This window comes from Vibrio sp. Vb0598, from assembly GCF_033338935.1.
In the GTDB taxonomy this organism is placed as follows: Bacteria; Pseudomonadota; Gammaproteobacteria; order Enterobacterales; family Vibrionaceae; genus Vibrio; species Vibrio alginolyticus.
On sequence record NZ_JAWOTP010000007.1, the window covers coordinates 115,344 to 173,014 of the forward strand.

Genomic DNA, 57,671 nt, shown 5'->3' on the forward strand with positions numbered 1-57,671 from the left:
AGCATCGTCTTGAAGACGTTCTGCATTGCTCAGTTGACCGTATTATCTTGATGGAAAACGGCAAAATCATTGCCGATACAACGCCAGATGAAATTTTAGCGTCGCCTCTGCTAGAAGATTACGGCATCCGCGAACCGCTTTATATTTCAGCACTGAAAGAAGCAGGCTGCGCGATTGAGGGCGATGCAAAACCTTCTAGCTTAACTACCTTACCGTTGGAGCAATATAAACCGGCAGTACAAGCATGGTTTGATGGTTCAACAGCACAACCGCCCAAAACGCCAGCCGAGACTTTGCTTGAAGTCCGTGGCCTCACCTATTCTTACGACGGTGAGAAAAATGCGTTAGAAGACGTGAGTTTTGACATCAAGCGTGGCGAGTTTGTCTCTGTACTTGGCAAAAATGGCTCGGGTAAATCGACCATCACCAAACTGATTATGGGCGTTATTGAAGCGGATAGCGGCTCAATGAGCATGAATGGTCAAGATCTTAACGAACTGACCATCTTCGAGCGTAGCCAGAAAGTGGGTGTGGTGATGCAAAACCCGAATCACATGATTTCCCATCACATGATTTTCGACGAAGTGGCCTTCGGCCTCCGTAATCGTGGCGTTGAAGAGAAACAAATAGACGCTAAAGTACTTGAAGTCCTAGAGCTGTGCGGTTTGAGCAAATACCGTCACTGGCCAATCGAAGCATTGAGTTATGGCCAGAAAAAGCGCGTAACCATTGCGTCAATTTTGGTCTTGGAACCAGAGCTTCTGATCCTTGATGAACCGACGGCAGGTCAGGACTATCGAAACTACACGTCTATGCTGAGTTTCATCGAAAAGCTCAATCGCGAGTTGGGCGTAACCGTAATGATCATCTCTCATGACATGCATTTAGTGTTGGAATACACCTCGCGCTCTATCGTGATTGCAGACAGTACATTAGTCGCGGATGCACCAATGACGCAGGTATTCAGCAGTCCAGAGCTACTAGACCAAGCAAACCTCACTACCACAAGTTTGTTTGAGTTGGCTACGAAAGTTGGTATCGAGGACACCAATGGCTTTATGCAGCATTTTATCAATGTAGAAAAAGCGCACCGCCAACAAAAAAGCGACGAAGTAAACCAACCAGAGAAAGCAGTGGCATGAAAGACAACAAAATGAAGTTTGGTATCAACTACATCGATACCCAATCGCCACTTCATAAGTTGAATGGCATTACTAAGTTCTTGCTTTTCATTGCTTGGGTAACGGTGGTATTGACCACATTTGACTTGCGAATCATCGCGCTGTTGATCGTGCTTGGTTTAGGCTTATTGAAAATGACCAAAGTGCCCTTTCATGTCTACAAACCGCTGTTATTCGGTACAGGCACGGTATTACTGATCAATGCCCTGTTTATGTTCGCGTTAGCACCGCAACAAGGTACTGAGTTCATGGGTTCATCAACGGTTTTACTCTCGTTACCCGGTAATTACTCGCTCACTCAAGAGACGTTGTTTTACCTAGTAACAGTGACGTTGAAATACTTCAGCATGTTTCCAATCGCGTTGGTGTTTGTATTTACCACTCACCCGACGGAGTTTTCAGCCAGCTTGAACCGCTTGGGTGTACCTTACAAAATCGCCTATGCCGTAAGCTTAACGCTGCGCTACTTGCCGGAAGTGAAAAAGGACTTTGTTAACATCATGCACGCGCAACAAGCACGCGGAGTAGAACTGAGCAAGAAGGCTCCGTTGTTCACTCGTATGAAGAACGTCGCGAAGATTCTTGGTCCTCTGATTTTCTCTAGTTTGGACAGAGCCGATCAAATCTCAAACGCGATGACGCTACGTGGTTTTGGCCGCCACTCCTCTCGCACTTGGTACAGCTTAAAACCACTGACCAAAGCCGATATGATCTGCATGGCGGTAATTGCGGTGATAGTGATTGCTGCGATCAGCAAGCGTGTGATGGACACACAACTGTTCTGGTATCCGTTTTAAATTCTGAAGCTTCAAACTGAACATAACGTGGTTAGTGTTGTGACCACGTTATCTTCCGTCTTTCCCCTCGATAACTCGCCTGTTGGCTTCTTGCTTGCAAGTATTCAAAAGAAGCGGTAATTTCAGCGGCTCGCTGATGTGCCAGAAAGTTGCTTATTCAAACGACCAACATGAACTAAACTCATCAGTTTTATCAGGGGCTTAATGATCAACTGCGCACTGCCTACAATGAAAAGCCAAGTACCACTTTCAATCAACGAATCATTCAAAAAGAAAAAGCTACCAATTAAAAACCAAATAGCAATGAGTAGGTCGTTTGCAGCTCCTAACGCCTCATAGCGGCGCTGAATAACGATGTGACGGCTTCCTAGATCTAAATCCAACTCTCTGCCATGTATCTGCACTGTATAGATCCCCTCTTATTGTTTCGCGTCAGTTATGCCCAAGTTATTTCGAAATACTTAGTTCTAAACCCTAACGGACGTGGCATGCATTGACAACCATTGGGGGGATTATCTATTTGCAATCAAAAGAAAAGGGCGCATAAGCACCCTTTTCAGCGAGTCTAATTACAGGTATTCACTTCAATGGCTAGATAGTGAGTGCCAACTTAACTCCACTTCAACAAGCGAGTTTCATTGCCTTCTTCCGGCTTGGCTGGAATATTGAGTGACAACAGCAAGCTCACTGCTGCCATACCAGCGCCGATGTAAAATACGCTCGCAGGTGAAACAAGCCAAATGACACCAAACGTAACAGGTATTACAACTGCAGCAATATGGTTAATCGTAAACGCAACGCCTGCGGTCGACGCCATATCGGCAGGATCGGCAATTTTCTGGAAGTAGGTTTTAATCGCAAGCGCTAACGCGAAAAATAAATGATCGACAACATACAATGCTGCCGCCCACTCTGCCGTTTGCACCAAACCGTACCCGACGAACACGAAGATCAAACCGACGTATTCAAACATCAACGCTTTGCGCTCACCAACAACGCCGATAAAACGGCCTATTCGCTTCGCAAACAAGAAGTTAAAGACATAGTTAATCAGGAACAGCAACGTAATATCTGCGGCGGAGTAACCAAACTTTTCTACCATCAAGAAACCAGCGAACACCGTAAAAATTTGACGGCGTGCTCCACTCATAAACGTAAGCGCATAGTATAACCAGTAACGTTTACGCAGGATGAGCTTCTTGTTCTGAGGCACTTTTGTCTTAAATTGTGGGAAGGCAAATGCCATCACCAAAATGAGCACAAAACCTAAACCACCAGCCATTAAATAGACCGTTTTAAAATCAAGTTTGAGCTGTTCGAGCGAAACCCAAATGGCGCCGTAGGTAAACAGAGAAGCCAAAGCTCCAACAGAAATAAACTTACCCAGCATTTCTGGCGCTTCTTCTTTAGATAGCCATTGTAAAGACAAAGACTGCTTGAGTGTTTCAAAGTAATGGAAGCCGGTGGACATTAACAAGGTTGTAAAAAGTAGACCGTACAAAGTGGGAAAATAACCTGTTAATGCCGTACCAAGCGTAAGCATCGCCAAAGAGACGAGCATAAAGCGTTGCTCTCGGATAAACAGCAATACAAACACGGCGGTAAAGGCCAAAAAACCCGGAATTTCGCGCACACTTTGCAATAAGCCTATGTCTGCACCATCAAAGTTTGCTTTCTCGATAACAAAGTTGTTCAACAACGCCATCCAGGTAGAAAAAGCAATGGGCACGATAATGGAAATTAACAGGAGGAAATTTTGCGGCGTTCTCCAGCCGTGCGATGAGGTAGTCATGATGTTTCCTTTAAATATGAAGGCATCATCATAGCTTTAAATGTAACAAATTCGCAATATCATTATTATTTTAAGCCCAGAGCAAGCAGATATGGCTGAGGAATATTGTTATGAAGATAAACATCGCGCTTAACTCCTTGGCTAAGCGCGATGTTCAAGTATCAAGAGAAATAAAGCATGAGTAAATGTGCTCAGTGGCTTAATCAATGACTTTTACTGATAGGCGATTTTTAAATTCAAACACATGTTCTGGACATACATCCAAACAACGACCACAGCTAATGCAGTTTTGATCCATAACTCGACGATCTCCCTCTTTCAAAGGCTGCCGAAGCACTTCTGGTTCTGGGCAAACGTAAAAGCAATCCATGCATTTGGTGCAATCTTCGCGCCGAACAGCAGTAACGCGCAACAGGCTTTTTCGGCCTATCACGCCATAGGTAGCCCCCAGTGGACATAAGTGCCCACACCACCCATGCTCAACCAAGAGTAAATCCAACACAAACACTAGGGCGATCAACACCCAACCTGCGCCCATACCAAACACCAACCCGCGATGCAGTGCCGCCACTGGATCTAACCATGTCCAAAGAATTGCGCCAGACAGCGCACTGCCCAACATCAAAACAGGGATCAGCCAATAACGAATCACGGGAGACCAACGATAGCTCGCTTTAATGTTGAGCTTTCGACGCAACCACGCCGCCAAGTCTGTCACGATGTTCAACGGGCACACCCAAGCACAAAATGCGCGCGGCGCCAAAATCGCGTAAAACACCACGACAATCACTACGCCTAACAACGCATTAAACTCCGGAACATGCCCTGTCGCCAAAGCTTGAAGCACAATTAACGGGTCACTTAACGGCACGGTATCGAGCAACATACTTGATGACAGATTACCAGTTAGAATTCCCAGCGTCGGCCCAGCCATAAATAGCGCAATGATGGTGAACTGACATAGCCGACGTAAAATCAAAAACCGATGCGCGCGCCACCAACCAAGCTTTTCAAGCGCTTCTTTGCCAGCATTTTGAGCTAAATTCTTTGCCATTACTTACCTCCTTTTAGCGATTCAAGCGCACCTTCCGGCACAGGCGTCTCACTAGGGAGGATATTTTCGAGTGGTTTGTCGATCTCTTTCCAACCAAAATTGTAGTGGCTGCCCACTTTGCCTTTCGCCAAATCCGTCGGGACAACTTTAATAGCAGCGACATCCAACACGCACGCTTGTTCACACTTACCACATCCGGTACACACTTCGGAATTCACTGTAGGGATAAGTTTGGCGTGATAGCCGGTTCGGTCGTTGTGAACCATCTCTAACGTGATGGCTTCATCAATCAGCGGACAAACGCGATAACAAACATCGCATCGTAACCCTTGCCAGTTAAGGCAAGTTTCATGGTCAATAAGAACCGCTGTACCCATTCGAGCATCATCAATATCGGTTAGTTTCGGATCCAGCGCCCCACTCGGGCAAGCCACCACACAAGGAATGTCTTCGCACATTTCGCAGGGAATATCGCGCGCAGTAAAGTAAGGAGAGCCAGTCGCGACGGGAGAAAGTAGTGTCGCGAGTTTCAATGTGTCGTAAGGGCATGCCTGAACACACAAGCCACATCGAATACAAGCTGATTCGAAATCGCCTTCCGGCAATGCACCTGGCGGACGAATAGGCACACCTTTGGTTTCTCGAGCTTGGCTTTGTAGCGATTGTAAGCCCAATACACACGCAGCTGCGCCAACACCAGCCGCAGTCCGAGCTGTATCACGCAAAAATCGGCGCCGACTTTGCGATATTTTAGACTGAGAGGATTTCATGCTATTTCCTCAACAAAACTCCCTTATCAAGTTAAGCATAAATAGCCCTAAACGTGTCGTTTCCCTATACCTCATAGGAGGTAACCCCATCCTCTATTGATTCAAGTCAACTGACGCACAGTGCCGTCGTCACAGTTTGACTAAATGCGTTTATTTACTGCGACATGAAATTCACCACGATACTCTGCAGTACGCGCCATTCTCAGTACAATAATTCAACACCTTTGCAATCTATTCGCTCAATTCGATGATAAATCACTACTAAAAATTCAAAAAATGACATCATAACAAGCTAATTTAAAAGGTATTTATCCATTAAACATAAAAAAACACTATCCAAATAAGAAAACTGTGGTTAGATTAAAAATTAAAACTAAAAAGCGAAGGAGAGAGGCATGGAAATTATCGTACGTCCAACGACCGTCGAAGACGCAGCGGCACTCGTAGAAATCTATTCACAACCAAAAGCACAACGTGAAACCCTGCAACTCCCAAAGCCTTCGCTCACGATGTGGGTGGAAAGATTGTCAAACATACCTGATGGTGTTTATAGCTATGTCGCTGAAATTGATGGTAAAGTCGTCGGTAATATTGGCTTTCACCACTCTCTACGTCCAAGAACGATGCACACGGCATCGTTTGGCATTGGAGTACATGATAGTTTCCACGGACTCGGTATTGGTAGCAAATTGATAGAAACAGTCACTGAACTAGCAGATAACTGGTTAAATGTGAGAAGAATTCAGATAGAGGTCAATGCCGATAACGACGCCGCCATTGGGCTTTATAAAAAGCATGGATTTCAAATTGAAGGTGAAGCGATTGACGGTTCCTTCCGTGATGGTGAATTCATCAATACCTATTACATGGCGCGCATCAGACCAGGCCAAAGATAAGACAAAGCCTCCTACTAATTGGAGGCTTTTCTTTTTAAACTTCGACTCACTTTCGTAAGTAAGCCAACGCTCTGCGAGTCAATGCTTCTGTGTAGGGATTGATCTTCCAGTGGTCGGGACTCCAACCTTTCACAAATCGCTGAAAGTCTGCCCAAGCCACAGCAAACAAAGGACGCCATTCACGCTCGACTTCATTAGGGTCAAGATTCGGTTGATAGACCATTAGCGCGTGTTGCAACTGAGCAAAATACGTATCCAAAACCCAAACTTCCATCTCTGCACAACGTTCTGGCTTAACGGCGCTACTCATAAACAGTGCCACATCTTTCATGGCACACCCGCATCCAATGTATTGAAAGTCAACCGCAGCAACGCTTGATTCTTCTTCATCAAAACAGAAGTTCGCCAATTTGGCATCACCGTGTATTAGTGTTTTAAACTTAGCTTGCGAAAGCGTTTGATCAATCAATTGAGCCGCATTTTGTAGCTCAGTGTCTTGCAATGCTTTAAGCTCGTCGGGTCTGGTTGCTAAGTGCCAGTATGTTCCGGTATGCCACAACTTATCCGAACGAACATCGATGTATCGCGCATGAAAGTTCGCCAACCAAGTGAGGCAGGCTTGTATATGCTCTAGCTGTGCATCTGTGATGACTTTTGGAAAGCCCACCTCGGCGAGATCTTCCATCACAATGAGCCATTCATTCTCCGATTGGAACGTTTTTAGACCTTGTGGTACTCGGCAGCGAGTATCCACCCCTCCGGAAAAATGCTCATACCAATTCACTTCCACCTGATAAGAGTGCAGCTTTCTTTGATGAGAACGGTCCGTATTCCAGCCTCTAGGATGCTCTGAAGGCTTAGGGAGTTTTACATGCTTAATGATCACCGAACGAGTTGAATAAGTAACTCGGACTAACTCTCCATAGCCTCCCCATAGCGATTGTATGACTTCTACAGAGCGGTAATTACCTAGATTGAGTTCCTGGCCAATATTTTGGTAGCGTTGGTGGTTGTTACTCATCATGCGAGCAGATGTGACCACGTTTGGTTCTTCTCCATGTAGTGAATAACATATGGGCAAACTGGTTTGATTTGATAACCGAGTGACTCAATTTCTGGCAACACCGCTTCCATCATCACTTTTCCGTACCCCTTACCTCGCAGTGCTTCAGGAACAACCGTTGATGTAATGTGCATGACATTACCCTTAAGCTGATAAATTAACTTGGCTTTATAGCCCTGCTCTAAATCAACCCAGAATGTACTATTCGTGGCTTCATGAGTTACTTTATGCATATCTTGCTCTCTAATTTTTGTTACAGATTGATTGAATCAAACTATATCACTGAATAAAATCGATACCATGCGAGAGTGCTGCTTCGCCTCACGCGATTACCTTCTTACATCAGGTACGACAATTATAATGAGAAATATGAGCCCAATTGCCAGAGACGGCAAGCTACCTCTGCAAAGCAAGAAGGCACCAGAACGTCAGGCAAGTACATTAAATAGCACCGATGCAATGGCAATGGTCGAACATGGCAGTGAAGTGAGCTTAAACGTCACCACCCCCGTTGGTACAAAGTTTATTACAACCAGCACATTTGTTGGCTGTCACTCAAATAATACTGCATTGATAGAGGTTCCGAACATCTCCGATGAAGACTTGAAGTTCTATTTTCAAGAAGGCTTTTGGATCAATGTAAAAGCCTACTCTCATCGAGGTGAAGGGGCCGTTATCCCATTTCGGGCCCAATTACAGCATCGACTAGGCGATCCGTACCCAATTTTGGTGCTAGACCTACCCAACACTATGCAGGTCTTTCAGCTTCGCAAAGAAGTGCGTTACGAAGTAAATTTGAGAGCGCGTGTTTGTTTAGAAGCCTATCGAACTGAATGCGAAATAAGAGATTTATCTCGTAGTGGCTGTCGTTTTGTAACATCACCAATGAGCCGACCACTTCAGGTTGGTGACCACGTTTCATTGGATCTAACGATGCCCGGAGAAAGTCGTATGCTAGCGCCGTTGCGAGGTCGTATTTGTAATTTACAAAAATCAACGCATTATGCTCGCTACGGAATGGAGTTTGATGAGGTTGGTAAAAACAACGCTAAAAACCTCCTCAGTCACCTCAAATTTGATGGGACTAAGCTCACACTAAAAAGATAGATTTGATAACCCCTATCGCTTATCAAGAAGCTTTGAAGTGCTAGAAAACAAGAAACCCCTTACTTTTCAGTAAGGGGTTTTTATTTACTAAGAATAAGGCAGTATCTTAGATAAGAGTCATGACTTAGAAGTCGTAACGTAGACCTAGCGCTAGCTCATCTTTTTCAGCCGCGCCTTCGTTATCCATTAGATCGAAGTTGTATGATGCGTAGCCACGGAAGTTAGGCTTGAAGTAGTAAGTTACATCAACAGCTAGGTTTTCTACAGTATCTGCGTCTTCTAGTTCACCTTTGTTGAACGTAGAAGTGAATACAGTTTGACCCATAGTGTAAGCAGCGGCTAGTTCGTAGCCTTTGTAATCAAAAGTCTTACCTGCAACATCCATATCCGCGCCAGTGTAGTTACCAGCGAAGTAGAAGTCACCTACAGAGTATGCAGCTACCAGCATGAACTCATCGCTGTCGTTTTGATCTGCGTAACCAGCACCTAGTTCAAAACCAGTGTTAGCAAACGCGTAAACACCAGATAGAGAGAAGCCATCTTCCTCGTTGTCTGTAAAGCCTTGTGCATCTGTTGTGCGATCAGCAAAACGGTAGCTAGCGCGTACAGCTAGTTGCTCGAATTGGCCTTTGTAAGACAGCATGTTATCTGTACGGTCAGAAACAGGCAGTTTAAGTGCTGCTGTGTTACCGTGGTAAGCCATAATGTCAGTAAAGTCAGTAAGAACCACTAGTGCGCCGTCGTTTTTACCGTAAGTTACTTCACCGTATTTGCCACCCAGACCCGCATAAGCGTAACGAGTTTCAAGACTATCTGTCTCACCAACTTTGTTACCTTTAGAATCAAATACATCATAAGTTTTAGTTACAAACTCACCTTCCCAAAAACCAACGCCGTATAGGTTTTCATTGATTTCCTGTTTGCCTAGGAAGTTAAGACGGATGCGAGTACGGTCTTCTGCCTTACCATCCATCATAGAAAGACGCGCTTCAGCGCGACCGCCCATCTCAAGAGAAGTGCCATCTTGGTTGTATAGTTCTGAAGCGACAACTTGAGATCCTGATGCCATTAGCGCCACTGCTACAGCTAAAGTTTTTAATTTCATTGTTATTTTCCATATCATTGTTTTATATGTGTTTTCTCACCAGAAAAACAGGACTTTTCTGTACCAACGAGAAAACTGGCGGCATAGTAGCAGCTGTTATTTTTCACGCAACGTGTTGAATAAACAGCGCTTATAGAAGAAAACACCACTTAAAATGACGATATGAATACCTCTCAACCATCAAGTTATCGGTTGAGTTAAAAAAAATGTTCGCGTCAAAAAAAAATTGACGAAAAAAATGTAAAAACAATATCACAAAACGTGACATTGCCCGCAAAAAAATCTTGTTAACTGACTGTTTTAGATAGACTTATTGATAATAAATCCGATTATTACAAACAAAAAAATCCCTGAGCATTCACTCAGGGATTTAGAGATTTGATAAGTAGATGATGAATTAAAGCTTAAAGAAACTTAATTGCTCTTTCTGCTTCTCTGCAAGTAATGAAAGCTCAGTACTCGCACTTGCACTCTGGCTGATGCCCGCTACGTTTTGGTTTACAAGCTCCGACATGTTAACCACGTTGCGATTGATATCTTGAGTAACTTGAGACTGCTCTTCGGCTGCGGTTGCTACTTGCGTGTTTGAATCGTTGATGTTGGCGACCGACTCGGTAATTCCAACCAACGCCTCATTCGCTTGTTGCGTCAGCTCGTTGTTGCGGCTAAGCATATCAAGGCTGACTTGCATACTGTCATTCGCAAGCCCAGACTGCGCTTGAAGCTCTTCAATGATCGTTTGGATCTCTTGTGTCGAGTCTTGAGTACGCGCTGCTAGCATGCGTACTTCATCAGCTACTACCGCAAAACCACGACCAGATTCACCAGCTCGCGCCGCTTCAATCGCAGCATTCAATGCTAGCAAGTTGGTCTGCTCAGATACGCCGCGAATCACTTCAATAACATCGTTGATCTGTACAGATTGCTCTTTTAGACGCAAAACAACTTGCGCTGCATCGTTCAATGCTTGAGACATTTGCGCACTTGCTTCCGCACTTTCTTGGAAGATAGCCAAACCTGATTGAGCAAGTCCATCAGCTTCACGCGCGGTTGCGTCAGCAGAGGTCGCGTTATCACTCACATTATTCGCAGTGCTTGCAAGCTCGTTAACCGCAGATGCAACTTGCTCGATCTCCGCTAACTCTTGTTGAGCGTTCGCTTCCGCTTGCGTCATTACCGCAGCTAATTCGGTCGATGCAGATGCAACTTCCTCACTAATACGGGTTAACTGGTCCACAGTGTTGTATAACTGCTCTGCGGTTTGGTTTACATCTTTGCTCAGCTTAGAGATCTCATTGTCCCCATCGACATCTGCACGTACTGATAGATTACCCATTGCTAACTGACGCATCACTTCTTGCAGCTTTTGGATTGGTGTAACAATCATGCCAGATAGGAACCAAGCGCCTATCAATGAGAAAGCAAATACCGCTAAAACCGTCAACATAGCGTTATTTTGCACACGTTCATTTTGCTGATGACTTCTGATAGTAGATTGTTCAGCTTGCTCGTTTACATGCTTTGATAGTGTGTTAATTTGTTGGACCATTTCTCGGCCAACATTGCGATACTCTTTGACAAATGCACGGTACTCGCTATCCGATTTCAAACCTTGATCGTATTGGTTGAAGAAAGCAACTGAGCGCTCTGAATATCGCACATAGGATTCAATTGCTTGGCGAACTTTAACGGCATCGTCACGGAATAGGTTTCGGGCTTCAATTGCGCTTAAATCGGCATCAACTTGCTTTAAGCCTTCTTTCAATTCGGTTAGAAAATTCTCACGACGAGAAGCATCGTAAATAGCGTAAACCGCGCTTATGCGCAGAGGGTAAATTTGGTCGTCAATACTCGCCAATGTGTCTTTGTGAAAAACCAAAGATTCTTGGTTGGAAGCAATAACATCTTGCTCTGCTTGAAGATTGTTTTTAGTAATCCAAAGAGCAATAAACAAAACAATCGCGGTAAATAATACCGGAACCAAAATTTGCGTTCGTACTGACAAATTTTTCAGTGATAACTGCATGACAGGGCCTCAGTTGTATGCGTGATGTCTATATCCAAACAAACTCGAGCAGTGCTTATAACAACGTTACTTTTCGGCAGTTTGAATATCTATGCTTCCTTGCGACGGGATAAATCCCAGACGAATAAACAAGTGGCGAATATTAGAGGTCGATCACACTTTTGTCTAGTACAAAAACTCTCCATTTTCAATCTGTTATTGACAATATCCCGACAGTGGCGTCGGGATATTGTCGTTATGATAAATTATGATCACTTATGATGAGATACATTCACATTTAGGACGGTTTCAGCCTATTTTCTCAACGAATTGAGCTTGGCTTGAGCAAGGCCAAAAATGGTATCGATTGGATAAGAGCCTTCATCGGTTGGCTCACCAGCAACTTTCCCCGTAAACAATTCGATAGCTTCAGTAACATGGTCAATCGCCCAAATATTAAACTCGCCTTTTTCGACTGCTTTCACGATGTCGGAACGAAGCATTAGATTGTGAACATTAGAGCGCGGAATAATGACCCCCTGCCCGTCATGACGACCTTTAATTACACACACATCATAAAATCCTTCGATCTTTTCGTTTACGCCACCAATAGGCTGAGCTTGACCAAATTGATTCATCGACCCTGTTATCGCAATGTCTTGTCGATTTGGTTGCTTTGAAAAAGCAGACACAACCGCACATAACTCAGCCATGCTGGCACTATCACCATCAACACCACCGTAAGATTGCTCAAAGGTAATGGTTGTCGTTAATGGCACTCGTGCCGTTTTACCAAATACGGAAGATAAGTAGGCAGACAAAATCATTACGCCCTTAGAGTGAATACTGCCTCCCAAATCCACGCTTCGCTCGATATCGATAACATCCCCATCACCGTAACACGTCGTCGCTGTGATGCGATTCGGTGCACCAAACATGTAGTCACTAGTGCTCAATACCGAAAGTGCGTTCACTTGGCCTACGGCTTCTCCTTCGGTGCGAATCAGCGTTGTGCCGTTAATAAAGGTTTCCATTACGTTATCGCGTAATCGGCTTACTCGCATTTCTTGGTTATTGAGCGCCTCTTCAACATGCCCAATACGGATCATGTTAGAGTTAGCTTGACGAGCCACGTAGTTCGACTCTCGAAGCAAGTTGGCGATATTAGCCGAATGTAGAGATAGCTTGGATTGGTCGCCAGACAAACGTGAGCTGTATTCGATGATTCGAGCAATGGCTTTGCGATCGCAATGCAGCATATTGTTGTCATGCACCACGCTAGATATAAAGCGCGCGTAATGCAGCTCAGACTCCGGCGTACGTTTCATTTCGTCTTCGAAATCTGCCGTCACACGGAACAACTCGCTGAACTCTGGATCGTAATGTTGGAGTAATTGGTAAGTTCGGTAATCACCAAACAAGATGATTTTGATATCAAGCGGAATCGGTTCAGGATCGAGTGATACCGCCCCCGTCAATGTGACTTCTTTTTCTAGAGACGTAAAACTCAATTGACGAGCACGCAATGCGCGCTTCAAACCATCCCAAACGTAAGGCTGTTCAAGTACTTTCTGAGCATCCATTAACAAAACGCCGCCATTCGCCTTATGCAAGCTCCCTGCGCGAATCAGCGAGAAGTCGGTAAACACCGTTCCCTTGAAAGTGGCAGTCTCAATCGACCCGAAGAGTGAATGATAGTTGGGATTTTCTTCAACAACGATAGGAAATTCGCTGCTTTTACGGCTTACCAAGACGTTCACTTTATAACGACGTGGCAATTTTTTATCCAAGGATGCCGTCGCAATTTCGCCTTGCTCGCCACTTTGGTCAAGGAAGATATCTGCGTTTTCAACAATATCTTTTTGCAGCTCAGTTAAGTAGGTTTTGATTTCGGAATATTGCGCGTAATCCACTTTGAGTTTTTTGATGAAGTGAGTAATCACATCAAGCGTCACTTCATCATTGAGCTTTTTGATTTTATCGCTGTATGTCTCTTCCCACTCCGTAAGCTCACGAACCATCGAGCGCAATCGCACTTCGAGTTCATCAATAGCATCGCTGAATTGCTCTTGTTCTTTTTTGCTTAGTACATCAAAAGACTCTTCCGTATGAAGCTCATCACCGTTCATGGCGACAAACTGATAATCCCCCTGCGTAGTCAGTGTTAGGCTGATGCCCTTTTCTTTTGCCTCTCGACTAATACGATCCAGCTCGTTTTGTTGCTTAGCTGCCAATTGATTTTTTAATCGCTCAGCGCGGCTAAAGTACATTTCATTGTCGAATGCTAGGGGTAAAGCATTCAATAATTTGCCCATTAAAGCTTCAATATCAACACGTAGTTTATTTCCGATACCACAAGGCAGCTTTAATACCTTTGGTGTACGGGTATCCTCAAAGTTCGCAACGTAACACCAATCAAACAGGGCTGCTGCATCGTGCTGGTGACGATTCAGATAGCGCAAGATCATGGTGCGTTTACCTAGCCCATTCTGACCAATGGCGTAGATGTTATACCCTTTCTCTTTGATGGACATCGCAAACTCGACCGCTTTTTGCGCGCGCTCTTGGCCCACGATTTCATCAATTGGAGGTAACTCCTTGGTCGACTTACATGGCATATTCTCTAGATCTGCTACAGAATATAGCTGCTTAGCTTCCAATCTTAGTATTGCCATATCCACTTCCTTTTTTCTTATTTTCGTTATTTGAGTGTAGAGATTATTTGCTTAATTTTAAGTGATTTACCTTCCACCCTAGATTGATTGGACATTTTATGAACACATAAGTGATATTAACACGCACTTGCAATTGATAATCAATTTCATTTAATATCTAAACAAATCAAATGTTGTGGAGATGGATATGAATATTGAGCAATGCTGGATGCGCTACTTAAAAGCAGAGCAACTGATGGAACAAGGCCATTGGCCAGAAGCTCATCGTTTATATGACGACGTGCTCAACAATCTACCCAACCACATTCATTTAGCGCTAGAAAATGCACAAACTAAACCTTGCCAGTTTGTATGTCTCATTACGGGGCTTAGAGATGCCAGCGTGACGCAATCAGAGATTCTCAACAAACTCGGCTTACAACATGATGCGTTCTCAATACTCAATCAAACTTACGCGCTATTTCAATTTTTGCAGCTAGAGAGCCATGAACTGATTGAGCGCGTAGGTCACCTACTTGGTCAACAGAGCGAAGACTTGTTAGCTCACATGGCGGCATTTTGCTCTGCCCAACGTAATGCTCAATGGATGATAGAACTCGAGCACGTAACGCGCGCGCATGAGCAGTTCTTACATTTGCAAGCAATGAGTTCGGCAAAATCTTCGCCTTCTCACCTGTATAATTAATCTAAAGCTCAAGTATTGAGGCCAACTAGGTTTGTGCTGTCCATTGCTTGAGTATCATTTGCTTTATCAACCACAAGGATCTGTGATGTCTTCTAAAACCATTCTTTCGGTGAACAACCTATCAGTCAGCTTTACGACAAACGATGGGATCGTCGATGCAGTAAAGAATGTTAGCTTCGATTTAAAAGCAGGCGAGACGCTGTCCATCGTTGGCGAATCTGGCTCTGGCAAGTCAGTCTCAACCAATGCACTGATGAAACTACTGCCAGACAACGCTATTGTGCATGAAAGCTCATCCATCATGTTTGAGGGTAGCTCCATCTTGGATAAAACAGAGCGTGAAATGCAAAGTATTCGCGGTGATCGCATTGGCATGATTTTTCAAGAGCCGATGACCTCACTAAACCCGTACATGCGGGTGGGTATCCAAGTCGCTGAGGCCATCATGTGTCACCGCCCGGTCGACAGACGAACAGCAAAAGCAAAGGTGTTAGAGCTGTTTGAATTGGTTCATATGCCAAACCCAGAAAAAGCGTACAACAAGTACCCACACGAATTTTCTGGTGGTCAATTGCAACGCATCATGATTGCGATGGCACTGATTAACGAGCCCGATATTTTGATCGCCGACGAACCTACAACAGCGTTGGATGTCACGGTTCAAGCAGAAGTGTTGCACCTGATTAAAGAAATTCAGGCTCAGATGGGCATGGCAATCCTATTTATTACTCATGACTTAGGCGTCGTAAAACACTTTGCAGACCGTGTCATTGTGATGTGTAAAGGAGAAGTCGTCGAAGAAGGCGAAACGCAAACACTCTTCGAGGACCCAAAGCACGAATACACACGTATGCTAATCAACTCGATTCCTAAAGGCAGTAAGGAGCCTATTAGCGAAAGTGCTACACAGCTTTTAAAGGCCGACGATATACGAGTCAAATTCTTGGTAAAGTCGCATTTTATTGCGAGCAAGAATGAGTACTTCGAAGCGGTAAAAGGCATTTCTCTTGAGCTTAAACAAGGAGAGACCCTCGGGATCGTTGGGGAGTCCGGTTCAGGTAAGTCTACACTCGGCCGAGCTTTGATAGGTCTACTGCCCTCAACTGGCAAAATAGAATATAAAGGCCAAGATATGGCCTTGCTGACAAACAAAGAACGTTTTGAGCTGAAAAAAGACGTTCAGATGGTATTCCAAGACCCTTATGGTTCGCTTTCTCCTCGTATGACTATCGGCGAGATCATCACAGAAGGATTAACTGTCCACCAACCAATGTTGAGTAAAAAAGAACGTATGCAGAAAGCGCGCGACGTGCTCCGTGAGGTCCGCTTAGATCCCGCGTCCATCAACCGTTATCCGCACGAGTTTTCAGGAGGCCAGCGTCAGCGTATTGCTATCGCGCGAGCACTGATCCTTGAACCTTCGTTTATTCTGCTTGATGAGCCAACCTCTGCATTAGACCGCTCGGTGCAACTGACAGTGATTGACCTTCTGAAAGATTTGCAGAAAAAACACAATATTGGCTACTTGTTTATTAGCCACGATCTATCAGTAGTTAAAGCACTCTCTGATCGTGTTCTAGTCATGCAAAAGGGCGAGGTCATGGAGCAAGGTACGGCCGAAAAGATTTTCCAAAACCCTAAAAATGACTACACGAAAAAACTGATAGATGCCTCATTTGATCTTGAAAACAATGAAAATCAGCACAATGCGGCTTAGGTTCATCACAGTTTCATATTCATAAACTAGGATTAAGAAAAGGTGATAAATTCATCTTGTCTTAAGAATGGCGTAGCTGCCTTTCGGTTTGGCCGCCGAGACTGGTTGGTTCAAGAGTCAGACTTAGTCAACCTGGCTCAAATACTGGCAAACAGTATGAATTGAGTTCCCCCAACCATGAAAAATGCCGCGACACTGTCGCGGCATTTTTTTATTCTCAGAAGTTTCTAACAACTAGGGCATTAAATCGACTCAATACCCATATTATGTAACGTAAATGCATACACGTCTGTGGTGAGGTCAATTTGCTTACTCAGCGGCATTCCTGCACCATGACCGGCATTAACATCAATGCGTATCAATACTGGATTAGCGCCTTGCTGTTTGTCTTGCAGCTCCGCAATAAATTTGTACGAATGTGCTGGCACAACTCGGTCGTCGTGATCAGCAGTTGTCACCAAGGTAGCAGGATATTGCACGCCTTCTTTTACATTGTGAACAGGAGAGTAACCAAGCAAGTATTGGAACATCGCTTCACTTTGCTCCGACGTGCCATAGTCATACTTCCAGCCTTCTCCAGAAGTAAACGTGTGATAACGCAGCATATCAAGCACGCCAACCGCAGGCAGCGCGACTTTGAATAGTTCAGGGCGTTGCGTCATACACGCTCCAACTAACAAACCACCATTAGAACCACCGCGAATCGCTAGGCGATCCGAGCTAGTGTAGTCGTTTTCAATCAGGTATTCCGCCGCCGCAATAAAGTCATCAAACACGTTTTGCTTTTGCTGCTGAGTGCCTGCGTTGTGCCAGGCTTTACCGTATTCACCGCCGCCTCGCATGTTGGCGACAGCGTATATACCACCCAACTCTAGCCAGTTGGCTACATTGCCAGAAAACATTGGAGTGAGGCTGATGTTAAAACCGCCGTAACCATACAACATGGTTGGTGATCTACCATCAAGTGCAACGCCCTTCTTGTATGAAATGATCATCGGAACTTGCGTGCCGTCTTTTGAGGTGTAAAACACCTGTTTTGATTCATACTCATTACGATCGAACGGTGCCTTTGATTCCTGAAACAGTGTCGATTCACCAGATTCGACATCAAATGAGAAAATCGTCGGAGGCGTCACGTAGTTAGTGAATGTGTAATAAAGTGTGGTTTCTTCTTTTTTACCCGCCAGACCATAAGCCGTGCCTTCTCCCGGCAATTGTACATCTCGAATCCACTCACCTTGGTAGTTAAACTGCTGCACTTTAGAAAGCACATCTACCATATAAGTCGCAAACAGATAACCGCCACCTTTGCTGATTTCTAACGGCTGTTCTTGTTCAGCAATCACGTCAGCCCATTGTTCTGTCTGAGTGTTGTAGCTGACAACTTTGCCATTCGGCGCGTCTAGGTTGGTGTAAAGCAGCAAGGTTGCGTCTTGGCTATCAATTAAGTAGGTGTCGCCTTGCGTTGTCTCGCGCAGCGTCACAATTGCCTGTAACTCAGACTGTAAATCAATATAAAACAGACGATTACCCGATGTAGATTCTGCGCCAGAGATAATAAGGAAGCGATCATCTGTCGTCGTCGTACCAGACACATAACGATGAACTTGCGTATCCAACTCACCAAAAATCACTTTATCTTCAGATTGAGGGGTACCAAGTTCATGATAATAAAGCTTGTGATGCTCAGTTCGAGCAGACAACTCGCTGCCTTGCGGCTTATCGTAGCTTGAGTAATAGAAGCCTTTGCTGCCCAGCCAAGAAATCGACGTAAACTTCGCATCAACAATCTCAGGCTCTAACTGTTCTTTGGTTTCCGTATCAATGACAAAGATCTTACGCCAATCACTACCCCCTTCTGAGATGGAATACGCGACCAAACGGTAGTCTTTAGAGAAGCTGACTTCGCCAAGAGAGGTCGTGCCCTCTTCGGAGAAAGTATTTGGATCAAGGAAAACCTCGGCTTCTCCCTCGCCTTTACGTCGATACAATACGCTTTGGTTTTGCAAACCGTCGTTTTTGTAGAAGTAGGTGTAGTCACCACGTACAAATGGCTGGGAATATTTTTCGTAGTTTTGACTGTTCGCCACTAAGTCACGGATTTGTTGGCGGTACGGTATCTGACCAAGGAAATCGAAGGTGACCGAATTTTGACCCGAAACCCATTGTGCGGTTTCTTCACTGCGATCATCTTCTAACCAGCGATAAGGGTCGGCAATGTCGTGACCAAAATAAGTGTCCACGACAGAATCTTTACGTGTTTTTGGGTAATGCATAACGTCCGTGTTACTCCGTTGTTTTTATTAAGTTGTTTATCTTCAATCGTTTTATTGCGGTGATTACCTTAGAGCACCCAATTTTGATTTCAACGACATTGTTTTAAATCTATGAAGAACCTAGAAATAATGAGATATCGTTAAGTACCGGTCACGAATGTGCTCAATAAGCAGCTTCACTTTGTTCGGTGGTTGACGAGTAAACGGATACACCGCGTAGATACCCAACTTTTTACCTACTAGTTCAGGAAAAATATCCACCAGTTGGCCATTGCGAATATCATGATACACCAAGCATCGCGGGACGTAAGCTATACCATGGCCGCCCAGAGCGGCTTTACGTAATGCGGTCGCGTTATCAGTAGAAAAGCAGCCCGATACTTTGACGATGTAATTGCCATCTTCTCCTTTAAACTCCCAATCCGTTGCACCTGTGGTTTGGTAAGCGTATTGCAGACAATTGTGCGTGGTGAGATCAATCGGCTCGATCGGTTTCCCATTTTTAGCGATATATGAAGGGGACGCGCATACCACCCATTGGGAATCGAGAATATGTCGTGCGATCAAACTGGAGTCGGCTAGGTAGCCAGTTCGAATGACTAAGTCGTAACCATCAGCCACTAAATCGACAAAGCGGTTATCCAATGACATGTCCACGGTCAGACCCGGATGAAGGTTACAAAACTCGGCAACAGCATCAGCAAGTATCAAATCTCCAGAGATACACGGCACGGACATTTTTATATGACCGCTCACATTCTCTCCAAAGCCTGCAACAGCATCCATAGCCTCCTGAGTGGCCTGCTTCACATTTTTAGCACTGTGGAGTAACACCTTACCTGCCTCGGTCAAGGTTAATTTGCGCGTTGTTCGATATAATAGCTGAGCCCCTATTTCTTCCTCCAACCTCGCCATTCTTTTGCTAACTACCGAATTTGTAAGGTTATTTGCCTCTGCAACCTTACTAAAGCTGCCAAGTTCGATTACTTGAGAAAATAGGATTAAGTCGTCTGCTCTCATACCATTATGTCACTTTTGGAATTAATTATTTTCATTATTTCCCTATATCAACAAAAAATAAAGGAGTAAATTCACGCCAAATTAACAAAACCATTACAACAAAAAGTCACCTCTACAGCGGATTGACACCGTTCGAGAAGTCAGCGTACGAAGGATGTACAAATGAGTGAAACCCTACTTGCCCTAGTGGCATTTTCGCCAATTGTTGTTGCCGCCATCTTATTGGTTGGTCTCAACTGGCCTGCTAAAAAAGCCATGCCTGTTGCGTTCGGTCTAACCGTCGCTATCGCACTAATGTTTTGGGATATGTCAGCCAATCGCGTACTGGCCTCCGTATTCCAAGGACTGGGCATTACTGTCTCTGTTCTATGGATCGTGTTTGGTGCCATCTTCTTGCTCAACACTTTAAAACACACTGGAGCGATCACCACAATCCGTAATGGATTTACCGATATTTCGGCTGACCGCCGTGTACAAGCCATCATCATTGCTTGGTGCTTTGGCTCGTTCATTGAAGGCGCATCTGGGTTCGGTACCCCGGCAGCAATCGCTGCACCACTACTGGTTGCAATCGGCTTTCCTGCGCTAGCCGCTGTCCTTATGGGCATGATGATTCAGTCAACGCCTGTTTCATTCGGCGCGGTAGGCACGCCTATCATCGTAGGTGTAAACAAAGGTTTAGACACGCATAACATCAGTGAGTCGTTGGCCGCACAAGGTGCAACGTGGGAAATGTACCTGCAAGATATCACAGCACACGTTGCTGTCATTCACGCAGTCGTAGGTACGATGATCCCGGTATTAATGGCGATGATGTTAACACGTTTCTTCGGCAAGAACAGAAGCTGGAGTGAAGGCCTGGATATTCTACCATTTGCGTTATTCGCTGGTGTCTCTTTCACCGTTCCATACGCGTTAACCGGCGTATTCTTGGGCGCAGAGTTTCCTTCACTTATCGGTGGTTTGGTTGGTCTGTCTATCGTTGTTACCGCAGCGAAAAAAGGCTTCTTAGTACCAAAGACTAAGTGGGATTTCGAAAGCGAAGACAAATGGCCTGCAGAGTGGTTAGGTTCGCTAAAAGTCGATCTAAACGACAATCCGGGCAAGCCAATGAGCATCGTAAAAGCTTGGGTTCCATATGTAATGCTGGCAGTTATTCTCGTCGCAAGCCGCGTAAGCCCAGAACTGAAAGGCTTTGTACAAAGCGTAAGTTTGTCGTTCAGCAACATTCTTGGTGAGACTGGCGTTAGCGCTGCGATTCAGCCGTTATACCTTCCTGGTGGCATTCTGGTGTTTGTCGCACTACTTGCTGCAATGTTACAAAGCGGCAGCGTAAAGCCATTGCGTGAAGCGTTTGGCGAGTCAAGCAAAACACTGATTGGGGCGGGTTTTGTCTTGGTATTTACCATTCCGATGGTTCGTATCTTTATCAACTCAGGCATCAACGGTGCTGACCTAGCAAGTATGCCCGTCACAACCGCAAACTTCGCCTCTGACCTTGTTGGTTCTGCGTTCCCAGCGCTGAGTGCCACCGTTGGTGCACTGGGTGCGTTCATCGCTGGCTCAAACACGGTATCAAATATGATGTTCAGCCAGTTCCAATTCGAAGTGGCACAAACGTTGTCTATTTCGAGCGTGATTGTTGTATCACTCCAAGCCGTCGGTGCTGCCGCAGGTAACATGATTGCGATTCACAACGTTGTTGCCGCATCAGCCACGGTAGGTTTGCTTGGTCGAGAAGGCGCAACATTGCGTAAGACGATTATCCCTACGTTCTACTACATTGTAATGACAGGCATTATTGGATTGGTGCTGATTTATGGCTTCCAAATGACAGATGTCTTAATGAAGTAACGCGAAATGCAGGGTTTACAGCCCTGCCTAATTTGACACAGCTGTCTGCACTACTACCCCGACATGTTGATTTAGCTTGCTACATCAATTCCCCCGACAGCTGTGTCACCCTTTCCAGTTTGCATAACTGATTGAGTGATTTAATAAAATTTTTTAACCAATTATGTAAATGGGTTACCAACATCACCGATTCAAACGTAAGTGAACCATAGGTAACTATACTCATTTTGATGTCTTCACTGCTTTGCGATGAAGACTCAACGAAAGAGCAAATTGCTCCACAACTTTGCTTAGAATAACCGCTAGGACACCATTATGATTATCTCAGCTTCTACTGACTACCGCGCTGCCGCGAAAGCCAAGCTTCCCCCGTTTCTATTCCATTATATTGATGGCGGCTCTTACGACGAACGCACGCTGAAGCGTAATACTGACGATTTAGGTGATGTCGCTCTTCGCCAACGCGTCCTACGCGATATGACAGATTTGAGCCTCGAAACCGAGATCTTCGGTGAGAAACTGGCAATGCCAATCGCGCTAGCTCCTGTTGGTCTAACTGGTATGTACGCGCGCCGAGGCGAGGTACAAGCAGCAAAAGCAGCCGAGAAAAAAGGCATCCCATTTACTATGTCGACTGTTTCGGTTTGTCCGATTGAAGAAGTCGCACCTGCAATTGAACGTCCAATGTGGTTCCAGCTTTACGTGCTTAAAGATCGTGGCTTTATGAAAAACGTACTTGAGCGTGCAAAAGCAGCAGGCGTAACAACGCTGGTGTTTACCGTTGATATGCCAGTTCCTGGCGCACGTTACCGTGACATGCACTCAGGTATGAGTGGCCCTAACGCGGCCATGCGTCGTGTATTCCAGGCGATGCGCCACCCAAGCTGGGCGCTGGATGTGGGTCTACTTGGTAAACCGCACGACTTAGGTAACATCTCAACGTATCGCGGCGAACCAACAAAACTAGAAGATTACATCGGCTGGTTAGGCGCAAACTTCGACCCTTCTATCTCCTGGAAAGATCTTGAGTGGATTCGTGATTTTTGGGATGGCCCAATGGTTATCAAAGGCATTCTAGATGAAGAAGACGCGAAAGATGCGGTACGTTTCGGCGCAGATGGCATTGTGGTATCTAACCATGGTGGCCGTCAGTTAGATGGCGTACTTTCAAGTGCTAAAGCACTACCAAGCATTGCGGATGCGGTAAAAGGTGATCTTAAGATCTTCGTAGACTCTGGTATTCGTACTGGTCTTGATGTCGTTCGTATGCTCGCACTTGGTGCAGACTGTACGCTTCTTGGCCGTTCATTTGTGTACGCATTGGCAGCACAAGGCGGAGCAGGCGTTGAAAATCTACTGGATCTGTACGATAAAGAAATGCGTGTAGCAATGACGCTGACTGGCGCTAAGTCTATCGCGGATCTTTCACGCGATTCGCTAGTGAAAATCCCATAATCTTTGCAAGCGAGCAAGACAGAAACGAAAAAACGAGCCAACAGTGGCTCGTTTTTTATTGCTCTTCAACCCGATAATTTGACGAGCAAGCTAGCTAACTTGGTGAACGTACTCGATCACGACTTGGTTTCCGTCGATAAACACGTTACTGATATCGCCATCCACCGTCACACGATTTTGTAAATAAACGGTACCAGAAGCAGATAGATCACGCTCCGTCAAAGACGGAATCACCTGACCAGGACGTACATGTAGCTGCTCGCATAGCTGTTTTACAAAACCTAGCGTCAGTGGAGAATTACCACGTAACAAGCCAGAAAACTCGTGTAGACTCAAACCAAGGCGCTTCGCCATTTCCATTTGAGTGATGTGCATTTTGGCTTTTTGTGACATCCAGATGTCGTAGAGCGCGTTTCGATCCAGCTCTGTAAATTCCATATCTGCCTCCGCTAATTCAAGAGCCAATACACTCTCACACTTACTTAAGATAAATGTTAGCGATAAGTCAGAGAAGTTATAATTGATCGTCCAAATATCAACCCTCAATCATTGGTAGCGTACCTCTGAACATGCATGAAGCGGTCGCTCAACAGAACATTGAGGTAACTCTCTTGTCATCGGAAGGAAAAGTCCATCTCGGACGGTTTAGACATAAGTAAATGATTTAAAGGAAATCACTGGGGTGAAGGAGTAATATCTGCTACCTTTCCTTCCATGGTTCACTAGAAATAAGTTACATATGCCACAGTGGTTTACCGAATTACAAAGCTACATTGAAACGTCTCATCAAAATTGGAGTGGAAGCGTCCTTTTCATTACGCTCGCTAGCTTTATAGCTTGGATAGCTTGGCGGCTGATCCGCTCTCGCCTCGCTGCGCTCGTAGAGAAAACGCCCTTCCACTGGGATGACATGTTGCTTGATGCGCTAAAAGCGCCAGTCAGTACACTCATTTGGTGTTGGCCAGCAACCGTCTCTATCGGCATCATATTAGAGAGCGAGCTCAACGATAAAATAAACTGGTTAAGTACGCTGAAACTGATTTTAATCATCAGCATCTTCGTATGGACCGTTATGCGGCTCATTACCAATGTTGAAGAGCATGTTCTCGAACAAAAGAACCGAGATGAAACAACAGTACAAGCGATAGCTAAGGTCGCGCGCCTGTTCTTTATTACCGTCGGAATTCTAACCGTAATGCAGGCATTTGGTCTGTCACTATCGGGCCTACTTACCTTCGGTGGTGTTGGTGGTTTGATCGTCGGTTTAGCGGCGAAGGATTTGCTGTCTAACTTTTTTGGAGGTCTTATGATCTACTTCGATCGTCCATTTAAAGTTGGCGATTGGATCCGTTCTCCAGACCGACAAATAGAGGGGACAGTAGAACGCATTGGCTGGCGCATGACCATTATCCGAACTTTCGATAAGCGTCCACTGTATGTACCAAACTCAGTGTTTAGCAGCATTGTCGTAGAAAACCCATCTCGCATGCTGAACCGACGCATCTACGAAAAAATTGGACTTCGTTACGACGATGCAGAAAAAATGCCGCAAATTATCACCTCGGTAAAAGAAATGCTGAAAAATCACAAAGACATTGATGCACGCCAAACACTTATCGTCAACTTCGATACATTCGGTCCATCATCGTTGCACTTCTTTATCTATACCTTTACTAAAACCGTGAATTGGGTGAGATACCATGAGGTTAAGCAGGACATACTGCTTAAGGTAATCAACATCATTAAAGAGCACGATGCAGATATCGCGTTCCCTACTCAGACGCTTAAGCTTGATCCTATACAAATGGTAAAAGCGGAAGAGCAAGAAGATCACGGCTTCTAGTTTTCACCAATACCCAAATAATCAAGCCCGCTATGTTTAAGCGGGCTTTTTATTTTTCTTCGCATGAAGTGGTTATTGTTGCGTTAACACCATACGTGCATTCAGCGGTTGGATTGGGCGATTGTTTTTCCCCATTACTTCCGAAAAAGATTTTATCTGCTCAGGAGAAATAGTTTGTGCTTCTTTCATCACCAACCAACGCACACCTTCAGAGCATGGTGGTGTCGTTAGTGAGCCGTTAAAGCGGTAGTAGTCTTTATCACTTGGGATAAGGGCATCCGCATCAAATGGAACCTTGATGGTAACATCTTGATCTTTAGTTGGAATGTTAGCTAGCATCTTAGCTAGATCTGGGTTCGCGTCACCCAGTTTAAAGAACACCGCGACAACAGCTAGATGACCTACTTTGTCGGCATGCACAAAGTGTACTTCTAGTGGGTATTCTTTACCATCCACATGGTTTTCAGATGGCGTATGGAAGTGGAACTGTTTCAACATAAACTCTTTACCATCAATGGTGAGTGTGTTTTTACCTTCTATACCAGTCTGTAAAGTGTGACCGTTGTTCAGCAGTGAAATTGCCTTACCTTCGTAGTCGAAATTCAATTTTTCTAGCTTCGCTTCGGTCGCCGATTCAATGTTGATTGGGCTCTGGTTTTGACCTTTCGCGCACTCAGATGCAAACTCACCCCAATGAGCTGGCCCATGGTTTCCCTCGTAGCCCCAGCTTGCTGCATAAGCTGTTCCTGTAAATACCAGTGCCAAACCTAATGTTGTTAGTGACTTCTTCATCATTTTCCTTATTTCTGAAAGTTAAATTCCGTGAGAATAAAGCCATACTAATCTCACAAAATTAAGCAGTGACAGAGTGAAAACTATGATTACAAAAGATTTTTGGAATAGAAGCCTCTAATGATGTAATTGACATGATGCTCAAAATTGAACGTCAACGATTATTGAGTCGGTGTAAGTACCTGCAGGAGGGGTCGTTTGGCTGGTTAGTATCTGCGCGCGATAATTATAATTCTGTGGCGTGATACCATCCGGAATGGAGCCGCCAGTATCGACGTCACTGTGTTCACGACGTTCAGAACTGGTTCCTCCCCAGCGCTCCATCGTTGATGACTTATAGATTTCATACTCCAAATAGTGACCACTAGAAATCATTCGCCGCTGACCGCCGGACGCATTTAGGCCGTCATTCAAGCCAATGGAGAAGGAACTATTCTTGGTACAAGTTAACGATATAACCTGACTGACTGGTTCAAAACCGGCCACTAATGGGGACGAACCAAAATCAATATCTGGCGCTGTGATCATACAATCAGGGGTCACTTCCAACTCAACCGTAATCACGCTTTGAGCGCTGCCATTGGCGCGGCCAATGCATACCCCTAGAACCCCGATACCCTTACAGTAATCCCAAATCCAGGATACGGTGATTTGGTCTTTATAAGTCCCAGCGGAAAGATTACTACCCACTCCCGTCCGAGCATAGAGCGGAAACTCGGCTTGAGTGCCAAACAACCCGAGTAAATCGAGTAACCCGATTTCAAAAAAATTGTAAGTTTGGCCGAATACATACTCTTGTGAAAGACCTGGATCGCCAAAAATCTGATAGCTGAGCTCCGAACTCGGATCATCCTCATTTAATAGCAAACCATTATTTATACTGTTAAACGTTGCTGATACGTAGTCGCCACTTAACAAAGACACAAGTGTAGAAAAGTCACACGTAATCCCCGCATGAGGCTGAGCTGAGCTTTGCTGCTGAGAGCTTGAAACAGTAAACGAAGAAACATTGCCAAACAAGATTAAAGGTGCTGCCGCCGTGAGCTGACAAGCCATTGTCGAGCACGAGAAAAAGAGAAGTAGGCTAGCAAACCAGCTGCGCAAAATCATAGTGCGGTCTCTTCTTCGGCTTTGATACAAACCTGCTCAGGCAATGTTTGTATTTTTTGACTGTCACGCTGATACAACCCCTCAATAAACACTTTACATGGCGGCTGTCCTTGAGGATAAAACTGAATGTAGCGGCCTGGGTCAACGCCTTCAAAGTAGGTAAAACCATCCCAACCAATTTGGCTTGTTAAGCCCGTTTCTGAGCGGCCATATGTACCAATCGGAAGGAACAAATGATTTTCGTCTACCACCGTCATGCTCAGTGCAATTTGTAGTTCTATTGGGAACTCTAACAGGTAGCCGTAGCCCGAATGTATCGAAGCAAACTGCTCTGTTGCAGAAAACGCAGCATTGGCTGGTAAATTAAGTGGATCGATTTCATATTTGGCGGTGTAATACGCCGTAGCCCAAGGAACAAGTAGGTAACCTTCATCGTCTGTCACTCCGACAATTTGATTTTCATATTTAACCGGAATACCTTCAAAACCACTGGTGCTCACCACAGCGAAGCTGTCATACACTTCATTCGCCGGGAATATTTCTCCATCCAATGTAGAGACCGAACCTGCCATTTCCGCAAAATAATCATAGTCGCCACTGGTGCCATTTAACCCCGCTCTGAACTGCGCCCATGACGCACGGTAGGTCAAATCGGCCTGTTTACGGTTTTCTGGGTGTTCGTTAATATCATGCGCTAAATTGACGCCCCACCCACCTCGTATTGGCGCAAGGCGGCTGTAACCCACTCGCCCTCGCACATCGCCATCGTCCTCTCTTTTCAGCGTTAGCCCCGAACTTCCCCCCAATGAACTGAAAGGTAGAGAGAATTGAGCCAACGTAACACTCTGACCACCAATACTATGGTTGTAAGAAAGGGACATATTGATATTAAAAGGCAGAGCGTAGCTATAAGTAAGATTTAGGGTACGTGAATCTGAGTCGGATTGTTGAATATCAAAGTACCCACCAGAAAGTGAGCCCCAATCTCCCAAACGGACTCCCATATTGATTTGTGATAGATGGCGCGACGCGAGTGAAGCGTCCTTGCCTTCATCGAGCATTTCGTAATTTGGTAAATGAGATAAGGTATAAAAGTCGGCTTGTTCTACTTGAGTTCGAGCAGCGAAGCTAAACAGCCGAGACTGATAACTATAACCTAGCGCATATGAGGTAGATTGATCCTGAAAATTACTCACACGAAACGAGGCATCCACCGTACCCCAGTTGAAAGCATTGGTGACAAAGCCCAGCCCCGCAACGATCAGGTCGTCTTTTGCTTCAGCTTGAGCTTCTAGTGTTAACCAATCAGTCATGCCATGACGCAGAGCGGTAACCACGCCACCGTCTCCATAGTCGTTAGATGCATTACCGAAATTTTCTCTGATCGCACCAATACTCGCACTGTAAGATGTAAATCCGGTCTTGAGTAGATCGGAAGAGAGAAAAAATGGGCTGGTCATGACCGTTTGCTTACCTTGAGCATCCGTTGCAATTACCGTTGCTTCCCCAGCACCAGAGAGCATTGGAATATCGTTAATAATGAAAGGACCGGGCCCAACATTCATTGAGTCAGTTTTAAAGCCATTGATAAACAAATCTAACGTAGTGGGCGCTGTGACCTCACCGTAAAATGCAGGTAACGGCGTCGTCACGACATCCGGACGCATAGAGAAATCATGCGACAACTGAATACCCGCCAGTCTTACTGGTTGGCTCCAAGATAAAGGGCGAACAATATAGTCCCCTACCTCCATACGAATTCGCTTCTCTTGATTGACGTACTCGTAACTCGTATCAAAACGAGTGTACTGGCTGCTTTGCTGGGACTGAACATCGCGATGAAAGTTAGATTTAAATATCCCGGTAGTAGAAAAAACGCCAAACTCAGAAAAGGCTCTGACTTCATGATTGATAGAAACCTCCTTTTGTCGGCTTTCGTTCTCGTACACACCAAATACGTTGTAGTTAAGCAGGCCACCACGCCCAAACTGAGCCGGGGAAAATCGCCCCATATCCTGCGCTGATAAGTTCTGCATCGGTAACCAATTAGGCGGTACGTCAATTGCAAGTTGCAATGACGATTGCAAGTAACGCACGTTAACACCTGGGATAGACGTAACCTCAAGTCTCTCTTCGGTTCCAGGCAACGACTTGGCGGTAACCCCAACTGAAATGAGGTCCTCCCGGAGCAAAAAGAACTGATCGCCAACTCGCTCAACTTTCGCAACAAGCCCTGTTGCTCTTTGATTGATCACCAACTCCAGATTGAGGCTAATATTCTCAAACTTTTCTAATGAGAAATTTTCAGGACTCGGTAGCTCAGAGAAGTGGTTTGCTGAATTTGCACAAAGACCAATACTGCTCCACGTTACGCTAAGTAATACCAACCAAAAGAAAGCATTCATTGTATTAAATCTATTCATTATTGCTTCAATGGTATTTGGTAACGTTTACCTCCAATATTCGCGCTCAAACTCAAGGGTCTGACATTACTATGGGGAATAGACCAAACCTTATACTGTTCAGGAAGAATATAGCCAGCTAGTCCATCGGAAATAACGACAGGATCTTTATTTGGTAGATTCAACTGTAAATTCACTAAGCGAACATGGTGTTTTCCTGAATTTTTAATGTGAACAAAACGCTGATTATTTTTCTTAATAAACTGTGCCTGTAAATCACCCCATAATTCACTGTCACGGTTTGGTTTTTGAGTATCAGTCAGCCCTTTCCCGTAAATAAACAAAGGTATCGAGTAACGCATTCGGACTTTGACAGCGAGTTCATTTTCCGTCAATTCTGTTTGAGGGTTTTGAGTTGGCGGTAATTCATCTATGATCACTCGGTATGCATACTCCTTACCCGCAGAGGCCTCATCTTGGTTGATGATGCGGATTAACTGCTTTTCACCTGGTTCAATTTTGACAAACGGAGGAGTTGCAATTAACTGGCTTTGACTTGAATAACTATCTTCTCCTTCGTTTTGTTCCCACTTAAAAATTCTCACCTGTAAATAAGAATCAACACTGCCTTTATTTACCATCCAAAGTGATGTTGCATTACTCTCCTCTGATATTTTGGGGTAAATCGGCCAAATTAATAATGAGTTAGCGTTGGCATTTGAGAAAAAAACAAAAAGGAAGGCTATTAATAATAGTTTTTTGAGTATGAATTCCATTTCACCCCTCCAAAGTTCACTTACCACTCTAATGTCAGCGTAAGCGTATCCATATAAATTCCAGCCATTTCATTCCCATTTATTGTCGCCTTTGCCCAGATAGGAAACTGAATATTATCTGGGTCTTGGTCAGTATCGACGGAATATTGCGTGTCAATATCAAGCACCTGCGTGTAATTTAGATCCTGGAACAAAAAGTAATCTACCGTTGTCGCTTCTTCACTGTGCTTTAGCTTACGTACACCATCCGATGCATTCATCCCGCCATTTACGGAAACATTCATCGTAATACCCGGAGTACAGCTTAATGTGAGTGATGAACTGTAAGTGATGCTGCCTTGTACTTCCGTCGCGTAAACTGAAGAATGCTCACCAAAATCTAACGTGCCTATTTGCCCGGCTTGGGTTGCGCTTTCTTCTTGTACTGCGCCGTTAATCAAACAACCTGTATCTACGGTGGCAGACACCTGAAAAGTTTGTGTCGCATCAGCCAGCACAGTTAAAGAGCACAAACTCATCGCGACAAGTGAAAAGCCCCTAACAACCAGCGTCACGTTTTACCAGCTTAGCGTCACACTGATGGTATCGGAGTATGTGCCGGCAATGCTGCTCGTACCGTAAGCTTTCGCAAAAAGCTCAATAGTTTGCGATGTTGCACTAGTAAATTCAGACAGAGCTACCGTCCCACCTTGTATAATTTGTGTGCTTCGGTCTGAGTCGGTAAACAACGTATAATCAATAAATTGCGCGCCATTTGACATCGCGTAGGTACCAACGGTCGCACTTGCATCATACAATCCGGTGCCCAATGTAAAGGTCGGTGTCACACCGTTACTACAAAGCACTTCAATACCCGTCGCACTACCACCATTTACCACACCATCTTGTTCACTGAAGATTGCAGGCACGTCTCCAAAGGCAAGTGAGCCAAAGCCAACGCCAGAAGCTGCATCTACCGCATTATTTCCATTAATCACACAACCTTGTACAAGGTTAATTGAAACATCAATCGTACCGCTCACTGACGCTCCATTCGCTTGCCAACTAAATGAGGTTAAGAGCAGAGGCATCATCAGATAAAATCTTTTCATATAAAGCTCCATTTTTACATTCCACTGTATATCGGTAACCTTTTTATTAGTTATAGCTCAATTATGACAAACCAAATGCATATAAAATGTAAAACAATAAAAAGAAGCAAGATAAGGATAAAGACGAACGGAAAATAAAAACATTAAACTTAAAAATGACGACTTTTAAGCATGTAATGCTAAAAAATAACCACCAAAAACAAATGGTTATTATCTTATTCCAAATACAGAATCGACAATGAGTTAGAAGGTAGGGTGAAGTTGAGTGGAAAAATCTAAAAAAAGTAGCAGAACGATACGAGAAGTTTAGAAAAGATTGGCGACCATTTCTTCCCGAAACAAAAATCTTCATGAAACAAAAATGCGCCCCAAAAAGGAGCGCATTTCTTACTTGAATAAGTTATTCCCAATCAAGAATAACCTTGCCTGACATGCCGCTGCGCATTACGTCGAAGCCTTCTTGGAAATCATCAATCTTGTAGTGGTGCGTGATGATTGGCGATAGATCCAGACCAGATTGGATCAGTGAAGCCATCTTGTACCAGGTTTCGAACATTTCGCGACCGTAGATACCTTTGATCACCAAGCCCTTGAAGATAACTTGGTTCCAGTCGATACCCATGTCTGATGGTGGAATACCGAGTAGTGCAATACGACCACCGTGGTTCATTGTGGTTAGCATTGAGTTGAATGCTGCTGGGTTACCAGACATTTCTAGACCTACGTCGAAGCCTTCTGTCATGCCTAGCTCAGACATTACGTCTTCTAGCTTCTCTTCAGCCACGTTTACTGCGCGTGTTACACCCATCTTACGAGCAAGTTCTAGACGGTATTCGTTCACATCCGTGATCACTACGTGACGAGCACCAACGTGCTTTGCTACTGCCGCTGCCATGATACCGATTGGGCCAGCACCTGTGATAAGCACGTCTTCGCCTACTAGGTCGAAAGAAAGTGCTGTGTGTACTGCGTTACCAAACGGGTCAAAGATAGACGCTAGATCGTCAGAGATGCCTTCAGGGATCTTGAACGCGTTGAACGCTGGGATCACTAGGTATTCTGCGAATGCACCTTCGCGGTTAACGCCCACACCAATCGTGTTACGACATAGGTGAGTACGGCCGCCACGACAGTTACGACAATGACCACACGTGATGTGACCTTCGCCAGATACGCGGTCACCGATTTCAAAGCCACGGACTTCCTGACCAATCGCAACCACTTCACCCACGTATTCGTGACCGACAACCATAGGCACTGGAATGGTTTTTTGTGACCATTCGTCCCAGTTATAGATGTGTACGTCTGTACCACAGATAGCGGTTTTCTTAATTTTGATCAGAATATCGTTATGGCCGACTTCAGGTTTATCAACCTCAGTCATCCAGATGCCTTCTTCAGGCTTTAGCTTTGATAATGCTTTAATTTTCATAATGTAACCTTAATTAAAGGCCCTATTGTCTAAGGCCTAGAATCTTAAATAAGACCCATGTCCTTACCAACTTGGATGAACGCGTCGATTGCACGGTCTAGTTGCTCGCGAGAGTGCGCCGCAGACATTTGAGTACGGATACGTGCTTGACCTTTTGGTACTACAGGGAATGAGAAGCCGATTACGTAGATGCCTTTCTCCAGCGCACGCTCTGCAAATTCTGCTGCTACTTTTGCGTCGCCAAGCATGATTGGGATGATTGCGTGGTCAGCACCACCCATTGTGAAACCCGCGTCTTCCATACGAGTACGGAAGTGTGCTGCGTTTTCCCATAGACGATCACGTAGGTCACCGCTCTCTTCTAGTAGATCTAGAACGCGGATAGAAGCGCTTACGATTGCTGGTGCAACAGAGTTAGAGAATAGGTATGGACGAGAACGCTGACGTAGCCAGTCAATCACTTCCGCTTTACCAGATGTGTAACCGCCTGAAGCGCCGCCCATTGCTTTGCCTAGCGTACCAGTGATGATGTCGATACGGTCAACCACGTTGTGGTGCTCGTGCGTACCTGCACCTGTTTTGCCCATGAAGCCAACAGCGTGAGAGTCATCAACCATAGTCAACGCGCCGTACTTCTCTGCTAGGTCACAGATAGCCGGAAGGTTTGCTACTACGCCGTCCATTGAGAACACACCGTCCGTTACGATAAGAATGTGGCGAGCACCTGCTTCTTTCGCAGCGATCAGTTGTTGCTCTAGCTCTTCCATGTTGTTGTTTGAGTAGCGGAAACGCATTGCTTTACATAGACGAACACCATCGATGATTGACGCGTGGTTTAAAGCGTCAGAGATGATTGCGTCTTCTTTGCCTAGAATAGTTTCAAATAGGCCCGCGTTTGCGTCGAAACATGATGTGTAAAGAATCGTATCTTCTTTACCTAGGAACTTAGAAAGCTTCTGCTCAAGCTCTTTGTGGATGTCTTGCGTACCACAGATAAAACGTACTGAAGCCATACCAAAGCCGTGCTCGTCCATGCCTGCTTTACCCGCTTCGATAAGTGCCGGGTGGTTAGCAAGACCAAGGTAGTTGTTCGCACAGAAGTTTAGTACTTCTTCACCAGTAGAGATTTTAACAGCCGCTTGCTGTTGAGACGTGATGACACGCTCTGATTTGTAAAGGCCTTCCGCCTTTACTTCTTCGATTTGCTGCTGAATCTGTTGGTAGAATGCAGAAGACATTTGAAATTCCTTCCTAGTTATTTTGGCGAGTATTTACTCGTTTAGAATTAGGCTTAGCCTTTATGTGACGGGCGTCACGGGCTATCACTCATCAATTAATTGTAGTGTAATTCAAGGAAGGAGGAAGGATTATACCTTAAGGTGGAAAAGCATTAATGAATCCTAGGCACAAATTCAATTAATGCTTTTCTATGAGGTTGTTATAAAAGGAATTATAGCCAGGTAGGCTTAGCCAAAAGTGCTTCAAAGTCCTTAGCAGGTAATGGTCGGCTATAGTGGAAACCTTGTCCGAACTCACAGTTTAGGTTTTTCAGGTAATCCACATGACGCTGTTCTTCGATGCCTTCTGCGACGATCTTAAGATCCAGCGCTTTTGCCATTGCTATGATTACGTTCACAAGCTCGCGGTCTGAGTCGTTCTCGAACATATTTTGCATAAAGCTACGATCAATCTTTAAGCGGTCGAACGGAAACTTCTGCAAGTAACTCAGCGCAGAATAACCAGTACCAAAATCATCAATAGTAAGTTTGGTGCCTAACGCTCGTAAGTTATTAAGCATGTCTAATAGCTCAGAATCGTGATTGAAGAGGAGACTTTCTGTCACTTCAATATCGAACTTATCTGACGGAAGACCAGACTCCTCAAGGCTGTGTTTAATAAACGTAAGTAAGCGCTCGCAGTACCTAAATTGAACACTAGAAAAGTTTACAGAAACAAACAACGGAGTCAGACTCTGCCATTGTGCCGCTTGTCGACACGCTTGTTGAATAGCAAACTCACCAATTTGATGAATTAAACCATTTTTCTCTGCAATAGAGATAAACTCTTCAGGGTTTACGAATCCGTACTTGTCATCATTCCAACGCATTAGCGCTTCTGCCCCTACGATTTTACCACTACTCAGCTCAATAATTGGCTGATAATACAGCTCTAACAACTGATTGGAGATCGCACTTCTCAGACGATTTTCCAGATCTAAGTAGCGTTGCAAGTCTTGGTTCATATTATGGTTATAAAAACAAAAGCCATCACGCCCATCTTGTTTCGCCCGATACATTGCCATATCTGCACATGCAAGAAGCTGCTCAGCGTTGTCTCCGTCATCCGGGAACACAGACATTCCAACGCTGCTACTCAAGAAGAATTCATGGTTGTTCCAAACAAACGGATCGTTAAACGCCGAAAGCACACTTGAAGCAACTCGCTTTGCAGTATCATTATCAGGCAAGTCTGGGATGACGAGTAAAAACTCATCCCCACCAATTCTCGCCAATAAGTCTGTTTTTCTTGCGACTTGATACAGTCGCTGAGCACTGAGTTTAAGGATTTCATCCCCAACAAAGTGTCCCATTGAATCGTTAATCTGCTTAAAGTGGTCTAAGTCGATGAACATCACCAAAACTTTAGACCCACTACGCGATGCCCTAATTAACTCCAAAGCCAATCGCTCGGAACCATAACTACGATTAGGTAAATTGGTTAATGTGTCATATTTAGCTTGGAAGGCGAGTTCTTTTTCAGACGCTTTTCGACGTTCAATTTCGTTCGTTAATTTTTTATTCTGTTGAGAAAGAATATCTTTACGCTTTTTTTCTTCCTCAAGCTTAATTTTCAATTCAATCCTATTATTGTTCGTGATGAATGCATAACATAAAGCAATGACGATCATAACGGCCAGAATACTCAAACCAATAATAAAGAGCCGTGATGTAAATATATCTCGTTCACTCAAAGGCTCGAACCACGCCATCAATTTGAAGTGGTGTTTATCCACAGGCACTTCAAAGTAAATTTTTCCGTCTACAGCCTCAGAAACGAAATAGTTCTCATCCTTATTGTGAGAAGGTGTTTTATTTATGGTATCCCATACAACCATTTCCACGTCTTTTATTTTTAGCACCATTCGGCTATAACTATCTTCGTGTTCTTGGTTAGTAAGTTGGTCAATAACAATATTCTTATTAAGATCGGCAATTAAAAAGGCAACAGGCTTTCCGGAGAACTTAACTTGCTTAATGACTTGAATGCGAACGTCATCATTGTATCGCGTCGCACAAACCTCTTCGGGATGCCCGTGTTGAGTCATTAAGGTTTGTATGTCCATTTTGTGCTCGGCAAGGTTTTCAGATCCAGTGGTGACAATGGTGACTCCATCACTGCCGACCAGCGTGAGCTTTTTATAGATTTGGCTGCTATTAATTAGCTTACTGTCTATCTTCTCATCGAAGCGACGCTTTAAATTAATTAAACTGGCACCTAACCCATACTCCATTGACATGCCAGAAGCTAAATTACCAAAGAATGTTTGTATTGTTTTATCTGTAGCTAGATTATCAACATCTTCACTCGCTATGGTAAATAAATTATCGAGTGTGCTTGCATAACTTTTTACTTTTAAATCTAGTTCTCTGTATTGAGATTCTTTTAATTTATTTTGACCTACGCTAGTCACAGTAATAAGCATAGCTAAGTAAATTGAAACTAATATTGCGCTTATTGTAATAAATCTTTTACTGGAAAATTTTTTAACGGCCTTATTCATCGGACTTTCTTTTTATCTTCTATAAAGTAATCGTTATAAAAGTAGTAAATAGATGGATAGTATTTTTTTACTAGTTTTTCGTATGATCCGTCTTTTTTTATCGAGTCTAAATAACGATCAAATGCTTTGCGTAATTCAGGGGAATTTTTACGGAATGCAACAGCCATTTTTTGATTTTCAGATATAGGGCCAATGACTTTTATTTCACCCGGCCATTTTTCGAGGGCAATTAGCGTATCCGCAACATCTAATAATGTGCTTTCCGCATCATTTTTCATTATCGCTGGAACCATCTCATTAAGGAGACGCGCCCCATCAGGTAATATAACTTTTGCACCTGTGTCATATAAGTCATAAAGGTTAGGATCCAAGCAAGAATGTTCTAAAGCTAACACTTCGCGACCATCGATCAGCTGCTTGACGTTTTTAACATCTTCATCGACCGACCCACTTGGTTTAATCGGGCTCAGACTAGAGTCGGATCTGGAAACCAACCATACACCTGAAGGAAAATAATCTTGTGAAAAATCGACAACCTCAGAGCGCCAATCAAGAATAGTAACGCCATTTGCGATCAAATCGCCTTCAATTGGAACACTTTCTCCGACAACAGCCTGCTTGTTGTGATATTGCACATTTTGCCCTGTCAACTTACCAACCACGTCGCTCCACTGTGCTGGAACATACTGGTACTGAACACCTAACGACTTGGCAAAACCTTTTATTATCTCTACATCCAAGCCAGTCAAAGTTTCCACTTCACCTTGTTCAATATAGGAGACAAAGTTAGCGTACGGGACACCAATATGACGCAGTACACCGCGTTCACGGATTTGTTGTAAATCGTCTGACCAAGCGGCAGACGACGCAACAGAGGTAACCATGAGCGCCACCGTCGCTAAAGTTCTTTTGAATGTTATGACTGACATAATAATATCCTTACCTTTCACAAAGCGCCCAATAATGGGCGCTTGAGTGATAAACAACGATGTTAGAACGACGAGTAATACAAATTCGTCATCGCCACTACGAGCCCTTCCACATCTTGTTCGTCATGGAACAAATGCGTAGAGATACGCAGCGCGTAAGTATCAAAGTCATCATCCTTATGCAGCTTAAAGCTAGTCGTACGGATGATGTAACCATACTCTTCACGTAAACGATCTCGGAATTCCGTCAGTATCTCTTCATTAGTTACATCGGAGAACGGGTTAACCGTCGTTAAGCCACTGGTTAAGCCTTCCACGTTTGGTGAATACATTTTGGCTTGTGGTAAGTACTCTTGAAGCAAGGTTTTACATAAACTACCAAGGCTTACAACTCGCTCTTCGATACGGTCTCGACCAATCTCATCCCACATTTTGCAACTATCAACTAGTGCTTGTTTCGCAGGATAGTTATCGTTACCAATGTATTGCATTTGCAGCTGTTTACCCAGGTAATCAGCATGAGAAAGTGAGGAGTTGATCAACCATAACGGGTTCTCTCGGTCACTCCAATACTCATTCAAACGGTTACCGTTATCACGAACATACAGAATACCCGTCGCGCCCGGACCACACTGCCACTTATGACCAGATCCTGCATAGAAATCACAATCCATATCGTGGAAATCAAGGTCAAACATACCGACCGTATGCGCGCCATCAACAAGAGTAGGTACACCATACTCTTTTGCTAAAGCACAAATGGCTTTTGCTGGTAGCGCGGTTCCTGTTTTGTATGTGATATGAGAGAAAACAATTAGGCGAACGTTTTGATTCGCATCAAGCGCGTCTCGGAACGCTTGAATGTAATCTTGCTCAGAAACGTTTTCGGTACCAGTAAATACTGGTAGTTGAATTTCTACCACATCCACACCAAAACGATGTTTCGCTACGTTCATAGGTGATGTTGCAGCAATATGTTCATGGTGTGTCGTTAGAATCACATCACCTGGTTCAAAGTGTAAGCCATTAATGATCGAGCATAAGCCATCAGTAGTGTTGCGGCTGAGAATGATCTCTTCTGGGTTAGCACCAAAACCTGGTGCGACGTCTTTAACCATCTCAGAAACATACGGCCAAGAGCCAAATTTGCCTTTCATATCCCAAGGATATTTAGCCACCAGCTTGTTGTTATGCTCGTAATCTTCAAGAACATGTTTTGGCATTGAACCTGTTGTACCAATGTTCATGTAAGTGGTTCGTTTGTCCAAAACGAACTGTCTTCGCACTTTACGCCAGAAGCGCTTATCGTGTTTTCTACCTAGCCCGCGGCCGCTCCAATCAATTTTCTGTTCTCGTGCTTGAGCTACGCCTGAGAAAGCGGAAGCACTCACACCAGCAACAACAGCTCCTGTTGCGCCTTTCAGAAAATTACGGCGGCTGCTATTAGTCTGAATAGATTCCTTGTCTTTCATCTTTTTCAATCCTTGTCGGAAATTAGCCATATTATTAATTTTAAGTGCGTAACTATCTGTTACTAAAACATTATTACCCATTACAATCAGAGTTTAATTTTTTCCTCTGCCATTAAGTGACTTTAGTTCCAATTTTTTATCTTATTTGATGATATAAGCAACAGTTTGACCACAAATCTATAAACAACAATGTTCACATTAATATATTCGTTAATTTGACTATTCTTTATTGCGGACAATTCCACCAAATTCTTTATAAAACAATTATGAGCTTTGTTATAAAGTCATTAAAAATTTAACTTTGCGTTAATTTAAAAATATTCAGGCTATTTTAAGATTGGCGTCTATTCTTTTTATATCTTAACGATCTCAATATGTTAAGACTAAATAAAAGAAAGCTGATTTCGGATCGAGATATCAGTTTAAGACCATAAAGTGATACACATCACTCTATGACATAAACTCACCGCTCAACAGACATAAGTAAAACAGGTTTTCACTAATATGTGCTTGAGCGTACACGCTAAAAGAAGGAGGTCCCATGTTAAAAGGATTGCTATGCATTTCAGTTGCATCCGCTCTTGTCGCCGCCCCTAACGCGCTAGCAAAAACGGTAGAAATGACTGCTCTCAACACCAATGAGAGCGCGGGTACCATTGAGATTTCACAAAGTGATTATGGCGTTGTTTTTACGCCTCAATTATCAGGTTTGTCAGCAGGTGTGCACGGTTTCCATGTTCACACTAATCCATCTTGCGATAGCATAGAAAAGGATGACAAAACCGTATTAGGCGGCGCAGCAGGTGGCCATTATGATCCTAACAACACAGGGAAGCATGGCTATCCTTGGACCAATGACAATCATTTAGGCGACTTGCCTCCACTCTATGTGGACATGGACGGCAATGCCAATCAGCCCGTTGTCGCGCCTCGCCTAAAATTATCGGATTTAAAAGGTCGAGCGTTAATGATCCATGCAGGTGGTGACAATCACTCCGATCACCCAAGTAAGCTAGGTGGTGGCGGCGCTCGCGTCGTATGTGGTGTTATTGAATAAACATTAACTTATGTCTCACACTTCTCTTTAGATTGCGAGAAGTGTGAACTTCTGTTGATACTGAGAGGAGGTTGCATTGGTCTCAAGGTAGCTGTGGTGAAGCATTAAGATCGATTGGACAATCTTCGTCCCGATCCCCAAAGAACCGCCCTCCGCTTCTTCCTCGATGTGATTGACGAAGGTAAAATGGATACGCGACTTATCCTCACTCAAATGCGCTTGGCAATGCACTTCCGAGCCGATTGGGCTGTGGCGCAATGCGTTTTCAAGCAGGTTCAATACCAACCGCTCTAAGAGTCCTTTATCACCCACGGTTTGGATCTCGCTATCGATATCCACTTTCAACACCACTTCTTTACGAGAAAACTGGCTCTGCATCGTTTCGGCACATTCTGCCATCAAAGCGCCCAGATCTACGGGGCGGTACTCGTAGTTTGGCATTGGAGCTTCTTTACGCGCGGCGTCTAATAGAGAGTGCAATTGAGTTGAGAGCTTCTCACAATTTCGAAAAGCAACGTCAATCAAAGGATCGGATTCAGGATGTTGCAAACGCCACGTTTCCAAATAGCCCAGCACGCTCGATAACGGCGTTTTTAAATCATGACTAAGCTGCAACAAGCTTTGACGACGATGAGACGATTGATACTCCAACTGTAAAAACTGCTGCTGAATGTGCTTCGCCATCATCTGATAAGAGTGCGCAATCGGCACAAGCTCTGGCACTTGGTGAGTAAAATCAGGTTGCAGGCGGAAATCATGTTCAGCTTGCTGTTGAAGTTGCTTGGTCACACGCTCAATCGGGTTCAACAGGCTACGTTTGACCAGCACATAAGCCCCGAGGGCAAAACCTAAAATGGACACTAAGACCAATCCTGCCAGCGCGATGTAAGGAGTATCGACTTGAGCATTGGCAATGGCGTCATGTCGGGTACTGCCAATCACCACGTAGAGATAACCGACCGTAGAGCCTAATTCCTCTATCGCCGCGACAGAAAAGACTTTGTGTTCACCACGATTACGTGGGTCTTCACCCAAAATAGGAAAAGGCTGGTCATTTAAAAATTGCTTAATGGGATTGAGATCCACCTTCCCCATGATCTCCGCCCCTTCCGGCGCTGCGTGAGTGGTAATGTTGCCTTGGCTATCGAGGAAGTAGATTTCAAAATCAGGGCCGATCAGCATGAGCGTGTGAAAAATCGACTTGAGCGCTTTAGGGTTGTAATCCGTCCCGATCATCAGCGGGTTATCATCACGCATGTGGCTGGCTAGCTCTTTATGCAAGCTTTGCTTGGTGCGTAACTCAATGGTTTCTTTTTGCCAATTGTAAGTCAGTGCAATCACCACCGCCGCGAGGCAGAACCACAAGCTAGTAAATACTACCAAGCGAGATTTGAAGCTCATCCTATCGCCTCCTTAAACAGCGGTACTTTTGCAACACCCGTGATGATTGAAAAATGACGGTGAAAACAACTGCCGACTTACTGTCTTGGCTTGATGTTTTGACTTACTTTCTTGCATTAGAGTCTTGGCTGAAACTTATATCCAACACCCCACACGGTTTGAATGAAGTGATGATCAGAATCAGACAACGACAACTTGCTGCGTAAACGGTTTATGGTGCTACACACCGTATGGTGATAACCAGAATGACTGGTGTTCCAAACGTGATCGAGCAATTCATCTTTACTGTAGACTCTGCCCGGACGAGTCGCGAGAAACTGCAGCAAAGTAAACTCTGTCGCGGTAAGAGTGACGTCTTTGTCGTTTAGGGATACTTGGTGCAACTCCGGAATGATTCTCAGCGGACCAAAATCCATCGCATCATCGAGGATTTCATTTGCTACTTTGACTTCTGCGGTTTGGCTGACTCGGCGTAGCACGTTTCGCACTCGTGCTTGGAATTCTAATACGCTAAATGGCTTGGTGATGTAGTCATCAACGCCCGCTTCTAAGCCGTCTACCTTGTCCATTTCACCGTCTCTGGCTGTCAGCATGAGCACTGGGCTCCAATCTTGTTGCTGACGCAAATAATGGCAAATGTCTAGACCATCACCATCTGGTAAACCTCGGTCAAGGATCAATAAATCAAAGGGTTGTTGCTGGTATTGCGTTTTAGCATCGGCGACATTTGTGGCTCGCGATACTTGGTGTCCTTGAAACTTGAGATGCATCTGAACCAGTTCTGCCAAATCATCGTCATCTTCCACCAACAAGATGTTCGCGACTAAATTGATTGCCTGTTGTTCCATGGTCCTTTCCTTGCCTTCGAGTATCCTCACTTTGCACATGACCGGAACAAATTAGAAATTCTTTCAAAAAAGGTTCCGATGACGCCATGAGGGATAAAGCGCTCGGCTACAAGCGCTTTGGAAAGGAGACGTCATCGGAGCCTGTGTTACTCGACTCGAGTGATGGTGACTTTCGCACCTGGGTTCAAGAAACGATGGTTCGCAGAAAGTGCTGAGTTTGCTAATCCATCATCTTGGCTAACTACCCCCGCATGGAATGCAACAACGTCATTGCTGTCATTACGGGCGGCATTGAAGCCCTCACCGCCACCTGCTGGGCCCGGAATGGTTGCAGCAAGCTCATCATTCAGTTCCGTGCCGGAATCCCAAACGTTCATGCTCATTTCATAGCTTTCACCTACTGCGAGCGATTTGAGCGATAACCCCGTTTCGCCAACAAAGGCATCATTGGTATTCACAAACATAGACGCCACAGACAAGTAACCGTAACGACTAGGGTCAACCGTGATGGTGACTTCGTCCGATGCACCCGGCAACACCAATCCATTACCCGAAATACCTTGGTAAACACTGTCATTGCTGTTCATCAATTCAATTAGCTCTGCGTTACTACCGCCTTCGGCAAGATGCTCAAGTTCAACAGATGCCGCTTGGCCAATTTCAAACAGTTGGTAGTCACCATTGTGACTGAGTACCGCGAGCGGAGACATAGGTTGATTCGCAGTCAAGTTCGCCACATTGACGGTGTAGCGGTAGGATTTCACTACATCATTATCATCATCGCTTGGACAACCGGCGAGCAAGCCGACTGAAGCTGCTACTAGTAAGATTCTGTATTTCATACATCCCCCTTACTTCACAACGATTGTGATGGTTGCGACTGGGTTTAACCAACGATGGCTACTGCTGTCTAAGTCACTGATGCCGCCAGATGGGTCGCTATCACCAAGGTTACCCGGATGCACGTGAACTTTGTCGTTAGTTACCGTTGCTTCAACGCCTGTGCCGCCAGTACCAAAGGTAATGAAAGGTGGGTTTGGCATGCTAGACGCAAGCTCATCGTTCGCTTCTGTACCAGCATCGTAACTTCTTAGCGTTGCTCGGTATGTACCCGCTTCCGTTGGAATCTTCCAGCTATCTAGACCGACAAAACCGTCATTGGTTGGCAGCAGCATCGCGCTCAAAGAAAGATAACCGTGGTCGCCACTGTCCAAGGTGAAGGTGGTTGCAACACCCGGATTCAAAATGCCACCAGCAGGATTCTCAACCACCGCACCACCAGCGTTACCAATCACACTAGCAAGCCCAGAGATATCACCGCCTTCTGCCATTGCTTCTAGTTCAGGCGTTGCTGCTTGGCCCGTTCTGAACATTTGAAGATCAGAACCATGTGCAGCGACAATAAGTGGCGTAAAGTAGATGCCTTTGGTTGCGTTTGTCACGGTGATTTCCAATTCCGCCGCATTCACTGATGCAGAGCCTAGTGCCATAGCGACTGAAGTCATGACGAGTCCGAGTTGGGTACGTTTTTTCATTGTGATTCCATCCTTTAATGAGGGTTGAACTACCCAAGCCCATGTATACGGCTTTACTTCTTTGTTCGTGACTTGAGTAGGTTAAGCATTACGTTTCGAACGTTTTGCGTTCTTGCCTCTAAGAATGACGAGCAAATCTATCAGCAACTTCATCGAATTCTCATAAAATTCTCACAAGTTCTGTTCGAATTCTGTCAGCAGCACTTTTTTACTCTTAATCAGGTGTTTACACTTCGCGCTTTCCCCTCCTACAATGCGGTATTCCCTGTTTAAATCACGATTCTCACCATGATTCATAACGTTCTGTCTGCCTACTATGGCGAAATCTACGGCATCGCTTTTTTCAACCACTACTTGAGCCATTACGCCCAAAGTGAACAACAAACGCTGTGGCAAACCTTGATTGAAGTGGAAGAACTCACCGCAGAAAAGCTCAAACCTGTACTGCTGACAAATGGCATGGATATAGAAAGTCGACACCAAGAGATGTTTGATAAAGGCTTGGCAGATGCAACCAAGTGGATTGGTTTACCATGGCAAGAGTTGGTGGCGACTCTTCTAAAGTGGGTAGAACCTTATGAGGTTAAGTATCGAGAGTGGCATGAAGAAGTGAAAGCTTCACAGCAGTATTCAATCGCTGAGCGAGATGCTATCGAGTTGATTACAGACCACGAAACGGCCATTTATCACTGTTGGCAGCAATACCATACTGGTGAATCTGGCTTGCCTGCACTCAAAGCATTTTTGGCAAAATATCGTTAAAGCGAGACGGTGACACTTGAACCTCGTGAAACCGTACCAGACAATATCGTTATTCCGCTGCGCAGAACTGAACAATTATGGTTAATCCAAAACTCATAGCCCTACTTCCTGATCTTGCTTCGTTTATCTTGGTGGTAAACGAAGGCAGTTTTACCGCTGCTGCTAAACAACTCGGCGTAACGCCATCGGCTTTAAGTAAGTTGATCACACGATTAGAGCAAGCCCTCTCGGTGAAACTGTTTGAGCGCACGACTCGTAAGTTGATCATTACTCAAGCTGGGCAAAAGGTTTACGACCAAAGCATCGCAATGGTGAATGCCGCGCAGCAAGCCGTTGAGCTATCAGCGGAAGATCATGCCGAGCCAACAGGCGCACTCACAGTGGCAGCCCCTGAAGCATTTCTTAATTCGGTGCTTCAACCGTTTGTGTTGCCATTCCTAGAACGTTATCCAAATATACAGCTTAAGCTGCGTGCAGCAGATGGTGAGATTGATCTTTTCCGCCAAGGTATTGATGTCGCATTTAAGCTCACCGACAAACCCGATGAAAATCTGGTACTCAAAGAGATCAGCAAGACCAACCTTGTTTTGTGTGCCTCTCCAGATTATCTCACTAAACACGGTATGCCTGAGCACCCAACCGAGCTTGAGCAACACGACTGCATTTATCTTGCCGAGAACGACAAAGACAACATCTGGTCATTCTTTAAAGAAGAAGCGTTCCACTCCATTGCCGTGAGTGGACGCTACGCCGTCAACCATTCTCAAATGCGCTTAAACGGGGTTAAGTCTGGCTTGGGAATTGGGATCTTCCATGACTTCGTGATCAAAGACGCGTTAGAGCAAGGAGAAGTGGTGGAGGTTCTGCCGGATTGGATGATCAAGAGTAACTACCATGGCGCTATCGCGATGCAGTATGCGCAAACCAAATACATGCCCGCTCGTCTGCGTGTGTTTATCGACTTCGTTAAGGAGCATTTAGTCTCCGAGGATACTAACCATGCTTGAAGAGGCTAACCATGTTTAATGCCATTCATCACGTCGCGATCATTTGCAGCGACTACCCAAGGTCAAAACGCTTTTACACTGAAGTGTTGGGATTGAAAGTCATTGCTGAAAACTATCGTGAAGCCAGAGACTCCTACAAGCTTGACCTCGCTTTACCTGACGGTAGCCAAGTGGAACTGTTTAGCTTTCCGAGCGCACCAGAGAGACCGAGCTTTCCTGAAGCACAAGGGCTGCGACATCTCGCGTTTTTGGTTGATGATGTTGAACAGGTGAAAGCCTACCTAGAATCGAATGACGTTGAAGTTGAGCCAATTCGTATTGACGAATTCACAGGCAAAGCATTTACCTTCTTCCAAGATCCAGATGGCTTGCCACTGGAGATTTACCAGAAATAAAAAGAGCCAGCACGTCGCTGGCTCTTTTACTATTCCATTCTTTGTCTGTTACTAATTCAACGCTGTTTTCAGCTTCTCAATGCGGTTGAACAACAGCCAATCCAGTGCGAGAACCGTAACAATCGCTAAACCGCCCATCGGAAACGCCAGACACAATATCACCAACGTTACTAAACCAAGTTTCCAAATGCCGTCTTGCTGAAACTTAGGTGGCGCGCCCAATACGGCACTGCGACTTGGTCTACGAATCCACCACATCACCACACCTGTGATTGAGATTAAGATGAACGCCAAACAGAACGCTACGTTGAGTACTTTGTTAAGCACACTGACATCACCTTGATGCAGTGACACACCTGCCGCCATGAACTTGGCAAATAGGCTGTAATCTTGCCACGTTACATCCACCAGCAAACGACCGGAATATTGGTCAAAGTGGCTGGTGCGATCTTGTCTTGGGTCGGAGATATCGCCACCCATGGAGTTAGCTGCAACAGTGTAAACGCCCGTCTCAGAGCGTGGCAAAAACAGCTTATAGCCAGTGAAGCCCATCATTTCAGCTTTGAGGACAATATCATCAATGGAGAGCGCATCATGGTTGCCTGCGTATGCCATATCTTCCTTCATATTGGCATGATCATGAGCGGGTTTGTCTTTCGATTCAGGCACAGCAGCAAGCTCTAAGTTCCATGGCATCTCTTCTGATGCACCATGATTCAGGTCTTTGTGTGTCAGTGTCGACTCTGGTTTCTCACCCCATGTGTAATAGGTTGGGAAGGTATTCCAAGCTTGCACCATTTTCGCGCCCCATATCCCAGCCCAAGACAGACCTGAAATCAAAAAGAACAACAGAACAATTGATAGCACACCACCTAAATTCGCATGCAGATCTCGCATCAAAATACGAGTTCCACTGCCAAAACGAATTTTCAAAAAGCCAGCACGGCTTGCGTTGTCTCTTGGTAACCACAGGTACAAACCAGACACCAACAGTAAAATGCCTAAACTGGCGGCGATTTCAATTAAACGGTCGCCTAAGTCTCCGATGAGCAACGTACCGTGAATGCTGTTCATCAGTTCATAGATGCTATCACCACGATTAATGGTGCCTTGTACGTCTCCTGTATAAGGATTTACTGCAACAATCAGTGAGCTGCCTTCTTGGTTTTGAATCGAGAAGCGGTTGGCAATATCGGCCGTTTTAGCAGGTACAAATTGAGTGACATTAAAATCGGGGTAGGCCTGCTTTACGGTTTCTAATTGTACAGAGACGGGAACCATTTGCTCTTGTGGTGAAACTTGTAATGTCGCTTCGTATCGAGCCAATTCGATTTCGTCATCAAACAACATCACCAACCCCGTGAGGGAAAGCATGAGCATAAATGGAATGACGAACAAACCTGCGTAAAAGTGCCATCGCCACGTCATAAAGTAGATGGATTTTAAGCGTGAGGCTTCCTTGAGTTGAGGCTTTGCCGAGTTTCTCAACATGTGTATTTTCCTTTTTTCATTGTTGAACACCCAAATTCAGTCAAACGCATCCTGCACATACACATTCGTATGCGGCGCTAATTGACTTAGATTTGGGAGTACCACTGCTCGAAGTGGCAGTGTTGTTGGCTATATACCCAAGTGACTTCAAGATGCTGGATTCAGAGCGTTGTCATTGATTCGAGTGCAAAGAAAACAACGCTGTGTAATAGACAACTCTTTCCAAGTTGTTTGAAGCAGCAATCGGAGCAATGACACGCTCCCGAAGGGCGAGTTGTCTTGGCTTGTATACTTTGTTGTCGATATCTTGATTTAGACCCACTAGACCTTTAAATCGCCACCGCGTCTACAAACCAAGTCATTCTCGCTAAACCAAGCATCTCGAGGTTACTTGGGTATCGTGTAATTGTTTTCGTTATGAGAAAAGGGAAACCGGCGGCGCTCTAGGAACTGGTGTTTCAAATCGCACACTTAGAGCCAAATAAGCGTAGCTGTCAGAAGTCACCAAGCTCTGTCTTGAAAGTATCGGTGTCGTTGGAAGTGTATCGTGATGAAAAGTCGAGAAGTGGCTAAACGGACAAGGCTTGCCTTTGTGGCTGACCGAATTGTCGCCCTCTTCTATTTGGACCAACTCAAATCCGTTCAGCGTACATAGCGTCGCCCACACGCCCATGCTGTTACCATGAGCATTGATAACAGGCATCAGCGTCACTAGCACCCAACTGAGAGCACTAGCAAATAACATCGATCGGTAAAAAGGAATTAATCTACGCATAACGGTGACTTAACAAATTTCACACAGCGTAACCAATTTTGAGTGATAGCTCAAAAAACAGGATCAATAACTGGTTGCTACCTCACAGGTTTTCTTGAATGCATCGATTGACAGGCGCAAAAAAGCCCGCCGAAATGGCAGGCTGATAATGTGTTCATTCATTACTTAGAGATAACGCGTAACCCACTGCCACGAGCAAATGCTCCGCTCAGTAGATAATTAGCCGAACAACTTGCTCCAAATGCTTGGATTGCGCTTGTCGTGGTACTCTTCACGAAGACTATCGATTTCACGCAGTTGAGCTTTTGCTTCTTGTAGCTTGCCCGCATCAAGATCCGCTTCAATCTTATCTAGCGTTACCGTCAGTTTGTTAAAGCCTTCTAAGTAAGTATCAAACTTCTCTGGTGGGTAATTACCACGCTTAGATTGTTCAACAATCGCTTGCAAGCTATCAATCGCAGATTTCATGGTTTCGACATCAGATGCTTCTGCCGCCTGTTTGAATTCCATCTTCATCTGTTTCATGTTTTGTTTTAAATCAACCGCTTCTGCCATTGCGTATGTTGAGCCAAACGCAATCGCACACCCTAGGACTAAAGGACGTAACATTTTTCACTTCTCCATTTATAGTGCCGAATTCTGTGTCGGCTTTATTCACCCAAATAACCTACGCCATAAGAGGCGAAAAACTAGCTTAGTTGAGTATTTCCGGGTCGCAGTGTAAAGCAATCTGGCGTCGGGTGCATACCTTAAATGTAATCAAGTTTATGCGTTGAGAATGCTATCATATTCTGCAATTGGTTTACGGCCTCTCAAAGCTAAGAAAGACAAAAACTGCTGAGCGGTGTGAGTAATCACTTTCTTGCTATCAATACCCACTTTGTCCATTAACTCTCCAACCAAATCCAGATTACCAACATCGTGACAGAAATGCGCGTCACTGCCCGTGGTGAAGAAAACACCGAGATCTTTCCCGATTTGTGCAATCTCGTGGCAACGGTCTACGCTGCCTACTCGGCTGTTGCCTTTCAGCGTGGTGTTATTAATTTCAATCGCGACATTGTGCTCTTTCGCGCACGCTAAAACGGTCTGAAAATCAAAGTCGAAATTTGGATTACCAAGATGACCGAGCGCATCAATACGACCACTCTGAATGACATTAACAAGTGCTTCCGTGTGAGTTTGCTTGTTTGCAGGACGAAAAACGGGTTCATGAAAACTCGCGATCACCCAATCTAAGTTGCGGTCCACACTCAGTGGAATATCAATGTCGCCTTCGGTATTCATAATGTTAGATTCAACGCCACGAATAATCGCAACGCCTTCAAGAAAGCGAGGCAGAATTTTCTGGTTCGAGAAGAACCAGTAATGAGGCGCACCCGGCATTGATTCTGCGTGATCGGTCGTGCAGAACATATCCAGCCCGTTCTCTTTTGCCAACTTTGCATTTTCAATCAAGGTACTGTACGCGTGACCACTTGCGTACGTATGTGTATGGGTATCAACTTTAAATTCCATCATCCACTCTCTTAGGTGCGCTATCTTGCGTGCTATTGTATACCTTCAGGCAACGCATCGTCAGCCCAAGATAAGCAAGAACCCTAAGCTTGCTCTTCACTAATGGCTTTTATCAAGGGTAAAGCTTTTTCCCATCCGTGATTAAACATGGAAACAAAGTCGTTGTGAGTATGAATGGTAACATTGAGTAGTAAACGATCGTTGTTGGTATCGATCTGGTAGATCTCTCGCGATCCGATCCACCTAGATGCTAGGTCAGCATCGAGTTGTTGACGATTATCCGGATTAAAAATGGCAACATGATGAAATTCAAGTTTTTGAAGCGGTAGCACCGTATCTATGATCGCCCTTGTCCCGCCCATATCTGGATCAAAAAAAGTGATGCCACCTCCTTCTTCCCAAGCTCCTTCAAATTGAGACTGCGGTGAAAAGGCTTGTGCCCAACGTTTATACAACTCAACATCGGTTAGCACTTCCCACACTCGTTGCGGTGTCGCCGAAATTTCGACGTAATAATTTAGCGTAAGCATGATTTCTCTCCCTGAACCTTTCTTGACGCTAGCCCATACTCAGGAAAAATCAAACCACACGACCAATTTATCTACCTGCCCCCTTCATTTTCCGACAGACTAAGAAGTTCTCGCTTGTAAACCGCCACTGCGATGCGCCGTAAAACGAACCCAACATGTGTTCAGTATGATTGCGAGCACTATTAAACTCATCCCAACAATTTGACTTTGACTCATTCGGTCTTCAAAAAACAGGCTCTGCCAAACCGCAGTGAACAATAAGTTAGTAAAAATGAGTGGCGAAAGTTGAGAGCCACTGCTTGCCAGTTTATATGCTTTGGAGCGAAAAACTTGGGTGTTAATGATCATCAGAGACATCATACCGATCCACAGCGTATTTGAAGAAATCTCAGGCGCCATAACACTCATATTAAGTAACGCGTCGAAGTCATTAAACAAAGCTAGCGGCAACAGAAATACGGCAGCAAAACCAAACGCCCAAAAGTTGATTTCTAGCGGCGACATATTTGTTTTACTCACTTTATATAACGTAAGCTGAGAACCAGAATTGAAGAGTCCACCAGCCAAGCCGAGCAATAAATCCGCTCGCCATGTGATCTCACTTCCACCGCCCGCCAACATAACCACACCAGTGAACGCCATTGCTAAAGCCGCCAATGTTGAAACACGAATGCGCCCCCTCATGAACAGCTTTTCAACCAAGGGAATAAATAATGGGCCAGTAGCAAACAAAACGACCCCCTCAACGAGCGTTAACGTTTGTAATGACGCGATAAAGCAAAGTTGTGACAAACCGATACAAAGAGCACGCAATAAAATAGGCTTTAGCGTGCCCGCTTTAGGAAAGGTAAGGTTTTTCACACGAAGTAAGATAAGCAAGATAAGCGCAGGCACCAAAAAACGTAAGAAGCTAAATAGTGTGACGGAAAGTTCGCCTGACAACTGCTTTGCTAACAGTCCAGTAACAGATAAGCTTAACGTAGACATTAACATGAAAAGGATAGATTTATTTACAGCATTCATTCAATACTCCTTAATATATGGAGCATTTTAAAAGACATCACTTATAGTAAATAGCGAGTAATATTAACCATTGATGTAAGAAAAACTTACAGTTTAACTTATCTATCACCAGCTACGGTTTTTAAATTATGCGGAAACTAGTCCCCTTAAAGTCCATCTACGCATTTGTTGCAGTAGCTGAGTCTGGCAGCATGACAGAAGCAGCACAGATATTAAGTGTGAGTCACTCAGCCGTAAGTCAGGCAATTAAATCGCTGGAGAGTCAAGTAAACAAGCCTCTGTTTGATCGCATAGGCAGACAAGTTCAACTCAATGCGGACGGTAAGAAGTATTACAGAAAGGTGGCACCCGCTTTAGAGCAAATTGTCGATGCAACGGAAGCACTCATCCAAGATCAGAACTTGCAGCGTGTTACGCTCAATATGGTGAATTCATTGGCTCTTCACTGGTGGATTCCTCGAATGTCAGATTTACAAGGGTTTGCTCCTCAATTAGACGTTCGTTTATCAAACCTGTCTGGCAGATTCAATTTAGAACAAGAAGGTATCGACGCGGCCTTGGTGCATGGAAATCCCGAAGAATGGCAGGATTACTACTGCGAAAAGCTCAGTGAAGATGAACTGGTTTTGGTGTGCAGTCCTGAATTGATAGCGAAGACAAAGGACTCAAACATCACTCAACTCTTAAAGCAGTATCCCATCATTGAAGTTACTAACGAGCGAAGAAAAAACGACTGGAACGTGTGGCAGGACGCGACGGGTATCCAGCGACCTAAAAATAAAAAACCAATCACTTTTAACATGTCGATACAAGCCGTCCAGGCCACAACTCGTCGTTTGGGGTTATTGGTCACTCATCGCTTGTTTGTGAAGGATGACATCAAATATGGTCAGCTAATCGAGCTGGGTGAACCCGTCATTAATCCTCATCAACAGCTTTACTTTGTATGCCCGCCACACAAGCTAAAGCTTGAATCGTTTCATCTGTTGCGATCTTGGCTACAACAATCATTCAACTATTAGAAACTTTTGTTAAGCACATTCACTGAAAAACTAGTATAAAGTTAGAAGAGCACTTTTCATCCAAGGATGGTTTATGAAGCAGTATCAAATATGGCTAAGCGCACTCTGTTTTGCAGTATCTTTGAGTGCGACCGCAGAAGCAGAAAATGATAACCGCCTTTCAGAACAAGGGATCTCCACGGCAATTATTGGGGGGCAGCAGGCTACCCAAAACCAACTTCCTTTTTTTGCACGTCTTATTCTACATAAAACTGGCGCTAATCAGTTTGCCAATATTTGTGGGGGAACCATTGTAAACGACCGCTTCATTTTAACTGCGGCTCACTGCGTAGAACCAAGCGTTTTCACTGACGGGTGGACAATCAACGATCTACGAGTGCTAGTCAAAAACCCTACGATGAATGACGTGTTTGTTGAAGAATTCAAAGATGTTCGCTCTATTGCGATTCATCCTGATTATGTGCCTAGCGATTTATGGATTAATGACATCGCTGTCCTTGAATTGACTCGCCCTATTACCGATAACGTTCAATCCATCACTTTACCGCAAGACTTTGGAGACTACAGCAGCAAGACGGTTTATCAGATATTCGGTTTAGGTCAGACCTCGACTAGTGATGAAAACGGGCCAAACTATTTACGCTGGGCAGAAGTAAAACCCCTTACCGACAGCCAATGCGCTTCACTGGTAACAGGGTTTAATGCTCAGGAAAGTTTGTGTGCGAATGGATTTCCTGAGCGAAGCTACACTGGTATCTGCCGCGGTGACTCAGGCGGTCCCCTCACTTATCAAGACAATAATGGCATGTATCAGCAAATCGGTATTGTGAGCTATGGTTCTTCTGTTTGTGAATCTGCTGCGATTCCGAGTGTGTTTACTGAGGTTCTAAATTATACAACGTGGATTGAAGCCCAAACCAGTTCGGGAGTGAAAACTCGTTATAACGCCCTCTTAGCAAGTACAGAAGATTATCATAGTGAAGGCGATTCCGGCTTTGAACCAGAAGATACTAACACGTCGGGCTTTGACGATAACGGCAGCGGCGGCGGCGGTGCTCTCGGATCAGGGTTGATCATGCTTGGAGGCTGGTTTGGTTGGCTAAGACACCGCAGAAATGATTCGCGCTCCTAGTTGCGTCAACAAGACATCATAATATCTTGCGCTTAACGCGAGAGTTAATGATGTCTTCAATCATCTTTTGCTCTTTTTTCGCTTTTTCATAGTTCTGCTTAGTACGCCAACGTTCAAGCACTTTTTCTAACCCTTGAACGCGTGCGTGCTTGTGTTCTAGTGTTTTCTGTACAGATGCACATTCCGCTTGCATAACGGCTTGCTCTTGCTCGTGGTGACGAAGCATTCTTTGTAGCATTTGGTCAACACGATTAAAGTTCATCAAAGCCGCGCTCGTCAGCGTCGGGCCGGTTCGGGTTGATTGTCCAGCGTGGCCTTTCAACGCCGATAACTGTTCCAATTGCATTGAAAGATGGGAGTGACGCTGACGCATGGCATCAAGTTGTTGACCCACACGATCACGCTGTTTTTCTTCCATTTGCTGTAACTTGCCTACGGCTTTTAACTTGGATTTCATTTCAGCCTTGTCACTCCCATTTGATTAAGCACTTTGAAAAAGCTGCGCGAGCTCGGTCAAACTGGTTGGGTAATCTACAGACTCATTGGCAGCTTGTTGTAGATATGCACGCAAGTTTGGATACATAGCAACAGATTGATCTAACTCAGGATCTTGTCCTGGTTGATAACCCCCTAATGGCAGTAACTCTTTAACCTGAAGGTAGTTGGAGTACATTTGACGGAAGTTATTCGCAATCGTGCTGTGTGCGTCCTGCGTACAAGTATTCATACAACGGCTAATAGACGCGTTGATATCTATCGCGGGATAATGCCCTTGCTCAGCCAGTTGACGCGATAAAACGACATGCCCATCTAAGATGGCGCGCGCGGAATCCACAACAGGATCTTGTTGGTCGTCTCCTTCTGCCAATACGGTGTAAATTGCCGTTAAGCTACCATGTTGATTTTCACTGTTACCCGCTCGCTCTAGGAGTTGAGGTAACACGCTGAAGACTGAGGGCGGATAACCACGAGAAGCTGGAGGCTCTCCGAGCGAAAGAGCGATTTCGCGCTGTGCCATGGCGTATCGGGTTAGAGAGTCCATCAGAAGTAGAACGTCTTTGCCTTGGTCTCGGAAATACTCTGAAACGCGATGACAAAGTAGTGTCGCTCTTAACCTCATTAGCGGGGATTCATCAGCAGGAGCCGCGATAATAATCGCTTTCTTGCGCGCTTCTGGGGTTAAGTTTCTCTCGATGAACTCACGTACTTCTCTGCCTCGCTCACCGATAAGCCCGACCACAATTACATCGGCCTCCGTGTTTTTGGTGATCATCCCCATTAACACACTTTTACCGACGCCACTGCCAGCCATCAAACCAATACGTTGGCCTTTGCCTACCGTCAATAGTCCATTAATCGCTCGCACGCCTACGTTGAGTGGTGTATCAACTGGGCGTCGCTTCAGTGGGTTAATCGGTTTTGGTTCAAGTGAAACTCGCTCTCCCCCCTTAAGCGGAGCCCCGTCATCTAACGGCTCACCTAAACCATTCAGTACGCGTCCTAACCACTGAGAGCTTAGCTGCACGGTACTGTCACCATCAAGAGGGATGACTTTTGCACCTGCAAACAGACCACCTAAACGGCGGATAGGCATGAGGTAAGCAATAGTGTGTTCAAAGCCCACAACTTGCGCTTCGATCATATCGCCTTCCGCGGTTTCTACGAGACAACGCTGCTCAAGCTTAAACCGACACCCTACGGCTTGTAACATTAAGCCGTTTACTTTTATCAATCGCCCTGTTACGCGAGCAACAGGGATTGAATCGAGCGAAGCCAAGGCTTCGCTCAAACGCTCACTTAATAGTTCATGGCTTAGGGTATTACTCATGCTCAGACTCTACCTGTGGAATACTGACTTCATCCAAAAGGTGTTGCTTTACATTGTCCATACAGGCTTCCAGGCGAGAGTCGCAGCTCGCATCCGCTTCTGCGTCATCAGTCACTAGCTGGCAACCACCAATAGGAAGCTCTGTATTAGGGACCAGTTTCCAAGATTGCGGCAGATCAGCATTGATGTGAGTAATGCGCTCTAAATCTTGCGGATTTAAATGCACAGTTACTGTTTCCGCTTTACCAGGCATGGCAGACAATGTCTCGTCCACCAAAGCTAGGATCTGCTGAGGCATTAAAGTGAGCTCGGCACGAATCACTTGCTGAGCTACCTTTTGTACCAGTTCACAAATCATATGGCGTTGTTGCTGCTCTTTTTCATCCTGCCAACGAGAAAGGGCGTGAAAAAGTTCATTGACAGGCTTCGCCGCCTCCAAAAAGCCTTGCTTTCCAGACTGCTCACCGGAAACAAAGCCTTTTTGGAAACCTTCTTTTTGGCCTTCCAACAGACCTTGTTGCTTGCCCTGTTCGATACCTTGGCGTAAGCCTTCTTCATGTCCTTGTTGCAAACCTTGTTGAAAACCTTCTTCAAGTTGCTGTTGGATATCTATTTGAGGTTCTTGCCAGCCTTGGTTATCTAGCCCGAATTCGTCTTCGATAGTCTTAGGTTGCGCTAAAGGCGGAAAACGGTGTAAACGATACCCGCTCGGAGGCAATCGCATAGTACTTGATTTTGTCTCTAGCATGACCTTACTCCACCGTTGGCTCTTCATAGAGAAGCAGCTGAACTTCACCAGATTCATCCAGCTCACGTACCATTTGCATGATGTCTTGACGTGCTTTTTGAACTCGACTTAACGCAACAGCGCCGCGTGCGTCCATGTCATCTTCTAGCGCTTTTACCATACGTTGCGGCATTGAACGCTTAATAGCTTGTTGTAAGGTAATATCGGAACCTTTTAGCGCAACTGCCCACAACTCTAGCGGGATTTGCTGCACCAACATGTCCATAGTTTCTTCGCGTTGTCGGCCAAGAACCATAAAGTCGAACATGTTTTCTTCGATTGCATTAACAACATCTTCATCATGCAACTTCAGCATTTCCATCAATGAACCACGGTCACCTTCAAAGCGGTTAATGATATCTGCTGCTTGCTTAACACCTGATAACGGCGTGCTTTGACTTGCGGATACTTTTTCGATGCAACGCTCAACGAGTTCATGCAAATCAACGGCAACTTGATGATCGATATCTTGCAATTGAGCAATACGGAACAAGATTTCGTCATGGTAATCTTGTGGCAAGTGCTTCAATACCGCTGAAGAGCTGTCTGCTGGCAAATACGCTAGAAAAATTGCTTGCATTTGTGGGTGCTCGTTCACAATGAAACGAGCGAGAGTTTCTGCTTCCACCCACTGTAAGCGCTGCATATTGTTGCGAATTTCATCGCCATATAAGGTATTTAATAACCCTTTTGCCAAATCGTTACCCAATGCTTTACGCAATGTATTAGATAGGTATTCCTTAGAAGCTCCTCGAATACCGCTGTGCTCACGGAAATCTTCAAAGAAAGTTTGAATAACACCACGAGCAGAATCGCTCTTAATGCCATTTAACTTCGCCATTGCACGAGTCACACGCTGGGTTTCATCACGGCTAAAGTGTTGCAAAACCTTCGCTGCGGCATCCTCGCCCATGCCTAATAGCACGAGCGCGGTTTGTTCAACATAACTAAGCGTCTGCTTTGATAGAACTGTGTTCATTGATGTTTACCCATTGTTTCAGTATTTCGGCTACGCGCTCTGGCTCTTCATTAGCAATAAGCTGTAGGTGTTTCAATTGAATTTCTAATGGCGAACCTGCTGGTGGTAGCATGTCGCTGTTTACATCTAAACCTGAAGAGGCTGAGATGCCTTTTTCTGATAGGCGGCGATCAAGTACTTCTTCATGCTCGCGCTCTTCACGCGTTTGCAAGTTTTCGTAGTCAGGTTCTTCCTGAGGCTCAGCAAAATTTAGCTCAGGCACAGGTTTATCAACGCCAGTTAGGTGCATGATTAATGGACGCAGTACGAAGAAGATCATCGCCAAGCCTAACAAGCCACCAATAACGTAGCGTATTGGCTGCTGTACTGTAGGGTCTTGCCACCACGGCAGTGCAGGAGGAGCATCAATTTCGATTGGGGTGAAGTTGAAACTCATTAAACTTAAGCTGTCACCTCGTGTGGCAGAGATACCAACAGCATCCATGATCATGTTTGAGATTT

At 44.8% G+C, this 57,671-nt stretch carries 53 protein-coding genes (2 of these 53 cut by a window edge); 15 read left to right on the forward strand and 38 right to left on the reverse strand.

What is annotated here, in order from left to right:
- Positions 1–1,142 carry the 3' portion of an ABC transporter ATP-binding protein gene (locus R7Q38_RS09685; RefSeq protein WP_239938498.1) on the forward strand. It extends 598 nt beyond the left edge of the window, so only the last 1,142 of its 1,740 coding nucleotides appear in the window; its start codon lies off the left edge, out of view; it ends in the stop codon at positions 1,140–1,142.
- Positions 1,139–1,978 (forward strand): energy-coupling factor transporter transmembrane component T family protein, encoded by an 840-nt coding sequence (locus R7Q38_RS09690; RefSeq protein WP_213970651.1) that lies wholly within the window; start codon positions 1,139–1,141, stop codon positions 1,976–1,978. Before R7Q38_RS09685 ends, R7Q38_RS09690 begins: the two co-directional genes overlap by 4 nt.
- Before the next feature lie 122 nt (positions 1,979–2,100).
- Here R7Q38_RS09690 and R7Q38_RS09695 read toward each other — a convergent pair whose 3' ends face one another.
- The 4 genes from R7Q38_RS09695 to napG form a co-directional block, all read right to left on the reverse strand.
- Entirely contained in the window at positions 2,101–2,382 is a 282-nt protein-coding gene (locus tag R7Q38_RS09695; RefSeq protein ID WP_025768568.1) for a YrhK family protein, read from the reverse strand.
- A gap of 206 nt (positions 2,383–2,588) precedes the next feature.
- Positions 2,589–3,770: an MFS transporter gene (locus tag R7Q38_RS09700; RefSeq protein ID WP_005375129.1), complete on the reverse strand. Its 1,182-nt coding sequence runs from the start codon at positions 3,768–3,770 to the stop codon at positions 2,589–2,591.
- A gap of 199 nt (positions 3,771–3,969) precedes the next feature.
- Positions 3,970–4,824 (reverse strand): quinol dehydrogenase ferredoxin subunit NapH, encoded by an 855-nt coding sequence (gene napH, locus R7Q38_RS09705; RefSeq protein WP_017635480.1) that lies wholly within the window; start codon positions 4,822–4,824, stop codon positions 3,970–3,972.
- The gene (gene napG / locus R7Q38_RS09710; protein WP_005383947.1) at positions 4,824–5,594 is read right to left on the reverse strand and encodes a ferredoxin-type protein NapG; all 771 of its coding nucleotides are present in this window, start codon (positions 5,592–5,594) and stop codon (positions 4,824–4,826) included. The genes napH and napG overlap by 1 nt, the downstream gene beginning before the upstream one ends.
- 395 nt (positions 5,595–5,989) lie before the next feature.
- On the opposite strand from napG, the gene R7Q38_RS09715 reads away from it, so the two are divergent.
- A complete protein-coding gene (locus R7Q38_RS09715; protein WP_005375126.1) occupies positions 5,990–6,490 on the forward strand; it encodes a GNAT family N-acetyltransferase in 501 nt (166 codons plus the stop codon).
- A gap of 46 nt (positions 6,491–6,536) precedes the next feature.
- Here the strand turns inward: R7Q38_RS09715 and R7Q38_RS09720 are convergent, their stop codons facing one another.
- The gene (locus R7Q38_RS09720) at positions 6,537–7,514 is read right to left on the reverse strand and encodes an ecdysteroid 22-kinase family protein (protein ID WP_239938506.1); all 978 of its coding nucleotides are present in this window, start codon (positions 7,512–7,514) and stop codon (positions 6,537–6,539) included.
- Positions 7,511–7,786, reverse strand: coding sequence for a GNAT family N-acetyltransferase (locus R7Q38_RS09725; RefSeq protein ID WP_104976440.1), 276 nt, complete (start codon positions 7,784–7,786; stop codon positions 7,511–7,513). Before R7Q38_RS09725 ends, R7Q38_RS09720 begins: the two co-directional genes overlap by 4 nt.
- A gap of 127 nt (positions 7,787–7,913) precedes the next feature.
- Between R7Q38_RS09725 and R7Q38_RS09730 the strand changes: the two genes are divergently transcribed.
- Positions 7,914–8,660 (forward strand): flagellar brake protein, encoded by a 747-nt coding sequence (locus R7Q38_RS09730; RefSeq protein WP_042521645.1) that lies wholly within the window; start codon positions 7,914–7,916, stop codon positions 8,658–8,660.
- Positions 8,661–8,784: 124 nt separating this feature from the next.
- Here the strand turns inward: R7Q38_RS09730 and R7Q38_RS09735 are convergent, their stop codons facing one another.
- From R7Q38_RS09735 to R7Q38_RS09745, 3 genes are all read right to left on the reverse strand, one after another.
- Positions 8,785–9,765, reverse strand: a complete 981-nt coding sequence (locus R7Q38_RS09735) for a porin (RefSeq protein WP_025768571.1) — start codon at positions 9,763–9,765, stop codon at positions 8,785–8,787.
- A gap of 397 nt (positions 9,766–10,162) precedes the next feature.
- Positions 10,163–11,791 (reverse strand): methyl-accepting chemotaxis protein, encoded by a 1,629-nt coding sequence (locus R7Q38_RS09740; RefSeq protein ID WP_005375120.1) that lies wholly within the window; start codon positions 11,789–11,791, stop codon positions 10,163–10,165.
- A 293-nt stretch (positions 11,792–12,084) separates the two neighbouring features.
- On the reverse strand, positions 12,085–14,445 hold the full coding sequence (locus R7Q38_RS09745) for a Lon protease family protein (protein WP_005375118.1): 2,361 nt from the start codon (positions 14,443–14,445) through the stop codon (positions 12,085–12,087).
- A 187-nt stretch (positions 14,446–14,632) separates the two neighbouring features.
- Here R7Q38_RS09745 and R7Q38_RS09750 point away from each other — a divergent pair, with 187 nt between their 5' ends.
- Complete coding sequence (locus R7Q38_RS09750) at positions 14,633–15,130, forward strand: hypothetical protein (RefSeq protein WP_005375116.1); 498 nt, start codon at positions 14,633–14,635, stop codon at positions 15,128–15,130.
- A gap of 85 nt (positions 15,131–15,215) precedes the next feature.
- On the forward strand, positions 15,216–16,847 hold the full coding sequence (locus R7Q38_RS09755; protein WP_239938497.1) for an ABC transporter ATP-binding protein: 1,632 nt from the start codon (positions 15,216–15,218) through the stop codon (positions 16,845–16,847).
- Positions 16,848–17,089: 242 nt separating this feature from the next.
- Here R7Q38_RS09755 and R7Q38_RS09760 read toward each other — a convergent pair whose 3' ends face one another.
- Positions 17,090–19,123, reverse strand: a complete 2,034-nt coding sequence (locus R7Q38_RS09760; RefSeq protein WP_137283033.1) for a prolyl oligopeptidase family serine peptidase — start codon at positions 19,121–19,123, stop codon at positions 17,090–17,092.
- Positions 19,124–19,243: 120 nt separating this feature from the next.
- Positions 19,244–20,143 carry a LysR family transcriptional regulator gene (locus tag R7Q38_RS09765; RefSeq protein ID WP_005375112.1) on the reverse strand — a complete coding sequence of 300 codons (900 nt, stop codon included), beginning with the start codon at positions 20,141–20,143 and terminating at the stop codon, positions 19,244–19,246.
- A 162-nt stretch (positions 20,144–20,305) separates the two neighbouring features.
- Here R7Q38_RS09765 and R7Q38_RS09770 point away from each other — a divergent pair, with 162 nt between their 5' ends.
- The gene (locus R7Q38_RS09770) at positions 20,306–21,997 is read left to right on the forward strand and encodes an L-lactate permease (RefSeq protein ID WP_005375111.1); all 1,692 of its coding nucleotides are present in this window, start codon (positions 20,306–20,308) and stop codon (positions 21,995–21,997) included.
- A gap of 315 nt (positions 21,998–22,312) precedes the next feature.
- Positions 22,313–23,452 (forward strand): FMN-dependent L-lactate dehydrogenase LldD, encoded by a 1,140-nt coding sequence (gene lldD / locus R7Q38_RS09775; protein WP_005383962.1) that lies wholly within the window; start codon positions 22,313–22,315, stop codon positions 23,450–23,452.
- Positions 23,453–23,542: 90 nt separating this feature from the next.
- On the opposite strand, the gene R7Q38_RS09780 is transcribed toward lldD, so the two are convergent.
- Positions 23,543–23,890, reverse strand: coding sequence for a helix-turn-helix domain-containing protein (locus R7Q38_RS09780; RefSeq protein ID WP_005375109.1), 348 nt, complete (start codon positions 23,888–23,890; stop codon positions 23,543–23,545).
- A gap of 301 nt (positions 23,891–24,191) precedes the next feature.
- Between R7Q38_RS09780 and R7Q38_RS09785 the strand changes: the two genes are divergently transcribed.
- Positions 24,192–25,295, forward strand: coding sequence for a mechanosensitive ion channel family protein (locus R7Q38_RS09785; protein WP_213964070.1), 1,104 nt, complete (start codon positions 24,192–24,194; stop codon positions 25,293–25,295).
- A 72-nt stretch (positions 25,296–25,367) separates the two neighbouring features.
- Here the strand turns inward: R7Q38_RS09785 and R7Q38_RS09790 are convergent, their stop codons facing one another.
- From R7Q38_RS09790 to R7Q38_RS09840, 11 genes are all read right to left on the reverse strand, one after another.
- Positions 25,368–26,087, reverse strand: coding sequence for a carbonic anhydrase (locus R7Q38_RS09790; protein WP_239932226.1), 720 nt, complete (start codon positions 26,085–26,087; stop codon positions 25,368–25,370).
- 141 nt (positions 26,088–26,228) lie between these two features.
- The gene (locus R7Q38_RS09795; protein ID WP_064354922.1) at positions 26,229–27,197 is read right to left on the reverse strand and encodes a spore coat U domain-containing protein; all 969 of its coding nucleotides are present in this window, start codon (positions 27,195–27,197) and stop codon (positions 26,229–26,231) included.
- Positions 27,194–29,620 (reverse strand): fimbria/pilus outer membrane usher protein, encoded by a 2,427-nt coding sequence (locus tag R7Q38_RS09800; protein WP_411913401.1) that lies wholly within the window; start codon positions 29,618–29,620, stop codon positions 27,194–27,196. Before R7Q38_RS09800 ends, R7Q38_RS09795 begins: the two co-directional genes overlap by 4 nt.
- Positions 29,620–30,375 (reverse strand): molecular chaperone, encoded by a 756-nt coding sequence (locus R7Q38_RS09805; protein ID WP_064369625.1) that lies wholly within the window; start codon positions 30,373–30,375, stop codon positions 29,620–29,622. The genes R7Q38_RS09800 and R7Q38_RS09805 overlap by 1 nt, the downstream gene beginning before the upstream one ends.
- Before the next feature lie 20 nt (positions 30,376–30,395).
- On the reverse strand, positions 30,396–30,893 hold the full coding sequence (locus R7Q38_RS09810; protein ID WP_017820521.1) for a spore coat U domain-containing protein: 498 nt from the start codon (positions 30,891–30,893) through the stop codon (positions 30,396–30,398).
- 39 nt (positions 30,894–30,932) lie between these two features.
- Positions 30,933–31,478 carry a spore coat U domain-containing protein gene (locus R7Q38_RS09815; protein ID WP_021035866.1) on the reverse strand — a complete coding sequence of 182 codons (546 nt, stop codon included), beginning with the start codon at positions 31,476–31,478 and terminating at the stop codon, positions 30,933–30,935.
- A gap of 388 nt (positions 31,479–31,866) precedes the next feature.
- Positions 31,867–32,898 carry an L-threonine 3-dehydrogenase gene (gene tdh, locus R7Q38_RS09820; protein WP_033906709.1) on the reverse strand — a complete coding sequence of 344 codons (1,032 nt, stop codon included), beginning with the start codon at positions 32,896–32,898 and terminating at the stop codon, positions 31,867–31,869.
- Positions 32,899–32,942: 44 nt separating this feature from the next.
- A complete protein-coding gene (locus tag R7Q38_RS09825; RefSeq protein WP_005375095.1) occupies positions 32,943–34,136 on the reverse strand; it encodes a glycine C-acetyltransferase in 1,194 nt (397 codons plus the stop codon).
- Positions 34,137–34,348: 212 nt separating this feature from the next.
- Positions 34,349–36,679 (reverse strand): putative bifunctional diguanylate cyclase/phosphodiesterase, encoded by a 2,331-nt coding sequence (locus R7Q38_RS09830; RefSeq protein ID WP_005375094.1) that lies wholly within the window; start codon positions 36,677–36,679, stop codon positions 34,349–34,351.
- Positions 36,676–37,608: a transporter substrate-binding domain-containing protein gene (locus R7Q38_RS09835; protein WP_005375093.1), complete on the reverse strand. Its 933-nt coding sequence runs from the start codon at positions 37,606–37,608 to the stop codon at positions 36,676–36,678. The genes R7Q38_RS09830 and R7Q38_RS09835 overlap by 4 nt, the downstream gene beginning before the upstream one ends.
- Positions 37,609–37,670: 62 nt before the next feature.
- The gene (locus R7Q38_RS09840; protein WP_213893266.1) at positions 37,671–39,080 is read right to left on the reverse strand and encodes an aminotransferase class V-fold PLP-dependent enzyme; all 1,410 of its coding nucleotides are present in this window, start codon (positions 39,078–39,080) and stop codon (positions 37,671–37,673) included.
- Between the two features lie 541 nt (positions 39,081–39,621).
- Between R7Q38_RS09840 and R7Q38_RS09845 the strand changes: the two genes are divergently transcribed.
- A complete protein-coding gene (locus tag R7Q38_RS09845; RefSeq protein ID WP_005383991.1) occupies positions 39,622–40,137 on the forward strand; it encodes a superoxide dismutase family protein in 516 nt (171 codons plus the stop codon).
- A gap of 27 nt (positions 40,138–40,164) precedes the next feature.
- On the opposite strand, the gene R7Q38_RS09850 is transcribed toward R7Q38_RS09845, so the two are convergent.
- The 4 genes from R7Q38_RS09850 to R7Q38_RS09865 form a co-directional block, all read right to left on the reverse strand.
- Positions 40,165–41,538, reverse strand: coding sequence for a sensor histidine kinase (locus tag R7Q38_RS09850; protein ID WP_005383993.1), 1,374 nt, complete (start codon positions 41,536–41,538; stop codon positions 40,165–40,167).
- A gap of 116 nt (positions 41,539–41,654) precedes the next feature.
- Entirely contained in the window at positions 41,655–42,386 is a 732-nt protein-coding gene (locus R7Q38_RS09855; RefSeq protein ID WP_318114206.1) for a response regulator transcription factor, read from the reverse strand.
- Between the two features lie 146 nt (positions 42,387–42,532).
- Positions 42,533–43,228 (reverse strand): spondin domain-containing protein, encoded by a 696-nt coding sequence (locus tag R7Q38_RS09860; protein WP_045413258.1) that lies wholly within the window; start codon positions 43,226–43,228, stop codon positions 42,533–42,535.
- Between the two features lie 9 nt (positions 43,229–43,237).
- On the reverse strand, positions 43,238–43,921 hold the full coding sequence (locus R7Q38_RS09865) for a spondin domain-containing protein (protein ID WP_151515308.1): 684 nt from the start codon (positions 43,919–43,921) through the stop codon (positions 43,238–43,240).
- 288 nt (positions 43,922–44,209) lie between these two features.
- Here R7Q38_RS09865 and R7Q38_RS09870 point away from each other — a divergent pair, with 288 nt between their 5' ends.
- The 3 genes from R7Q38_RS09870 to R7Q38_RS09880 all read left to right on the forward strand — a co-directional run bounded on the left by R7Q38_RS09870 (position 44,210) and on the right by R7Q38_RS09880 (position 46,085).
- A complete protein-coding gene (locus R7Q38_RS09870; RefSeq protein WP_239939114.1) occupies positions 44,210–44,683 on the forward strand; it encodes a hypothetical protein in 474 nt (157 codons plus the stop codon).
- Positions 44,684–44,760: 77 nt separating this feature from the next.
- Positions 44,761–45,690 (forward strand): LysR family transcriptional regulator, encoded by a 930-nt coding sequence (locus R7Q38_RS09875; RefSeq protein ID WP_042601221.1) that lies wholly within the window; start codon positions 44,761–44,763, stop codon positions 45,688–45,690.
- A gap of 11 nt (positions 45,691–45,701) precedes the next feature.
- Positions 45,702–46,085, forward strand: coding sequence for a VOC family protein (locus tag R7Q38_RS09880; protein WP_054824245.1), 384 nt, complete (start codon positions 45,702–45,704; stop codon positions 46,083–46,085).
- A 51-nt stretch (positions 46,086–46,136) separates the two neighbouring features.
- On the opposite strand, the gene R7Q38_RS09885 is transcribed toward R7Q38_RS09880, so the two are convergent.
- The 6 genes from R7Q38_RS09885 to R7Q38_RS09910 form a co-directional block, all read right to left on the reverse strand.
- A complete protein-coding gene (locus tag R7Q38_RS09885; RefSeq protein ID WP_239939115.1) occupies positions 46,137–47,576 on the reverse strand; it encodes a PepSY-associated TM helix domain-containing protein in 1,440 nt (479 codons plus the stop codon).
- A 415-nt stretch (positions 47,577–47,991) separates the two neighbouring features.
- Positions 47,992–48,351 (reverse strand): hypothetical protein, encoded by a 360-nt coding sequence (locus R7Q38_RS09890; RefSeq protein ID WP_080276971.1) that lies wholly within the window; start codon positions 48,349–48,351, stop codon positions 47,992–47,994.
- Positions 48,352–48,570: 219 nt separating this feature from the next.
- Positions 48,571–48,960 (reverse strand): cytochrome b562, encoded by a 390-nt coding sequence (locus tag R7Q38_RS09895; protein ID WP_021035869.1) that lies wholly within the window; start codon positions 48,958–48,960, stop codon positions 48,571–48,573.
- A gap of 156 nt (positions 48,961–49,116) precedes the next feature.
- On the reverse strand, positions 49,117–49,869 hold the full coding sequence (locus R7Q38_RS09900) for a phosphatase (RefSeq protein ID WP_005375066.1): 753 nt from the start codon (positions 49,867–49,869) through the stop codon (positions 49,117–49,119).
- 83 nt (positions 49,870–49,952) lie between these two features.
- Positions 49,953–50,399 carry an SRPBCC family protein gene (locus tag R7Q38_RS09905; protein ID WP_005375065.1) on the reverse strand — a complete coding sequence of 149 codons (447 nt, stop codon included), beginning with the start codon at positions 50,397–50,399 and terminating at the stop codon, positions 49,953–49,955.
- A gap of 99 nt (positions 50,400–50,498) precedes the next feature.
- A complete protein-coding gene (locus R7Q38_RS09910) occupies positions 50,499–51,422 on the reverse strand; it encodes a DMT family transporter (protein WP_239939116.1) in 924 nt (307 codons plus the stop codon).
- A gap of 128 nt (positions 51,423–51,550) precedes the next feature.
- Between R7Q38_RS09910 and R7Q38_RS09915 the strand changes: the two genes are divergently transcribed.
- Positions 51,551–52,444, forward strand: coding sequence for a LysR substrate-binding domain-containing protein (locus R7Q38_RS09915; RefSeq protein WP_053307935.1), 894 nt, complete (start codon positions 51,551–51,553; stop codon positions 52,442–52,444).
- Between the two features lie 73 nt (positions 52,445–52,517).
- Positions 52,518–53,576, forward strand: coding sequence for a S1 family peptidase (locus R7Q38_RS09920; RefSeq protein ID WP_213873784.1), 1,059 nt, complete (start codon positions 52,518–52,520; stop codon positions 53,574–53,576).
- Positions 53,577–53,592: 16 nt separating this feature from the next.
- On the opposite strand, the gene fliJ is transcribed toward R7Q38_RS09920, so the two are convergent.
- The 5 genes in view from fliJ to fliF are tightly spaced (at most 24 nt apart) and all read right to left on the reverse strand, a layout consistent with a single transcriptional unit that may run on beyond the window.
- Positions 53,593–54,033, reverse strand: a complete 441-nt coding sequence (gene fliJ / locus R7Q38_RS09925; RefSeq protein ID WP_005384016.1) for a flagellar export protein FliJ — start codon at positions 54,031–54,033, stop codon at positions 53,593–53,595.
- A 24-nt stretch (positions 54,034–54,057) separates the two neighbouring features.
- Complete coding sequence (gene fliI / locus R7Q38_RS09930; protein WP_053350026.1) at positions 54,058–55,404, reverse strand: flagellar protein export ATPase FliI; 1,347 nt, start codon at positions 55,402–55,404, stop codon at positions 54,058–54,060.
- Positions 55,397–56,152, reverse strand: a complete 756-nt coding sequence (gene fliH / locus R7Q38_RS09935; protein WP_005375050.1) for a flagellar assembly protein FliH — start codon at positions 56,150–56,152, stop codon at positions 55,397–55,399. The genes fliI and fliH overlap by 8 nt, the downstream gene beginning before the upstream one ends.
- Before the next feature lie 4 nt (positions 56,153–56,156).
- On the reverse strand, positions 56,157–57,170 hold the full coding sequence (locus tag R7Q38_RS09940) for a flagellar motor switch protein FliG (protein ID WP_005375048.1): 1,014 nt from the start codon (positions 57,168–57,170) through the stop codon (positions 56,157–56,159).
- Positions 57,139–57,671: the end of a flagellar basal-body MS-ring/collar protein FliF gene (gene fliF / locus R7Q38_RS09945; protein ID WP_005384024.1), read on the reverse strand. It continues 1,219 nt past the right edge of the window; 533 of the gene's 1,752 nt are visible here — the last part of the coding sequence; its start codon lies beyond the right edge, outside the window; it ends in the stop codon at positions 57,139–57,141. The genes R7Q38_RS09940 and fliF overlap by 32 nt, the downstream gene beginning before the upstream one ends.

Coding starts and splice junctions, on each gene's coding strand:
- napG (WP_005383947.1), bottom strand. CDS start 5,594: ATGAAATCCTCTCAGTCTAAAATATCGCAAAGTCGGCGCCGATTTTTG.
- R7Q38_RS09830 (WP_005375094.1), bottom strand. CDS start 36,679: ATGAATAAGGCCGTTAAAAAATTTTCCAGTAAAAGATTTATTACAATA.
- R7Q38_RS09745 (WP_005375118.1), bottom strand. CDS start 14,445: ATGGCAATACTAAGATTGGAAGCTAAGCAGCTATATTCTGTAGCAGAT.
- R7Q38_RS09940 (WP_005375048.1), bottom strand. CDS start 57,170: ATGAACACAGTTCTATCAAAGCAGACGCTTAGTTATGTTGAACAAACC.
- R7Q38_RS09905 (WP_005375065.1), bottom strand. CDS start 50,399: ATGCTTACGCTAAATTATTACGTCGAAATTTCGGCGACACCGCAACGA.
- R7Q38_RS09785 (WP_213964070.1), top strand. CDS start 24,192: ATGCCACAGTGGTTTACCGAATTACAAAGCTACATTGAAACGTCTCAT.
- R7Q38_RS09760 (WP_137283033.1), bottom strand. CDS start 19,123: ATGCATTACCCAAAAACACGTAAAGATTCTGTCGTGGACACTTATTTT.
- R7Q38_RS09690 (WP_213970651.1), top strand. CDS start 1,139: ATGAAAGACAACAAAATGAAGTTTGGTATCAACTACATCGATACCCAA.
- R7Q38_RS09880 (WP_054824245.1), top strand. CDS start 45,702: ATGTTTAATGCCATTCATCACGTCGCGATCATTTGCAGCGACTACCCA.
- R7Q38_RS09735 (WP_025768571.1), bottom strand. CDS start 9,765: ATGAAATTAAAAACTTTAGCTGTAGCAGTGGCGCTAATGGCATCAGGA.
- R7Q38_RS09840 (WP_213893266.1), bottom strand. CDS start 39,080: ATGAAAGACAAGGAATCTATTCAGACTAATAGCAGCCGCCGTAATTTT.
- R7Q38_RS09920 (WP_213873784.1), top strand. CDS start 52,518: ATGAAGCAGTATCAAATATGGCTAAGCGCACTCTGTTTTGCAGTATCT.
- R7Q38_RS09845 (WP_005383991.1), top strand. CDS start 39,622: ATGTTAAAAGGATTGCTATGCATTTCAGTTGCATCCGCTCTTGTCGCC.
- R7Q38_RS09915 (WP_053307935.1), top strand. CDS start 51,551: ATGCGGAAACTAGTCCCCTTAAAGTCCATCTACGCATTTGTTGCAGTA.
- R7Q38_RS09790 (WP_239932226.1), bottom strand. CDS start 26,087: ATGAAGAAGTCACTAACAACATTAGGTTTGGCACTGGTATTTACAGGA.
- R7Q38_RS09885 (WP_239939115.1), bottom strand. CDS start 47,576: ATGTTGAGAAACTCGGCAAAGCCTCAACTCAAGGAAGCCTCACGCTTA.
- R7Q38_RS09910 (WP_239939116.1), bottom strand. CDS start 51,422: ATGAATGCTGTAAATAAATCTATCCTTTTCATGTTAATGTCTACGTTA.
- R7Q38_RS09835 (WP_005375093.1), bottom strand. CDS start 37,608: ATGTCAGTCATAACATTCAAAAGAACTTTAGCGACGGTGGCGCTCATG.
- R7Q38_RS09865 (WP_151515308.1), bottom strand. CDS start 43,921: ATGAAAAAACGTACCCAACTCGGACTCGTCATGACTTCAGTCGCTATG.
- R7Q38_RS09800 (WP_411913401.1), bottom strand. CDS start 29,620: ATGAATAGATTTAATACAATGAATGCTTTCTTTTGGTTGGTATTACTT.
- R7Q38_RS09805 (WP_064369625.1), bottom strand. CDS start 30,375: ATGGAATTCATACTCAAAAAACTATTATTAATAGCCTTCCTTTTTGTT.
- R7Q38_RS09825 (WP_005375095.1), bottom strand. CDS start 34,136: ATGTCTTCTGCATTCTACCAACAGATTCAGCAGCAAATCGAAGAAGTA.
- R7Q38_RS09855 (WP_318114206.1), bottom strand. CDS start 42,386: ATGGAACAACAGGCAATCAATTTAGTCGCGAACATCTTGTTGGTGGAA.
- R7Q38_RS09815 (WP_021035866.1), bottom strand. CDS start 31,478: ATGGAGCTTTATATGAAAAGATTTTATCTGATGATGCCTCTGCTCTTA.
- R7Q38_RS09870 (WP_239939114.1), top strand. CDS start 44,210: ATGATTCATAACGTTCTGTCTGCCTACTATGGCGAAATCTACGGCATC.
- lldD (WP_005383962.1), top strand. CDS start 22,313: ATGATTATCTCAGCTTCTACTGACTACCGCGCTGCCGCGAAAGCCAAG.
- R7Q38_RS09720 (WP_239938506.1), bottom strand. CDS start 7,514: ATGATGAGTAACAACCACCAACGCTACCAAAATATTGGCCAGGAACTC.
- fliH (WP_005375050.1), bottom strand. CDS start 56,152: ATGCTAGAGACAAAATCAAGTACTATGCGATTGCCTCCGAGCGGGTAT.
- R7Q38_RS09900 (WP_005375066.1), bottom strand. CDS start 49,869: ATGGAATTTAAAGTTGATACCCATACACATACGTACGCAAGTGGTCAC.
- R7Q38_RS09750 (WP_005375116.1), top strand. CDS start 14,633: ATGAATATTGAGCAATGCTGGATGCGCTACTTAAAAGCAGAGCAACTG.
- R7Q38_RS09875 (WP_042601221.1), top strand. CDS start 44,761: ATGGTTAATCCAAAACTCATAGCCCTACTTCCTGATCTTGCTTCGTTT.
- R7Q38_RS09850 (WP_005383993.1), bottom strand. CDS start 41,538: ATGAGCTTCAAATCTCGCTTGGTAGTATTTACTAGCTTGTGGTTCTGC.
- R7Q38_RS09780 (WP_005375109.1), bottom strand. CDS start 23,890: ATGGAATTTACAGAGCTGGATCGAAACGCGCTCTACGACATCTGGATG.
- R7Q38_RS09740 (WP_005375120.1), bottom strand. CDS start 11,791: ATGCAGTTATCACTGAAAAATTTGTCAGTACGAACGCAAATTTTGGTT.
- R7Q38_RS09810 (WP_017820521.1), bottom strand. CDS start 30,893: ATGAGTTTGTGCTCTTTAACTGTGCTGGCTGATGCGACACAAACTTTT.
- tdh (WP_033906709.1), bottom strand. CDS start 32,898: ATGAAAATTAAAGCATTATCAAAGCTAAAGCCTGAAGAAGGCATCTGG.
- R7Q38_RS09715 (WP_005375126.1), top strand. CDS start 5,990: ATGGAAATTATCGTACGTCCAACGACCGTCGAAGACGCAGCGGCACTC.
- R7Q38_RS09730 (WP_042521645.1), top strand. CDS start 7,914: ATGAGAAATATGAGCCCAATTGCCAGAGACGGCAAGCTACCTCTGCAA.
- napH (WP_017635480.1), bottom strand. CDS start 4,824: ATGGCAAAGAATTTAGCTCAAAATGCTGGCAAAGAAGCGCTTGAAAAG.
- R7Q38_RS09755 (WP_239938497.1), top strand. CDS start 15,216: ATGTCTTCTAAAACCATTCTTTCGGTGAACAACCTATCAGTCAGCTTT.
- R7Q38_RS09765 (WP_005375112.1), bottom strand. CDS start 20,143: ATGAGAGCAGACGACTTAATCCTATTTTCTCAAGTAATCGAACTTGGC.
- R7Q38_RS09700 (WP_005375129.1), bottom strand. CDS start 3,770: ATGACTACCTCATCGCACGGCTGGAGAACGCCGCAAAATTTCCTCCTG.
- R7Q38_RS09770 (WP_005375111.1), top strand. CDS start 20,306: ATGAGTGAAACCCTACTTGCCCTAGTGGCATTTTCGCCAATTGTTGTT.
- R7Q38_RS09860 (WP_045413258.1), bottom strand. CDS start 43,228: ATGAAATACAGAATCTTACTAGTAGCAGCTTCAGTCGGCTTGCTCGCC.
- fliI (WP_053350026.1), bottom strand. CDS start 55,404: ATGAGTAATACCCTAAGCCATGAACTATTAAGTGAGCGTTTGAGCGAA.
- fliJ (WP_005384016.1), bottom strand. CDS start 54,033: ATGAAATCCAAGTTAAAAGCCGTAGGCAAGTTACAGCAAATGGAAGAA.
- R7Q38_RS09895 (WP_021035869.1), bottom strand. CDS start 48,960: ATGTTACGTCCTTTAGTCCTAGGGTGTGCGATTGCGTTTGGCTCAACA.
- R7Q38_RS09725 (WP_104976440.1), bottom strand. CDS start 7,786: ATGCATAAAGTAACTCATGAAGCCACGAATAGTACATTCTGGGTTGAT.
- R7Q38_RS09795 (WP_064354922.1), bottom strand. CDS start 27,197: ATGATTTTGCGCAGCTGGTTTGCTAGCCTACTTCTCTTTTTCTCGTGC.
- R7Q38_RS09890 (WP_080276971.1), bottom strand. CDS start 48,351: ATGCGTAGATTAATTCCTTTTTACCGATCGATGTTATTTGCTAGTGCT.